This window comes from Microbulbifer sp. GL-2 (genome assembly GCF_007183175.1).
Lineage (GTDB): Bacteria > Pseudomonadota > Gammaproteobacteria > Pseudomonadales > Cellvibrionaceae > Microbulbifer.
In genome coordinates this window covers 3,312,671-3,370,341 of sequence record NZ_AP019807.1, presented here as the reverse complement: position 1 = coordinate 3,370,341, position 57,671 = coordinate 3,312,671, and the positions used below count along the sequence as shown (strand labels likewise).

Here is a 57,671-nt window from a genome sequence, read left to right as displayed (position 1 = left end):
ATTACTTCTTTCAATGAGTATGCGCAGCAGCTTTTTGGCTACTCTGAGGCTGAAATTATTGGCAGGCACCTGGTCGGCACCATAGTGCCCGCCAGTGAAACCAGTGGACGTGACTTGCGAAAACTGATTGACGACATCTGTGATCACCCACAGGAACACCGCTACAACATCAATGAAAATATTACCAAATCCGGCAAACGGGTTTGGATTGCCTGGACCAATAAGATCATGTCCGACGAGAGAGGCTGCCCCAACGGCATTCTCAGTATCGGCACAGACATCACCAAGCAGCGTCTTTTAGAGGAAGAGTTACGCCAGGCACAGAAAATGCAGGCGATTGGCGAGCTGGCCGGCGGCATCGCACATGATTTCAATAATATGATTCATGGGATTAGCGGCTACGCGGAAGTTATCCAGCAGATTTCGAAAGATCCCCGTATCAGTGAGTACACTAGTCATATCCTGACCACAGCCCGTCACGCAGCGGAGCTGACCAAGCAGCTACTCACTTTTGCACGCAAGGGTAACTACCAGCTAAAAGATTGCAATACCCATGAAATCACCCGCGATGTATGTGCCATGCTGGGCCGCACTATCGACCGGCGCATACGAATTGAACAACTACTCGAAGCCAACCGCCCCCATATAATCGGCGATCCAGCCCAATTAAAGAGCGCCCTTCTGAATATTGGTATTAATGCAAAAGATGCGATGCCCAATGGCGGCACCCTGCGCTTTACCAGCAGTAATATCACTTTCAATAAAGGTATGACTATTGCTGATTTTGAAGTTCAGCCCGGCCACTACCTACTGATCACTATTAGTGACAATGGTACCGGAATGCCTCCAGAAGTGCGGCGAAGAATCTTCGAGCCCTTCTTTACCACCAAAGAGAGTGGCCGAGGTGCCGGACTGGGTCTCGCCGCTGTGCATGGCACTATTCACCTGCACAAGGGCGCGATTCGGTGCCACAGTCAAGAGGGAGAAGGCAGTACTTTCAAACTCTACCTGCCAATTTCAAAAGCCAGGGAGGAGAAACCAGGTAAGCCTACAAGTGCATCTCCAGCACAGCGCAAGCTGAATATTATGGTAGTAGACGACGAAGCCATTGTTCGCAGCTATTCAAAAACTCTTTTTGAAATGAACGGCCATAAGGTTGTCACCTTCGCTACTGCGGAACAGGCTATTACCTACTACCGCCAGCACTGCGATCGTGTGGATCTGGTTATTCTCGATATGATTATGCCCGGTATGGATGGGCAGGAATTATTCGCTTTTCTGCGCCGCATTAACCCGGAAGTAAAGGCTTTACTATCTACAGGCTACAGTGTGGACAGCAAGGTTCAGGAGGTAATTGCAGAGGGGGTACTCGATTGTATCCAGAAACCATTTACTTACGAACGGCTCAGCAAAAAGATTGAGGAATTGATTGCCAGCGGCCAACTGATCAGCACAAAATAATTGAGGGAAGGCACTCACAATATAGATGTAGCCCACACCCCCGGTTGCTGTAGTTCAGAGAATAATATGTGGCAGATAGCGGCTCATATCCTGAGTTATCATATTCCCATCTTCTCGAATCGATATACCAGCAGCCATATCGTCCACTAGCCAACTGCCTATCAGCGTATAATTTTTCCCAAACTTTGGCAGTGGATAAACAGCTTGATATACAAAACCCTCTTCGCCGTATGGACCATCGGAAAGAGATTGCACATCACTTCCACGCACAATGGAAATATTGGCCCCTTCCCGTGAAAAAATTGGTTTCTTCACCAATTCTGAAAATTCAGTGGCCTTATGGAGTTCGTCCTCAAAAAAGGAGGGCAGTAAATTTGGGTGCCCCGGGAATAGCTTCCACAACATTGGCAGTAGTGCTTTATTGGATAGAATTGCTTTCCACGGCGGCTCTAGCCAGCGAACATTATTACTACCCAGCAGTGAGCCAAATTCTTCCCGGAACATAAACTCCCAGGGGTACAATTTGAACATCCAGGTAATTACCTGGTCCTGCATATCGGTAAACAAACTATCTGCATCACAACCGATATCTTCCATAAATACAAAATGGTTAGTGATACCGGCCTCACTGGCACAGTCCTGCAGGTACTGTACAGTGCCGCGATCCTCTTCGGTGTCCTTGCAACAGGCGAAATGCAGTTCTCGGCCCGGGGTGAGAAACTGTAAATCGCGAAAACGATTTACCAGTTTTTCCTGCAGGCTATTGAACTGGTCCGACTGCAAAGGCAGGGCCCGCCGATCCACGTTGTCCTGCAACCAAAGCCATTGCCAGAATCCAGTCTCGTACAAACTGGTGGGTGTATCAGCATTGTTTTCGTAGAGTTTTGCGGGCTCCTGCCCGCTATAGGCAAAATCAAGACGGGAGTAAAGGCTGGGGTCACCGTTTTTCCAGGAGTTGCGTACAAAATCCCAGTGTTGTTCGGGAATACAGAAGCGCTGCATCAGCACTTCATCCTCCAACACCTTCGCCACAACATCCAGGCACATCTGGTGGATTTCTTCAGTGGGCTCTTCAATATGTTTTTCTATCTGCTCAAGAGAGAACTGATAGTACGCACTTTCATCCCAGTAAGGCTCACCGTACATGGTATGAAAATGAAACCCAAATTCCTGTGCCCGCTCCTGCCAACGCGGGCGCTCTCCAATCGGCAACCTCAGCACTAATTCAACCTCCCCAGCCCCGGGAGCTACCACTGCTGGAGCGGCCACCGCCCCAACTGGACTTGGCAGAAGCCACAGCGCCAAAGCCTCCACGGGATACTGTCCGGGTTACTTTGGGCTTGGGGTCCATCGCACTCTTATCTACCGTATAAGACGATTTGCCATAGCGTCCGATAACTTTTCCATCTGCAGTCATCAGGCGATCGTAATAACGAGAACCGGAAGCGGAGTAACGGTAGACAGGGTTGTAATAACCGCTTGAGTAGTGCCGCCTGTCATTATCCAGTAATGATGCGACCATAAAGCCGGTCATCAGGGGCATCCAGAATCCACCACTGGTCTCCCGGCAGCTTCCGAACTCCGTCTCACACTGGGAAAGATTCGCATACTTGGGTCCAGTGCGCTCAGCTTCCTCCAGGGCGCGCTGGTATGCCGCTTCACACTGGGCTTGATCCAGCTGGGTGTTATCCATGCAGTCCTCAACAGAGGAAACTACTTTGATCTCTTCATCGGAAGAACAGCCAACAAGAGCAGCAGCTACACCAATTGCCAAAGGGCGCAGAACAAAACTTGCTCTCCGGCCCTTGCGCATCCGCGCAAGATTGATATTTTTTGTACGTTTCATCCTCACCCCCGCTCAGTAGCTCATACAGGCGGCATTGAGGACACCGACGGAAATAGTGGTGGCAGCCAACATAATTCCCGCACTCAGCTCCCCATCTTCAATACGCTCAACAATACGAGGCATAAAACCGAAGCGGATAATGGCAAATGCAATCAGCTGTGCAATCAACGCGACCCCGGCCCAGGTGGCAAAGTCAATAATAGAGACTGAATTGCTGGCAGCGCCACCGACAGCAATAGCAAAACCCAACACTGCGCCACCAAAACCGATAGCAGCAGCCGCGTTTTTGTCCTCGCGAATTAACTTCCACTCATCGTGGGGTGTCACCAGCGCGTAAAGAAATTTAAACGCAATTAAAAATACCAGTGACAGGCCAAAATAGGCCGCAAAATGCACGATACCAGTCAGTAAATCATAAGGCTGGTCCATTGATACTTCTCCTTATTATCCGTGAATAGTCAGCTGTGAAGGGGTCAGGGTAATGCCGGTACTGATTACCAAACTGCGGCTTAAATAGCCGGCATCCTCTTCTTTCTCTTCAGCAGAGAGAAAGAGAGATTCTGTTCGCTGATCGGACAGTTCACGCTCGAACAGCATTGTGAATTGATCTGTTAGCGAATATTCACCATCTTCATCATAAGTTTTTTCGGCCATATGCACCGGGTTGTGATAATCACCGGTGGAAGTCCATACCCTGCTGTAGGAGCGATCACTCAGCTGGTAATTTGCTGTGCCAATCTCCTTCTTCAGGAGGTTATCCCAAACCTGCTGGTTGGAGACATCCTGAGTATCGTAAAAGTGGAACAGCTTTACATCCACCACATGCTCATCACTCTGGCCACCTTCGGCTACAACCTGTAACCAGGCATCGTCATCGGTATAGAAGCGATACACCCAGGTACCGTCCAGCTCGACAACCCCAGCCGCCTTGATGATCTGTGTGGGGGAGCAGGACTCAATGGTGAGTTGATCCAGAATCAGGCGTATGGCCAGTGGATCCAGCTCAAAGCTGGCTCCCAGGCGTAAACCCATTATCTCCGGCGTTTTGATTGCCGGAGCTTCCTTTCCCTTCAATTTGTCGATCAGCTTGGTAAACATGTACCAGCACCTTCCCCTTCATCTATTTTTATATCGAAACAGCGCTTCTCATCCAATCGCTTGGCGGAGATGTAGTACAACATATCCCCATTGCCAACCCGATCTGTCAATGCGGGATTTACATCGATTTTAACGACATCTCTAGGGCGCACAGCGATCAATGTTGCCGACAGGTTCTGTTTGAAATGATCAAACAGGGCACCGAATGGAAGTGGCTCCTCTCCTCGGTACTCTACACTGTACTGCGTCATTCCATAAGTGCTATCCAGCAACTGGCGGTGCAAACGGGCGGAACCTGGATCCAGGGAAGACTTTGCTAACAGCTCCACTGCTACCGAAGGAATACATTCAATATTGGGGCAGTGTGCGCGTAGCAGCTCACCAACATTTTCATCCTGGAAATATGCAGTTTTATGACTGTTGGGACTGTGTTTGTCACAAAACAGAGCAGTAGTAAGCGTTACATCATCAAGGGGGTTATCGATAATAATTCGTGCGGCTTCCGCTAACCCGGTACGTTGCATACTTTCAATGTGAGAAAAAGATTCAACCCGTACAAAATCAATTTTACCTGGCATCGGGTTTTCAATATCAGCCTCTACACAGAGCACAACCTCTGAAGTGGTTCCATTGGTTTTGGAAAGCAAAAGCTCGATCAGGCGGAGGGTCCGTGTTCCATTCCAGCCGATAATGACCGTGTGATCCACATTGTTTGTCATACGCAAACCTCTCTTTCCTCTGTGCACAAACTCCGAAATTGCAAAACCCACCCGGGTAATCAGCATCGCAAACAGGCTTAGCCCAAAGGGGATCACCCAAGTCGCCACAACTACCTTTCCCGCAGGCGAAACCGGCGAGAAATCGCCATAGCCCACCGTCGATGCGGTTACAACCAACCAGTAGATAAAGTTTTCGGGAGCGATGATCTCGCTTTCTCCCGCAGCACTCAGCAGCAGATAGCTGCCTGCCACATAGCCAAGGATGGCAATGAGAATGGTCGTTTTGTCGGCCTTAACAAAAAGCGACGCCAGAAGGCGTCGCACTTTAAATAGCAGCACTGGATCAGGCCTTTTCGCGGCTCGCCAGCAATTGTGCCAGTTTATCACTACCGCTAACCTGGCCGCCCGGCTTGATACCTGCCGCCTTTAGTTTGGCCTCCAGGCTTGAGCCACTCTCTTCTGTGGCCAGCTCCTCTGCCGCTTCCAACTCGGCTGCGCGTTCCTGCTGCTTGCTCTTGATCCGATCAAGGCTGTCCAGGGCAGTCTTGATTTTGCTGTTAGCACCCATGTGACGGGAAGAGACAGCGACCTGTGCTTTCTGCACAGATTCAGTGGCCTTGATCTGGTCGATCTGCTGCTCCATACGACGCACGTTGGTCTTGGCCTTGGAGATATTCCCTTTTAGGGAACGCTCGGAATTGAGGAACCCCTCGAGCAGGCTCTGCTCAGTTTCCAGCTGAGATTCAAGCTCGGTAACACGCTCGGCACACTCCAGAGCAAGGCTATCATCGCCCTTCTCGCTGGCACTAATGGCGTGAGCGGTGTATGTCTCAATATCGGCCTGAAGAGACTCCACTTTGCTTTCCGCCAGCTTGCGCTTGGCCATAATTTTGGTCAAGTTTTCATCACAAGCTTTCAATTCAGTTTTTGCCTCGCGCAATTCCTGATCGAGAATGCGGATGGACTGACTGTCCGCAACCGCTTCAGTACCTTCATTTACAGCGCCTTTCAAGGCAGTCCAGATTCTTCTCAGGCTCATGCTACACCCTCCATTTCAAAATGATCCGCATACAAATCCAGGAAGTCACCAACATTGGAAAACAGGGTTTCAACTTCCTCAATTACTACTTCGTCCTTGCTGGACACCGACAACGCGCCGAAAGCAACATAGTAACTCTCACCACCGATATTTTTGATGGCTATCGCTGTCAGCGGAACCAACTGATGCGTCTGGAGAACCATCTCGTTCAGCGCAGCCACATCAGCCACTTGGCTCACTGGAAACAGGATGCTTTCAACAACAATCTGCTTTTCTCCGACGTAGACAAAGGCATCAACACCTTCATCGTTGGAAATACTGAGGCAATCACCCTCAGACTCCACTACCCACCCAGTATGGTTTTCCGCCAACTGGCGTAGGTTCTCATGATTCCAGGTCATCTCAACTCCCTCGCTGTGGAATATTGGTCACAAATATAGCATCAAAAAAACGGTGGTCAATGACTTATTACAAACTTATGTTGCAAATAATACACATAAGGATAATATTTACCACATTGGTGATATCACATGTAACGGAGTAGAGCCCATGGACCTCAAGCAAAGCCTCGGCAACCAGCAAGCACTGGCTCCATACAAGCAGGCCATTGCACGCTATGTGCGTGCCTCGATGGCGTTGAAGGGTATGCGCTATGGGGATCTGGCCCAGGCCCTGGCCGATAGGGGGATTTCAATGACCACGGAAAACCTGCGCAGCAAAGTAAGCAAATGCATGTTTTCGGCAGATCTGCTGGCGGCCATCATCGATGCTTTATCAGTTGAAGATAGCGCCATGCCTGAAATCCTCAAACAGGCAAGGGAATTGCAAGATCGAGGACTCTATACCGAGCAGGAGAAAAGCTAACACTTCCCCTTCTCGCATACCAGCACACTGGATCACATCGTTTTCGCTAGCCTGGAATCTGGGCCAAGTGGAGTGAGAGTGGAACTACCCAAGCCCGAGGAGTCACTTTTTGGTTTACAAGGATAGTGATTCTGCATTTATCAAAGGGGCTAATTACGGGCTCTATTTGAGGTGCTGCTTAATCGCTTTCTCTCATATAACCAGAACAGCATCAATAATGGTGAAGCTTATACACCGGCTCACCATTACCACACTTGCCGACAACCTCTGGTTCAGCCAGCTTTGCCCCAGCCGGAATTACTTTATTGGTGGGCCACCAAACAAAGCAGGCGTAGCGGAAGTTGACTGCCCAGTTACAGTAAAGCCTCCCCTTATCTTCCTCATAAAACCGTGCCTGGCAAAAACTTAAGGTTGGGCTCCGTACACCCTGCTGCTGATGAGCATCTGCAACAACAATATCTACAGCCACCACGCTGGATACACAGAGACAGGGAATCAACAACCACAATTTCATAGCCGCACTCATTGAGACTTAATACAGGGCCTCCTCAAAGCCTAGCAGTCCCGGCGTAACTTTCATTCCATCACTAGGTTAATCCCAAAAAATGATCCACAGACTGAGGATCCTCTGAATAATTTCGTAATATCAGGCGAGACTTGCAGGCCGCAACGCGCAGTATGGCTTGCAAAACTGGCCCAGCAGGGATTTTCAGAGGCATCATGAAATCATTCGGAGACTCCCTGACCTGCCTCTAACATTCCCCTCGAAGTATCCCGATAATACGTTCGATACAGTCCCCTTTATTCGCATCCCAGTTCAGGTAAGGCAACGGCAAAACCCGGATACCCGCCCGATGTAATATCTTGTAGATTTGAATGGTAAAGTGCCGCTGGTATTCACCCGGGTAACCAATAAGGTCCACTCCTAAAACCAGCCCCTCGTATTCACACACCACATCAACCCGCTGGCCTGCGATAGGAAAGTCGACCCAGTGCGTAATTCCAGCCTCCTCCATCGCCACACTAACCTCCCTGGCGAACTCACAGGAAAACTCCCCTTTCGACATTTTATTGTGACTAGCATGTGTAAAAGAAACGTATTGACGCAGTAAGTGGTCTGACGGAAGCAACCCGGGGTTAATGGAGAGTGCCACTAACTGCCTCTCCTTGGCCCGGGTGATTGCCACATTAAATACATCAGGCCGATTGAGATAAGTCGCGGCCCGCAAGGATTGGTCATCAATTGCCATTGAGAGGAGCATCACATCTCGCTCGTCCCCCTGGAAACCATAGGGTGTGGCAACTCGAACCGAAAAGTTAAGTAATTTCGTCGCGGGAAATGCTCTGGATATTTCTCTAGCCAGATAATCTACCTGTTCACGATAGGGGGACAAAATACCGATGGTTGGCTTTAACGGTGCATCGCTATATTGATCAAAGTGGCTGCGCAACTGAGATATGACCCAGTCTTTTTCCTCCCTGTTCCTGCCACTCTTTGCCCGTCGCCCTTCCAGCCGATGAAAAGTCAGGGCGAGCGCTTGGGTATTCCCCGGGCGCGCCTGCATAACCTTCAGCCTCCCGCTATAAAAGGCATGATTACTGAAGGCAATCAGCTCTGGCTGGCTCCGATAGTGTTCATCGAGCAGGGTCACAGTATCCTGGCTTACCAGCGAATCTGATACTAAGTCGAGCAGGGATTGGTCACGGTAATTGAAAGATACGGGCAATTCCTTGCACTGAACCACCTTCTCCCACAAGCATTGCTGCTGTTTTATTGGGAGAAAAGAGACATGCCTCAGCTGTTTACCATCGCCTACCACAACCGCACGCTTTGCCCTATAGAGTGCGGGCAGTGCGCTTGCGATATCACATTGAGTGGATTCATCAAAGATAACCAGGTCAAACATGCCACAACTCAGTGGCAGTATTTCATTGAGCTCATCCAAACTTGCAAGCCAGATAGGATAGGCTTGCAGAACCAGGTTCATATCTGTCTGAGCAAAACGTTCCGCTTGAGTTTTAGAAGTCCGCGCCCTCAGCGCCTGGTGAAAGCTGGCCAGACTGCCCCTTTCTTTTCTTAAAAGCAGGGCGAGTTTTTCCTGTCGGTAAGCGTTGATATAGCTGGCTGCCTGGCGTTCATACTGGTAGCGCAGCTGACCAATAACGTCCTGGAAACCCCACAACACTCCCATCCTCAGGCGCCGCCGGATAAAAGGCACACCCAAACGAGATAATCTGGCCCCCAAGCCTGCAGGCCCCCAAAACTGGGCCGTGCGAAGCGCTCGCGCAAAGCGCCGCTCAGCCCGATGTAGTAATTTCCGCGTGGTCTTTAAGTCGCGCCTTAAGTCAGCCGCACTCATCTTGGGAGGCTCGACCCCTTCCTTCAGTAAAGTATCCAGACGGGCCTTCAAACTGCGAACAAAACCCTGCTCCCCTGCATGTACATAGCCCTGGGTGAGCCCATATGTCTCACGCAACTTATTTCTCACTACATTGATGGCTTCAGGGGTCTTGGAAACCACCAGAACTGAGTCTCCATGCAAAATGTGGTCTATTGCCATTGCGGCAATGGTAAAGCTCTTACCTGTTCCCGGTGGTCCAGAAATAAGACTGAGCGGCGAGTGAGCAGCATTGTTCAAGGCCCGCTCCTGAGCTCCACTTAAGAGCCCAGGTAACATTTCAGGCTCGCTTGCACCTTCAATAAAATGCTCTGGCTTCCCACCAAGAACTGAATCCAAAGGCACATTGAGGTTTCGTATTTTTGTCAGTTGGCCAAGTTCATACAAGACTCCACGAGCCCCTCTGGGTCTGTCCGCCAGGATTACGGCAGCGGCACTGACCACAGTCAATTGAGGCGCTTCAGCTTTTTCCTTTACAAGTACCCCCGACTGAAGACTCGGCCAGCGGCCCAACTCCTCCAGGTCTTCCAGCAAACTGTACTCTTGTAACCAGCGAGCCATGTCTGCCACTTGAGAGGAGTCCAAAGGAAAATGGGGCAGCGGGAATATATCCGTTACTGAAGAGTCGATATCAGGCTTTAGAATCTGCCTGAGTAAAGGAAGATTAATACGAAGATCCGTATTATTTATCTCGGCAAAGTGGTCATCTTCGCGATAAATTCTGGCAGGTAGGTACAATAGCGGCGCACATAGATTGCGTCGGCTGGTCAGGCCAGCTTGGCCCGTGAGCTGGCCACAAATAAAAAAACAGGCATAAATGAGCCGCCGCTCTTTTCGGTAAGCATCCGCGAGCTCTGTCAATTTAGTTGCAGGAATATCCAACAGAGGAATTCTGGGTAGCTCACCGCTACTGAGAAAGTCTTGCTCATCGACAAACAGACGTCGATTGCCAGGCAACCGGGCAATATTGGCAAGCGACAAATCGTGGCTATCCGCCTGGTAGCAGCGCCGAAAGTACTCGATCAGTAATTGTTGCCGCCCCTGCATAACCGCCTGCTTTTGCCAGAATTTAGCAAAATGCTACCTTAAATTACTGGGCTGTGACAGGCGGCTAGTCGTTTATGACTTAGCTGTCACCCGCCAGCGCACTAAGATATCTGGACTCTGCCGCACTTAAGCGCAAATCATATTTCTCCACAATGGAAATAAATCGTTGAACATAGATTTTCCCGACCGGTGCATAGGGTGGCATCCACTCATCAGGCCCTTTATGTCCCTTACTCTGGTTGCGCCCATCGTCCACTAACCACAAATTTTCAATATCTTCTGCGAACTTTCTTTTCCGCTCACGGCTCCACCCAGCCCCACCGTGATCATGCGCCCATTTCAATGGCACTATGTGCTCTACATCAAGATCTGATGCTTTGTTGTAAAAATTGCCAGTGTAGGGGTCCAACCATAATCCCGTGTCCACCTTACAGCTATTGCTACGGGTAAAAGTGACCGGGGACAGGGAATACCGAATTAACAACTCATGGCGAGTATCCTGGCAATCACTATCAAAATCAGACCAACGGGGTAGCCATTCCGCGCGCTTATAAGGCGCGGCCATCGCAGTGATACTAAATAGAATAAAAAAGAAAACTATCAATTGTTTTGAAATTGATCGAACACTCATACAACTACTACCAATCAAATCCGGCTGCTAGCCTACTGCAAAACCGCACTCTTGGATATCGCCTGCGTCAAGTTTTAGCCCGTGAGATTCATGCAAAACTTGATTTTTTGAGCTGAGGCCAGAGGGAATTGACCAGCTCTTCGCTAAAAAATAACTAACCTCCTGTTTTTTGGTTAGTTATTTTAGAGTTATTGTCAATTCTGGTGTTCAACGAGCCTGATCAAGTTGCGCTCTGATTGGCTATTGACGCCTTCTCTCCATCTTTGAATTTCACTCCGCTGACGACCTTGGCGAGGTAGTTAAAGCCACGGAGTTTTCTCCATTCTCTTTCTGCGCATATTCCCAACTTGAACAACATATACAGTATACCTTCTCGCGATAAGCGGCCTTTGGAGCACTTCGTCCTATATCGTATCGTTCCGAACATCTACTCAATCGGGTTCGTTGTCCGGATGCTCTGCCAGTGCTTTGCCAGGAAGTCGTAGAAGTTCATCAGCTCTTCGTGGTTCTTTAACAGGCACTTGGCAACTTTCGGGTATTTGGCTCCATACGTCTTGATGAAGGTGCCAAATGATTTCTCCGTATTGGCCCTTGTCTCAGCCTGCCAGCTGTCGTGTAGGAATTACTCGACTTGGGCAGTTTGTTCAGTATATTGGCCGTCTTATGTACCTAGCATCGCTGTTGGCGTATCTTTGGAAGGGGCTCTTCCAGCCTTGGCACCATCGCCAATCGCCAATCGCCAATCGCCAGCTCTGGGGCGTTCATGCCGCGTCTTTCAGCTTTCCCAATACACCTTTCCAGCTAAGCGTTGATTCACATACTCCATCCTCAATGCCAGAAAGTGTTTTTCTCCACACTCATTCACACCAATGACAACCAGCGCACAGAGCTTGCTTTATTCCGAGCGCAAGCCGCTGTATATGCCGTCTACCCAGATATACACCCAGCGATATTTAACTAATTGTTTGCTTCGCCAAGCATCATATTCACTTTTCCCCTGTCCTTTCAGGCGAGCCACGGTGCTGACCGATAGGCCCTTCGCTTCCGGACCAACCAATATCGACAGGGCTTCCTCCATCTCACACGCTGAAACACCCTTCAGGTATAGCCACAGCAGAGCCTCCTCCAGCGAGCGGGCTTTGCGTACGTAAGGCGGCACCAAAGCAGAACGGAAGTTTACCGGCTCGCCGTCCTTACTTCGGACTTTCGGTACCTTGATCTTCACCGGGCTCGACCCCGGTCTGTATATCGTATTCCGGCAAGTAACCATTACGGACTACAGCCGCACAGCCGTCGTCCAGGCAGCGATCTTGAAAGTCATCCATGAAGGTCGACAGCTCTGCCCCTATGCAACAGCTCTTGTGCCCACCGGTGTAGCAGTTATGTCAGTGGGTCAGCATTCTTATCCATAGAGACGTACTCTTGGTTGGTTGACTGTTTGGCGACAACAAATCAACAGATGCGCTGCTTTTTTTCAAACCCTCAAACACCAGAATTGGTTATAACTCTTAACTTAGTAATATCATATGATGTAGCTTATGAATGCCCTCAATGCTCTATCATTTGGCCAAGTAATCCAAACCCGTGCCACATTTGCATATCATGATTCCTTCAATAAGGATATAGAAATTGATATATTAAAATAACGCTATGTACCGCCTCCTATCAATTCATATTCTAATTAATGTATATACATTTTCTTACATAATGATTAAGCCTCCTTGGTTTCAAGCAATAAACCAAATACCGGAAGATCGCTGTAAATAACCTCAACCAAGAATACAGGGTAATACCTGTAGGTATCTAAAATATCGCTTTCATCCAATATAAAAAAATCTGGCCGCAGCTTGAGAATTTACTACATTGTTGGGGGGCTCTAGCTGCGGCCAGAAACTATGCGTTATCTTTCTCTAAGTCCAAAATCAACGAAAGTTTAGTCCGGATATAAAGGAGATAACAAATTACGAAAAAATTTATTATTTAGATTTTTTACAAATTGCATCCCAAGTAGTCCAAAAAGTTGAATTAGCAGCTCCTGGAGTCGTCGTCTCGTTTGCTACTATACCCACCATGGATGCACAATTCCGATTACAACCAATAGTATTGGAAGAGCCGTTTGAGGGTGGTACGGGAATCTCAATCGGAGGGTTGGTTGAGTAGTTAATTTCGTAAACTGACACTTTAAATTCACCAGACAAGGGTGGATCAGCAGCTTGGACCCAAGCAGTCGGGTTATCACTTGTTATTTTCCCAGTCCAATCACCTTTCGAAAAAGTAACAGACCAACCTTTAACAACCTTATTTGTACTATTTTCAGGAGAAATATAAACCCAAAACTTTGCCCCGTCCCCCAAAGTAATTTGATCGGCAGCGTTAGGGGTACCTTTAACAAGCTTTCCTGAAGCCATACTCTATTCCTCTACAATGCGATGACAAATAATCATCACCAAAAGTACTGTTGATAAGGCAACAACAATGATGAATTAACAGAATATATGAAAAAACTGAAATTACCAGAAAAAGGAAACATAGATAAAATATCTGCTACCTGTGATCAAATCAGGCTCAAGATTTAGAGCGGACCATTTCAGCCATATAAAAGCATCACCAAAAAATGCAACAAACATAATAAAAATTTGCATATGCAAGAATAGATGATAAAAATTAATACAACACTGCCACAAGAAAGACACTACCATAATTACACCTGAACTTATTAAAAATAATATTCTTCAATGGAAGGGGAAGACGAACAATAGCCTGGACTCATGTGCGGATAATGCTAACCGTAAATTAACTGCCCCCCCAAATGAACTCCTTAATAGCACATCACCATCTCAAATATATTTTTATTCGTTTTGAGTTTATACAAATTGAATCTTGAATTATTTAATATTTAATCGGGCTTTCAGGATAAAAGTCCACCTTATTGCTCAGTATATCTATAACTAAAATCGCATTATGATTATGGCTTGTAGAATTAGAAAGATTTCTTGATAGACAAATTATTTAAGCTTCCCACATTTTTTGCCTGCCCCCTAACTACAACTTAAAATAACCATCAAGTCCCGGGTTTTTATAACTTTTCTTCACTATCTTTTATTAATTTAGTAAGCCACTTACCTTGACCAATCCTGACCGAACAATACTTTAGCTACCCGTGAGCTCCATTCTGACTGTAAAGCTATACTAAAAATTGCGCCCCCTAAAACCAAACCATGAACCTTAACACTACTCGAGTTATTTTTGCACACCATAAAATTGGATATACAATAGAAAAATAATCAAAAAAGTTGTTAATACAAATACAGCGAACTATTTTAGGGTAATCTACGCATTCAACAAAGACTCCAAAAGCTAACAGGTAACATTCAGAAAAAGTAATTGATCTCAAAAATTACCAACCTATTCCAGAGAATAATAAAACATAAGCTTGCCACCCACCCTTATAATAAGTAGGTTTTTATCTACATAGTGCTCACAGTTGTTCTCTATATATTTCTTTTGAACATGGACTATAATGTCATCATCGCCCCCAAATACATCAATAATTTTCATATCAGTCCATTGTGTACAATTCATATTGACCTTATCTTTCCCTGGATAAGTCTCAGGGCACCAAGTATCCTGAATATAGGTACTACAGCCCAATAATTCTGCAGTATGCCTACTTCTTATTAATGTCTCAGCATCAAGCGGATATGCACCTCCAATAACATAATCCTTACAGCAATCCACAAATAACTGCCCGCTACCACAAGGACAAAAATTTATTCCCATAATCATCTATCCTGCCAACTTTAATAAAGAGATTTAACTCTTGCCAAAGAGATACCCAAGAACCAAACTTATAATAGGTCCTGTCGTATGCCAAATATCCAAAGCATCAACGCCATGGATGTCAAAAATAGTTCCGTAAATGCTTACACCCAGCAAAAAAACAAGCACCATACCAGATATATTTGACGGAGCATGCAACTTATCTCCAAAAATAAACCCAAGAAGACCCGAATTTAACTTTATCTCCTCTCGCTCTAAACTTACAGAATCATTACTTTCTTTTCTGGGTGAATTCGCCATCAGAAATCACGCCTGACATTGAAGAATATATGAGACATATAAAATTAATCTAAATAATAAAATTCAATAAATTGTATTAGAGCCAGGATGCTTCATTCACCTTAAAAAAACAAAGCTTTTATCTTTTCAAATTGAAAATCTGCATAAAAATTAAGGCAGCCTTACATGTAGCACCTAGCTTCAAGTAATAAGTCAAAATAATATTTAGTCATAATAGGTAACCAGCCAAGCAAAACTACAACTATGCTACGGCATGCCTAGCGGCTAGTACTTAGCTAAATGACACCCTGATTACAAAGTAATAACACTATCATTATTTCTATCTGGCAACGTATTTCCTGTATTCGTGTCATAAGCTCCAGTATCTTCACCTGGGTTTCCGTGGGAAGCTATATTAAAAGTGTTTCCTGAAGAGTCTGTAACCTGTAAAACAAATACATATGCAGAGGCTGAAACAGCAACATTCGGATAGATCCCTGAAACCTCCATTGAAAGGTTTACATGACCCTCGACTTCTTGACTTGTCTGAATCTCCTTAAACATTGTGTTCAATTCCTCTTTATAAACACTAGCATTTGCACCAACTCCAAGCCATCCCCAAAATGCTGATACACCTGCAGAGATACTTTGTGTAGTCTTAATTTCTTGATAAGATCTGGATGTTTCCAAACTCATTATTTTAAAGCTAAAACTACCATCTAATTTAGCCCACGCTCCAGCGCCAGACACGGTAATACCAACACCTGACAGTGTACCTCTTTTCTGTGATATTTGGTAAGACTCAATATCTGCTTCGACCTGAGCCGGCGCCAATTGGATAACATTTTCAACTGAAGTCAAATAGAAGGAAGACATAATATAATTCCCTGCGAATTTATTTAAGGTAAAATAAAATACAATACAAAGTTAATTTGAACAAATAGAAAAACAAGCCCAGAAATAATATCGATATTTTATATCATTGAGATCTAGCAATTCCTGAGAATAATTCAGTTCTAGCTTTTGAGATTGGTCAACGCCTAGCTCAAAGAAAAATCTATACAATAGATGTATATAAAAAATCATTATGGAAATCAATAACAGTTAACAATTACATTAAATAACAAACATAGGCACAATCCGTGCAGATTATGAGCCCAACATATAATTCACCTTGTTAATCATGTAAAAATATTCCAAGAATCACATATAAGTCCATATAAGGGCACCTCTATTAATTACCTATTTTATAACCGCAAACATTGAGTCATGGGGGCTGCAGGACGAAAAATTTTAAGAAAAGGTAATTTTTAGAGATGCCCATAAAATTTATTAAAGAGCTTGGGTATAAAGGAGATGTAAAATAGCATCTCCTTTATAGTACTCAGAATCACCCACAGTCTGCGTAATTAAAGGCAATTGCACAACCTTTCGAAATTATAACTCCTAGCCCCACAATACAATAAAACTCAAAAGCAAGTGTCTCAATATTTCCTCCCACTGGTATTTTGTCATGCCACCAATACCACTCCGTCGGATTATTCTTATAGAAGGTAAGTCCACCTAACACTATTTCAGCAGCTTCAAAGACAGCGTCAGTAATATTCATATAAAGAGACTGCTGACAAAGAGACCTTAATGTGGGTTGATATTGTGAGGTACTCCCATACATCGTTGACGGATCACCATACATCGTTGACGGATCACCATACATCGTTGACGGATCACCACTTACTAGCTTGGATAGTTTTGGCATCATGATTAAGGAAACAGCATTATGAGTACCTTTTTTTAACTGATCATCGCCAATCATCGATAAAGAAAGGGGTATCTCGTTGAGAATTTTTTTCAAGTAACCAACATGTTTATTGGTTAGTTTTTGCAGTTTGCTACTACTTATTAAATTTTTATAAGTGGTATTCGAAAATAAATTTTCCAAGTTTCCAGAATGGTATTGCTCTCCCACCTCTTTAAGAAGACCCATCTTTTCCTTATTCGAAAGATCACCAACCGGAAATATATCACTGAAAAGCTCTTTGTCGCCTGATGCTGCTAAATCAGAAAATTCATTAATTAAATTGTTAAAACTACTAGATGCCAATAATTTCTCAGTAACATAATTGCTATCGTACATATTATTCACCTTAATTTTATTTAAGCCCGCCGAATGCTTCATATATGCATATTGATAGATCTAATCCATCCTGAGCAATACCAAATGCAAGATCTATTACAACTATAAATGTGCCTATTATCAGCTCTCGCTTGGCTTGAATCGACATCTCTCTACTTATGTCTGTTGCAGGAAGAAATTCATAGTATATTGTAAACAACTCAAACATTAGACCGAAAAATTTCTCATATGAACTGTCGTAATATTTCTGTTCACAAGAGGTTTTATCCACTCTGTTTTTCCCAAGCGTTGGAGAATAGTCACCAAAAGATGCCATACTGGTAGAAAGCCTATCTTGATAGCCAACTTTTTCTAACGCTTTTAAAATAGCATTTCTTTTTACCTCTGTTGGAGTTGTAAGGTAATCTTCAGGTAAACTTTGGCTAAATTTTCCTCTTTGTTGTTGAAGTCCTGTAACCAATTTTAATAATCTATTTATATTCAGTGGGCTTTCTTTGCCGCTAAAGCCTTCACCAAGAGGGTCACTGAGTACAGAAAGATCTCCACTAGAGATTCCAGAGCGTAAACTACTGACTCTCCGCCTACTACTCCTTAACTCGGAAATGGATGACTTATTCACATGAGGTTTCAAGTATTCTACAATTTCAACAATAAATTCCATTATTTCATCGATTGAGGATTGAAAAGCAGTGTGATGAAATAATGATTCAGCAAGTTTAGTTTCTAAATTTGACATCTTTTAGCCCTCACCGTTTGGGTTACTGTGCATCCAGCAACAATTGTTATAACCATGCATTAAACTACCGATACCAAAACCAAAACTTATGAGCGTCCAGGCACCGGCCATCACCAAAGGTGTCAACTCAGGGTTCGTAGTGCCATGTGTTTTGTAAGCTTCAAAAGCAATAAAGAAAAGTTCCAGTATAATGCTTAAGCATAGTTCTGCACATTCTGAATCAAATATCTCATTACAGATCTTATATTCACACCTCCAGGTTGCTTTTCCTACTTCATTTAAGAACTTTTGAAGATGTTCAGAGTTGCTTATTAACGATTTTATTGCTTGTCGAACTTCATCCTTTGACATACCCAAAGAACTAATCGGAAGGTAGTCTGATAAACCTTTTATATTTGGAAGTATTTTTGCGGATAACAGATTAACATTCTCAAAGCTAGGAAAACCAACTTTGGCTAGCTTCTCAAAATCAATCTCTCCGGTTTTAAGGAATTTATCATGTGCTGCAGCATACTCATCAGGTTGATCCCCAGAAAAATTACGCCAACTTTTATCATTTTCATTAAAAGCATGTGAAAGAACATCCTCTACGAGAATTTTAACTATCCCGTGAAAATGATCACTTTTTTTGAATAGCTTAGAAAGTTCTTCAATATTCATATTAGTCAATTCTCCAAAGAAATTTTCATAATCTTGTATCACAGAAAATAGATTTCATAATTTTTATAAAATCATGCTAAGTAACAATTTTAGTAATTATTGGGTTTTGAATGTTAAGAACAGCCGCATTTGTCCAGTCTTGACCTCTTGTAATTGGAGTATAGGACAAAGAGGTATCGGGTCCCTTTTCTGTTTGTGTAAAGGTTGAGATGGGATTTCCATAAAAAGGCTGTGGAGTAAACTTAGTTACTTTCCAGAAAGCTGGATACGTTTTAGCTTCAGAGGCATTAACAGAATCATATATATAGCCAAGGACGGTTAATCCTTGTTGTACACGCTCACCTGTTGAAGCATCATATGCCCATTCAATAGCGGCTAAATAGGGAATAACATTATTCACCTCTTTGTCTGTATTTAGTATGTAATATGCAGAATGTCCTTTAGGAGTTAGCGCTTTATCTCCTAGGGTATTCATGGTCATTGGGAAGGAATAGTAGTAATTTTTAGGGTCGTCGGTATTCCATTCATCACTTAATTCAACGTAGGGGACCTCGGATGTGTCGTCGTAATACCAAACAAGTGAGATAGTCACTCCTTTATTATCACTTGTATTCCCATACTCTTGATGATTAAAAGTGAGGTATCCCGTTGCAGAAGACATCATTCCATTAGAAATTAAGTCAACTTGCTCACTATTCCTCCCAAATGGTACAATATAGGGCTGATTCGGATTTGCCTTCTCCATATTTGCAAAATTCATAGTGAATCTCTTTCCTGGAGTCGCTGGATAATGGTCATCCGAAAATACATTCGTAAAATCTATCTCAATGTTTTCATTCCAATAATTTTCTGAACCGTCACCACCTACATAATTTAATACAATATCATTGGAATCTGATTGTGATGGATCATACTCCCAGGGTATACTCGGTAGATTCTGCTGATTACCATTTGTCCCGTTATTTTCAATATTACCGCCTGTACCACTTGTTATTACCTTCATCATCATATTCTTGGCACCACTAACATTGAGAGCAGAAGGTCCTCCACGTGTACTAAGCCACTGCGGTAATCCTATAGTTAGTGTCGTTGGGTTATCTGAAGATTTAGAGAATTCCTTTGTAATTGTACTGCCGAGCTTTGTTGGATTTACAGTAAGACTAATTGGTTGTCCTGTATCTGAAATCAGAAAACTCGTTGGCTCCACTGTGAGATTACTTTGTTCAAGTGCAGAGTCATTAACCCGCATTATTCCACCTGCATATGATCCCCCAGTGGGCCACAACCTAAAGAACTGAGTCCAATCCCATTTGGGGCCATAATCTTCAAGAAGTGATATCCAATGCCATATATTTGTACCAATCGGAAATGAAAGTCTTATGCCATTTATTATTTTTAATATAATGTTAACAAAAATATGATCTCCTACAGCATTACCTTTTTTAGACCTTTCAATTAAGTATTCCTTCTCATCATTCGGCAACTGAATCAATGTCCATCCCATTATTTCAAATCGAACATATACACCTCCCAGTCTGTAATACTGAAAATTTTTGCCGGTTGTTGGGCTAACGTAATTCGGTAAAGGCCATTTCAGAAAATATGCTTCAAATCCGTGAAAGTGATCTGTATTTACAGGCGTTGACCACCAAACCGAACATGAAAGAAAATCGAAGTCCCCCCCTAGTGCTGAGCTGCCTGGTTGGACATCCCAAGTTCTATTTTTTAGTGCATTCTCTTGTACAGCATTTGCATCTTGATGATACAATTCTGCACCTACATAATGATTTATCTTTCTTCCTGTCCATTTATCTACAAATGGAACATAGTATTGAGCATCGACACCTACCCCTATCCCTGCTATCCGATTATTAAGCTCGCTATTCCAACTATCTTCTATGCCTCTCATATCACCCATAATGTCACTTATGAGAAGTTGTATATTTTCTTGACTACCTACTCGTCCATCTGCATGCCACTTAAGAAATTGCTTGCGTAACGAAAATATATCGTCCTTTCTAGATCTATAGACATCTGCCATTCTTCGCATTGTAGATTGGATTACGCCTTCATTTAACGCTATAAACTCCTTAATTACTATTCTTGCTAAATCTTGATCCCTTTGAGACATGTCTACTTGTGGTTTATAATCTGTCTCAGGGTGATTATTCCTGATAGAATTTTTCAAGAACCGTATTTCGTCTTCATTCGGATCCGACCACCAACCTTTCTCGCCTGGGTCACTAAAATCCCTGGGGAAATCCTTATCAAGATCCATATCTGACCTCCAACTTAGTTAATAAAATGTACAAGTATCCAATCTCTAATTGTTAGTCAGGATTGAATCACAGAATAAATCTAGATTACTTAACTTTATTTCGTGTAATTATTTGTATAAATAAATTTATTTTTGTTTTCATTTGTAACAAAAAAATTTTACATTTAAAAAATGCAATAAGAATGGATAACAACGTTTATAAATTGATTTTGGCACCTACAATAAGACACTCATAATAATAGCTATACGTGACATGATTCCCTAATACAATCATCATAAGGAAGATGAGGTATTGTCAATTCTGTTGTTCAGCAAGCCTGATCTAGTTGCGCTCTGATTGGCTGTTGACGCCTTCTCTCCATCTTTGAATTTCACTCCGCTGACGACCTTGGCGAGGTAGTTAAAGCCACGGAGTTTTCTCCATTCTCTTTCTGCGCATATTCCCAACTTGAACAACATATACAGCATACCTTCTCGCGATAAGCGGCCTTTGGAGCACTTCGTCCTATGTCGTATCGTTCCGAACATCTACTCAATCGGGTTCGTTGTCCGGATGCTCTGCCAGTGCTTTGCCAGGAAGTCCTGGAAGTCCATCAGCTCTTCGTGGTTCTTTAACAGGCACTTGGCAACTTTCGGGTATTTGGCTCCATACGTCTTGATGAAGGTGTCAAATGATTTCTCCGTATTGGCACTTGTCTCAGCCTGCCAGCTGTCGTGTAGGAATTACTCGACTTGGGCAGTTTGTTCAGTATATTGGCCGTCTTATGTACCTAGCATCGCTGTTGGCGTATCTTTGGAAGGGGCTCTTCCAGCCTTGGCACCATCGCCAATCGCCAATCGCCAGCTCTGGGGCGTTCATGCCGCGTCTTTCAGCTTTCCCAATACACCTTTCCAGCTAAGCGTTGATTCACATACTCCATCCTCAATGCCAGAAAGTGTTTTTCTCCACACTCATTCACACCAATGACAACCAGCGCACAGAGCTTGCTTTATTCCGAGCGCAAGCCGCTGTATATGCCGTCTACCCAGATATACACCCAGCGATATTTATCTAATTGTTTGCTTCGCCAAGCATAATATTCACTTTTCCCCTGTCCTTTCATACGAGCCACGGTGCTGACCGATAGGCCCTTCGCTTCCGGACCAACCAATATCGACAGGGCTTCCTCCATCTCACACGCTGAAACACCCTTCAGGTATAGCCACAGCAGAGCCCCCTCCAGCGAGCGGGCTTTGCGTACGTAAGGCGGCACCAAAGCAGAACGGAAGTTTACCGGCTCGCCGTCCTTACTTCGGACTTTCGGTACCTTGATCTTCACCGGGCTCGACCCCGGTCTGTATATAGTATTCCGGCAAGTAACCATTACGGACTACAGCCGCACGGCCGTCGTCCAGGCAGCGATCTTGAAAGTCATCCATGAAGGTCGACAGCTCTGCCCCTATGTAACAGCTCTTGTGCCCACCGACGTAGCAGTTATGTCAGTGGGTCAGCATTCTTATCCATAGAGTCGTACTCTTGGTTGGTTGACTGTTTGGCGACAACAAATCAACCAGATGCGCTGCTTTTTTTTAAACCCTCAAACACCAGAATTGGTTATAAATCAGGAAAATATGTTAATTTGAATTTATTTTTAAAAATACAATAAGATTAAAATCATTTCTGACAACAAATTATGTTCTCTTTGAAATATGTGACCTTTGCCTCAAGATATTCATAAAATTATATTAAGTATATCTTTCGAAAAAGTTTTATTCATAGGCTTTCTATTGATTGCTAGGGCATTTATCTATATTTTATAAGTTGCATAATTTGCCCTATCGTAATCTATTTTTAATTATCTAGAGAAGTATTTTTATTAACGTTTTCAAATTAGGAGAAGTGTATTAAGTTATAAATCATATAAAGTTGGAGACTATTCTCTATTTTCACAAGCTTATATTTCCCAAAAAAACTCTAAGCTTTATATTGAAAGTGAAATATTAAAAGCGCTTAAAGTACTAACACATGCTTAAAAATCAACATATCACCTCGGGCAAAATGCCATTATCAAATATGCCTTTGACACTCAATAACATTGCAATTTTATCTAATGGTTACCGATAAATGTTATTTTCTTACAATGTTAAACTATGTTAGTTATAATTAATTTTTAAGGATAGATAAAAGTTCACCCTGCGTAGGTATTTTTGGTGTAATTTTCTCAGCGGCTGGTAGGCGGTCATAAGCGCTTTTAAGCTTTGTATCATAGTGGTTGGATGCATATGCGGGGCCATTATATCTACGTGCAAATTCTGCCCATGCAAGGTTTCTTAGATATACTTGCAGATGATCTGCAGCAATAAATCTAGCCATAGCATATAGCTGTGAACCCGTCGAATACATCATGGCATTTACAAAATCATTAACTGTGTCAAAACCACATATTTTATAGTTTAGCCCTAGTACTTGCCCAATTCCCCACGAACATGATGAAAGAGCAGCTGTCTCATTAATTTCTATAGCTTGCTCTAGATATATGTAACGCTGTTTTTGTGTTGTTGGGTAAGGTTTGGTACCCCATTTGGGGTAGGCCAAGCCTTCTCTAGATGCCCTTTGTCTTTCAGAAGGTACTGTTAACTCGCTATAAAAAATATGTGGTTCAAAAAGTATTATTGGGCGATTATCTGACCCAAATCCCTCCCCTATTGTCTCTACGATTATGATTGCATGTAGTGCAGCAATCTGACACCCAAGATACCCAGATATAATTTCAATATCGTTAGCCGTCAAAGGTAAAGCTTTCCCTGTAAAATCCATATAACCTCCAATCGTTTAGGCTTCTTATGAAATTAATTCTAGAATATCTTTTATTCATCCTTATACTTATGGATTTTCTTGCCAGACAAAATTGATTTATACACTATCGGACACCATCAACATATACCCCTTATTCCTTATAGTTTTTACACAAGTTGAGTTTATAGGGTTATCTCCAATTCTTGATCGAATTCTAGATATGCTAATATCTACTGATCTACTCACCCCAGTGTAATCTGTCCCTTTAATAATTTTATATATTTTTTCCCTGGACACAATCTGTCCAGGGTGTTTTGCCAGAACTAAAAATACATCATATTCAAATGATGAGAGCTGTATTTCATTTTTATTAATTAATATTTTTCTAGAGCTTTGATATACTTCCAGCCTGCCTATGTCTAATTTAACGCTGACTTTATCATTTTTTATCTTTCTTGCACTCTCATCTACCTGCTTCAAATGGGCAAAGATTTTAAGAATAAAAATTCTTGGGTCTATTTTTTCATCTATACAATCAACTATGCCCAGCTCATATGCAACTATTTGATATATTTCTTCAAAATGATTACCGATCACTAACACCGGCACCGAAAATGCGTCTCTTATTTTCCCAAAATTTTCGATAAGATTAGATAGTGTATCTTTAATTATCAATATAATATCAGGGCAAAAATTATGATTTTTTTTAAAAAAAGAATCTATATCACACTCCACCTTCAGGTTAAATTTGTTTGACAAAAGGGAATCCCCAAATGGATATTTTGAAAGTTTCACCGAACTAAAAATTAATACCTTTATTGCCTCGTCTTCACTACCCATCTAATCACCAGAATTTAATATTGATTATCTAATTAAGAATAATTTTTGCGGATTAACCAATCAATCATTTTTAATTTTTAGAAATTTAATCTTGGTTGACTCCATCATATCTATCAGAACTTTTACCAAAAGAAAAAACAAATGACTTGAGAAACCACCAAGCATTGCAGATGCAGGCCTTCCAGCTTCATGGAAGGTGTCGCTATCTATCGAAATAGCATGAACGAATAGAGTGCATGATAACAAACCAAAAACCATACCAAAGAGATATTTAATCCAATATGATGAAGCATATATTGGATCGAAAGTTCCCTTTTCAAGATGATAGCTGATAATTAATGCACAAGCTAAAGATGCGCCTAGGGATGCTGCAGACATTAAAAATATAAGTATTTTCAGTAAAGAAAATCCAGAAAGCTCCAGAAAAATATATTTTGCTCGTGTTTCCATATTTATTTCCGGGGAGACTCCAAACAATATAAAAGTCAGCAATGAAAATATTACTACCGTCAGCATATTTCTATATATACGCACACTACGAAACATATTGACTTTTTGTGGGTTTTTAGTTGTCTCCTTCATTAGGATTGCGGCTCTTGGTGTGCATGGCTTTATTGTTTGAACCAATAAACTATGAATTTCTACCAGTTTGGTGATGTATACAAAACCCACATTTTTACTTTTACCAGCGCTTTTTACCCTCTTGTGCTCAACTTCTATATTGATTAAATTTTCAAAGATAGCACTTGAAATATAATACCCTGAAGATAAGCTGAAATATAACATGGCATTACATTCATATAACAATTTGTTAAATGTATCCGGGTAAATGCTATCTATTTCATTGTCTTTTGTACCCACAACATACTCACATATTTACTGGCATTTCTATCCAGAGTACTCTCCAATATTTTTTATATTTATAATGACTTTGAAAGTTATATAGATTCCATGCGATTGAATAAATCATATTTTGACCCTGACAAATGATTAAGATCCATTTACCCTGCCACATTGAACAATATATTCTGATGGTGGCATTCCATACTGCTTTCTGAAGCTTCTACTGAAATGTGCAGAGCTTTTAAAACCCACTGTATGCGATATCCACGAAACATTCACGCCCCCCTTCTTAAACAAACAGGCTGCCTCCGTTATCCTCAACCAATAAATAAGAGACTGTGGGGAAATACCAATATGTTTTTTTATCTTTCTGAATAATTGAGATCTACTGCAAAATGCTAGCTTCGAAAGCTGATCTACAGAAAGATTTTGATCAGGCAAGTTTTCCATAATAGTCGAATAAATTCTTTCAAAAGAAGCATCTTTTATCCTAGCCTTTTCTATTCTGTCTAAAATGATTTTATTGTCTACATTCGTAGGTGATTCATTAACAAGCCACTCATATCTTTGCTGAGTAGCTCTTGACTCTAAATGAAGTTGGCTAAATGTATAATTACTGCCACCCGCCTCACCGCAGACAACTAGCTTGCTCAATAGAGGGCATAGTTTCTTTGCATTTATTATTATTTCGTTTATTTCAAGACAATCACAGCAAGCTTCCTGCGTGTAAATATTTTTATAAGCTTTTACTCGATTGAACAGCAAAGAGAGTGGAGACTCAGGGTCATTTAGCTCCTTTGCTATCTCATGAATATAAGAAGCTTGTACAGCTTCGATTTTACTCTCCGCATGAAAAGAGACAGCGTTATCTTGAAAATCACTCTCATTTTCTTTTAATTCTTTAGATCTCATAATTTTCCGCTTTTCTATCCATTTGGCAAACACAGCCACTTACACCATCTTGATCTACGTTCTGCTTTAAGGTTAGACATAAAGAGGGGATCTAGTTGACCACAAGTGGCTCTTAATTGTCTCCCTGTTTCGACTTTTTTGAATGCACTGTAATAAAACTATAACATGGAATGGATTTACTTCTAATTGCGGATTTATTGATATCGTTCACAGCTTTTACTTTCAGGAAGCAATAAAATCACATATCCTAGAGAGTTTTATTTTTAATTTAACTGCTAATAACCATAAGTAAGACTCACACCTAAAGCCGGATAAATTTTCGCGCACTCTCTAGCCAGCAGCCCTATTTCCTTAAGAAGCAACTCTTATCTATATAACCTTTAATGTAACCGGTTCCATACATTTATTAAAATTCGTACACACCTAACAATAAATTAGCAGCTTCGACTTTTGTTAGATTTACAAGCTCAACACTCTAAATTATATTTTTTTACACTAAATACAGGTGAGAATGTTTTCATATATATGCAACTTTACGTTAATCGTGCTCATCACTTGCTCTCAAGTTGCAATTTTATGAGGATACTAAAAATTTTAAGAGTTAATGCTTAAACTAAAACATCAACATTATGCCTGAATAGGTACACCCCCTTAACTTCCAAATCGAATGATGATGTCGAAGTTATTATGAAGCTATGCACTTTTTTGATTTTTTTCGCTACTAACTGTAAGTTGCACATCCAACCAATGTGAGCGATTCCATAAAACAATTTTACAAGAGTTCTACCAACTATCATTACGTCGCAAGATCTACGGGGCTGTAGAGGAGCTTCAAAAGGATCTAGTGGAGTGGCTCGTATATTACAATAATGATCGGACCCATCAGGGTAAGAAGTGTTGCAGCCGCACTCCAATGGCAACACTTTAAGATGCAAAAGGCACCATAACTCGTAAACTGAATTTGACCTGACAGAACACCTTCTGAAAAACCGGTGACTGTCAGATCAAGCCTGAACTACCACAGCATGTAACTTTATTGTCAATCTACACTTGTAAGATCACTTACTTTTGCTTTCAAGAACCTTCATCAAATATATCTGAGATTCGAGGGTAGGAATTAAAAAATCTGTTTTCCCTTTGTCTCGACACATCACGTCTGGAAATCGTTATTAACCCGGCGGACTAATAGTTCCTGAATGCCACACAATTAACTAGGTAGTATGTGGAGTAAGATACCATCCTACACCGAATAATAAGTCCGCCGGGTTAATAGTACCCATAAGCGTTTAGAGTTAAATGCGGTTCATGTGCGTGGGTTTATAGTAAGGATTAAGTAGTTTCATATCTTCTCCTAACGTAGCACGTTTTGTTTTACAAACAGGATTAGAAGATTGCGCTATTTTGGCACCAGAATATGAATTATAATATTTCGCATAATGGCTTCTATATATCGACGGACTATAGGCAGTGGATGTCCAAACTGAATCATTGTTAGGCTCAAAAATCACATTATCAATAAAGTTGTAACACAAATTTGAGCAATGGTCCAAATAGTAAAGGTCTGCATCATAGGTTCCGCCTCCACCATAATAAGATCTGATCGTACTGAATACACGCTGAACACCCCACTCAAGGGAAGAAGTTAGACCTTGTTTTGACAAATAGGAACCAGAAAAACATATGAATCCAACTCTTTTAATAGGAAACTCAGCAACAAGCCTGTTTATAAACCCAAATTCATTGCCACGAATATCTTCGTCGAGATGCGCCACTCCCACTTTTGAATTATCTCCTACAATCAAAATTCCAAGACAAGGGCCCATTCCGTTCGTGAAAATAGTTTGTATGCCCTCTGGCATATCCATAGGACTTATGACCCCGAATTCCGCCTGTGGAACAAAAACACCTTGCGAGCGGGGGATCTTTTTTTTATATTTCTTTAAAAGTGACATATCTCGGGTACGGCCGCCCAGCGACGATTCTTGCAATATTTTGACCATGTTTTCACTCTCTAATCATTGGTGTATAGTTTAAATTTTAAAAAAGTCTTCACGGTAACTCTAACTTTTTTGAGAAAGAGTGACCAGTCTCCTATGGGTAACAGCAAGCAGAGACACTTTCAGGCTTCCCATTGCCCACCTAGACTTGCGAGAAATTAAGCTCCTCCGTAGCCTATTCCCTGTATGTTCATAAGCCTCCCTCTCTAACATTTGGTAGATAAAAAAATAGTATTTCATTATTACACTTTCCCTATGCTATTAACTTCACAACTTCAATTTCGTGATTTTTCATTCTAGAATTATTTAGATCAAATGTATCAATCTATAGCCTATAACAGGCAAGATTCCATAAAGACCAAATCTTCGTATTCGGTTCGTCCTTCAAGCTGTAAGCGCGATGAACTCTCTCGTTCCGCTGATCCTGAAATGGGAATTTTGTAGTTGGGATGCCAGTAGAAGTGACTCATATACAGTCCCTGCCATTCGACACTTTATACATTTACCAGAATCTGTTTATTATTGTTGTTCTCATATATGAAAGGAACGTGCTCACTGGTGGTGTTAACAATCCAAACAACGGCGTCCTCTGAGCGGCTGTCCACGTCTTCCAAGCGGCCATCATTCCAAGAGTCACTATTGCCACTGTTACTCCCTTCACTGCTTGTTTCAATTTCCATTTCCGTTTCCCTTTCCGAGGAGGAGCTTCCAGCACCTCCACAGCTTTGCAATACACCAGTGAGTAATCCTAGGCTGAGGGCATAGAACAGCAGGCTAGTCTCTATCGCGATTCAAGGTTGCTTTGATTTTCATAATCCATCGAGTCATTCAAGGGCAAGTGCTTCGACACTATAGGAGAAAAATGGAAGAAATATGGACAGCCATGCTAATCGTATCAACCACCCGAATCACCGTGTCTTTGTTGTGCTTATCAAAAATCTCCAGCAGCCTAAAGTGCTTAAGTAGCACTTCATAACAGATGGGACTTTCCTCCATTGGTCGGCTCATCACCAGATAGTTAAACGTCACCTTAGAATGCCGGCTAGTTGGACCAACTTCTTCAGCGGCAGTGTATGCATACTGTAGTGGCCAACTGTGTCCGGACAGTAAGTTAAGTTTTTCTTCCGCTTTTGCGGGCGGTACTCCGTCATTGTGTTGGTGGGGACACTCCCAGTTGTAGTAAGTCATCAGGTAATGGCTGATGTCTCGGCCTGCTTCTGTGATAGAGGTGTAACCGAGAGAGGGTATTCACTCTCTTTTCGGACTCCGAATCAGTCTTTCCAATTGGTGCATTATCCCAGCAATTTCCACATCGACTCATGCTCTGGGGCATTCGGTAGCGCCACAACCCTTGGCAGAAATGATGACTGGTATACTGACTGCCTTGATCCGAGTGGAACATAACTCCATTGGGGTTTACTTGCTGCTCCCAAGCCATTTCCAGTGCTTTTATCGTTAGGGTAGCATCTGGTTTCCCTGAGAGGGCGCATCCAACGATACGGCGAGCGTGAAGTCTATAACGGTAGCCACATCGTATTTACAGGTCCATAAGGCCAGGAATTTGAGCCAACAACACCGGGCTATTGATCACCAGCTTTATGCCATTTGGGAGCTCCAATATACCCAGGCTTCCCCTAGTGGCCACAGGAGACTTGATATCCACGGGAACAAAGTCAGGGGTATCAGACACAGGCGTTTGTTCAGATAGTTTACGGTACCAGTAGCGGAACTGGCTGTAGTTTAGGTTGCGCTTACGAGTATAGGAGTGCTTGGATTGAGAGCTTTTATCGTAGGCCCTGACATGACTTTGCCATTGCTGCTGATTCATGGGGCTTCCCTCCGAAGTTGATGGAGGGGGCATCATGCCAGCCTGTCAAAGCAAGTTGAATAATGTGGTTCATGCACCGCTTACCAAACTCAACACTCTAAAATCATATGTTTTTACACTCAATACAGGTGAGAATGTCCTCATACATATGCAACTTTACGCTAATCGTGCTCATCACTTGCTCTCAAGTTGCAATTTCATGAGGACACTAAAAATTTTAAGAATTAATGCTTAAATTAAAACATCAGCATTACGTCTGAATAGGTACACCCCCTTAACTGCCAAATCGAATGATGATGTCGAGGTTCTTATGAAGTTATGCACTTTTTTGATTTTTTTTTCGCTACTCACTGTAAGTTGCACATCTAACCAATCAAGATTGGGATACATACATTCACACTTAAGGGAAATACATCTATACAAAATAGAACACTCAAAAGAGGTACAATTTTTGAAAGATATGATCATGCTAGAATGCTTGCATAAAGAAAAAGAAAAAAATTCAGCCAAATTATCTGCAGAGAAAATGTCTTTACTAGCTTTGGATGGTGTAGTTACACTTGAATTAGGTTCCGAAGGAAAAATCTTGTCTGGGGTATTACATAGTGCTAACAAACATTTCTATAAAAATAAATCTAGCTGTATAAATAAAGTATCTAAAGGCCATCACCTCCCTAGTTCAGGTGGTATCAAGTTCATAGATATTAGCTTTTGACAGTTTTTATAGAGTTATAACCAATTCTGATGTTTGAGGGTTTGAAAAAAAGCAGCGTATCTGGTTAATTTGTTGTCGCCAAACAGTCAACCAACCAAGAGTACGTCTCTATGGATAAGAATGCTGACCCACTGACATAACTGCTACGCCGGTGGGCACAAGAGCTGTTGCATAGGGGCAGAGCTGTCGACCTTCATAGAGGACTTACAAGATCGCTGCCTGGACGACGGCCGTGCGGCTGTAGTCCGTAATGGTTACTTGCCGGAACACGATATACAGACCGGGGTCGAGTCCGGTGAAGATCAAGGTACCGAAAGTCCGAAGTAAGGACGGCGAGCCGGTAAACTTCCATTCTGCTTTGGTGCCGCCTTACGTACGCAAAGCCCGCTCGCTGGAGGCGGCTCTGCCGTGGCTATACCTGAACGTGTGAGAGTGAGGAAGCACTGTCGATATTGGTCGGTCTGGAAGCGAAGGGCCTATCGACCAGCACCGTGGCTCGCCTGAAAGGACAGTGGAAAAGTGAATATGATGCTTGGCGAAGTAAACAATTAGATAAAGATCACTGGGTGTATATCTGGGTAGACGGCATATACAGCGGCTTGCGCTCGGAATAAAACAAGCTCTGCGCGCTGGTTGTCATTGGTGTGGATGAGTGTGGAGAAAAACACTTTCTGGCATTGAGGATGGAGTATGTGAATCAACGCTTAGCTGGAAAGGTGTATTGGAAAGCTGAAAGACACGGCATGAACGCCCCAGAGCTGGCGATTGGCGATGGTGCCAGGGCTGGAAGAGCCCCTTCCATAAACGCCCCAACAGCCAATCAGAGCGCAGCTTGATCAGGCTTATTGAACACCAGAATTGACAATAACTCTAAAATAACTAACCAAAAAAACAGGGGGTGCAAAAGAGCTTTCTCTTTTGCACCCCCTGTTTTTTCATTTCACCGGATAGCTTTTACCCGGCTTTCACTCCGTTAAGCAGACACGGGCTCCGCGCTGGGCTGCCGATCCAGTGTCTGTGCGGTACTCTCCCCGGTATCAGTCACCTCCGTAGGCTTCACTTTATGGAAAACTGCATAGAATACTGGCACCGCAATCAGTGTTAGCACTGTTGCGAAACCCAAACCACCCATAATTGTCACTGCCATATCGGCAAAAAATGCATCAAATAACAGTGGTGACATACCAAGAATGGTTGTTACTGCGGCAAGGAACACCGGACGCAAACGACTGACACTGGCTCGCTGAATTGCGGTTAGACGCGGCAGGCCGGCTTCGGTCTGCACCTCGATCTCATCCACCAACACCACTGCATTTTTAATCAACATTCCAGACAAGCTCAATACACCCAGCAGTGACATAAAGCCAAAGGGTAATCCTGTCAGCAGCAGACCGACCACCACACCCACCAGGGACATGGGGACCACCAACCAGATAATTAGCGGCTCGCGCACAGTGCCAAACAACAGGATAGAGACCAGGATCATGATCAGGAAGCCGAGGGGCAACCCTTTACCCAGGGACTTCTGCGCATCCGTAGAGCTTTCATATTCTCCACCGAACTCAATATGGTAACCCGGCGGCAGGGGCATATTTTCAATTCCCGCTCGAATACGGTTAAAGGCAGCCATAGCTGTGATCCCTTCAGGTGCCTCCGCACTGATAGTAATTGTCGGCACCCGATCCCGACGCTGGATCAACCCTTCTTCAGCGGTAGTCTCAAAATTCGAGACTAGCTGACCGGCCGGAATATACCCCTGCTCATTCGGGCTCCACACCAGACGATCCTGAAGAGACCCAACCTGGTTGCGGTCACCTTCCGGCATACGCGCAACAATCGGGATAATACGATCGCCACTTTCAAAATCCCCTACCCGGTATCCAGCAGTAGCGAACTGAATAGTGCGGCTGATATCCGTATTCGTCACCCCAGCCACACGAGCCCGCTCATTGTCGAGGTGAGCTCGAATAGTGGGTTCCCGGCCACGCCAGTTATGACGAATATCATCCAGGCCATTTTCCCGGAAAAGTTGCTCGGTACCTTCGGCGAGCGCACGCAGGTTATTGAAGTCGTGACCGGAAATACGCACCTCAACATCGGCACCACCGCCGGGTCCAAACACCAAGCGCTTGAAGGTAATGAGGGCTTCCGGCTGAGAACCACGTAACTCTGTTTTAGCCCGCTCTATCAGGCCTGAAATCTGTTCACGGTTTTCTGTGCGCACAATCAGCTGGCCATAAGCAGAATTTGGTGGCTCGGGGGCATAGGTCAACATAAAGCGATCTGCACCACTACCGGCAACCGCTGTAACTGACACCACTTCATCCTGTTCCAACAAAAAGTCCGTAGCTTTTTGCAGTGCATTCTCGGTGCGATTGATATCACTGCCTTGGGGCAGGAGGTAATTCACATAAAAGAGTGGAGCGTTAGAGTTGGGGAAGAAACCCTGTTTTACAAACCCAAAGCCGAAGTAACTGACCAGAGTCACCACCACCAGCAAGGTAATAGTACGCCCACGGCGATTCAGCGCACCGGACAAAACTCCGGAATACATACGATAGAAACGACCGCTGTAGGGATCATGATTTTCAGCATCCTTACCTGGCTTGAACAGGTGATAACCCAGATAAGGCGTAATGGTAATTGCCAGGATCCAGCTAAGCAGAAGGGAGATGCCAATTACAGCAAACAGAGAGAAGAGGAACTCACCGGTTGCGTCATCGGAAAGCCCAATACCGGAGAAGGCCATGATCCCGATAATAGTTGCGCCGAGAAGCGGCCAGAAAGTCTGCCTTACCACTCTGCGAGCAGCGTTTTGTGGAGCCTCTTTTTTCTGCACTCCCATTAGCATGCCTTCGGCCACAACAATAGCGTTATCCACCAGCATGCCCATGGCAATAATCAGGGCGCCCAGAGATATACGCTGCAGGTTCAGGCCGAACAAGTTCATGATCAGCACAGTTCCAAGTACAGTCAGCCCCAGCACTACACCTACAACCACGCCGGAGCGCCAGCCCATAAACACACAGAGTACCAGGGTAACGATTACTACCGAGCCAATCAGGTTGAAGAGGAAGCCGTTAACACTTTCCTCAACAACTTTATGCTGCTCATAAACCGGCTGGATTTCAACCCCGAGAGGCAGGCCCGTTTTAATCTCGTTGAGCTTGGCTTCCACTGCCATTCCCACATTAACAATATTGGTATTCTCAGCTCCAGCCACACCAATTAAAATAGCCTGTTTACCATTAAATCGCGCAATAAAGTTTGGATTTTCATCATAACCGAGGGATACATCAGCAATATCACGCACCGCCAGCATTGCAGTAGAACCCGGTACACCCACGAGGATATTCTGCACGGATTCCAGGTCGCTGGCTGGGTTGTCCACTACAATACGGGTTCGAAGATCCTGCCCCTCTATTTCACCAACGCGCTGGGTAGAGCTTTCCGTCTGCAGTACCTGGGCCAGATCATCAAGGGAGAAACCGAATTGTGCCAGGCGGGATTCAACAATATCCAGGTATGCCACTTCATCGATAACACCGGAGCGGGAGACCTTTGCCACACCCTCAACACCCAGTAATTCACGGCGAATTGCCTTGGTAATTTCACGCATTTCTGTCAGTGAAAAGCCATCACCCGTCACCGCATAGTAAATGCCATAAACTTCACCGAAGTCATCATTGACCACAGACTGCATGGCACCACTTGGCAGTTCACGCTGAGCATCGTTAACTTTACGGCGCAATTCATCCCAAACCTGGGCCAACTCCTCAGAGGCATACTGGTCTTTGATCTGTACACGAATTTCCGACATCCCTGGGCTGGAAGTCGAGGTCACCTTATCCAGCTGTCCCATTTGTTGAATAGCAACTTCCAGCTTCTCAGTCACCTCCTCCTCGACCCGCTGGGCACTGGCTCCCGGATAGAGGGTAAACACACGAGCCTCTTTAATAGTAAAGGCAGGGTCCTCCAGGCGGCCAATATCTGACAGTGCCCAGATTCCTCCTACCAAGCAAATCAGCATCAGTAACCAGCTGTACACCGGGCGCTGGATAAATACATCAGAAATTTTCACAATATTTTCCCACTCTTACCAAGGCCAGAGATCAAACGGAGTTTAACGCTGCGCATAGTTGCGTACTTTCGCACCGTCATACAGGTGCTGGCCTCCTGCGGCTACCAGCTTCATCACCGGTGTCAACCCGTCGGTGATTTGCACCGCTTTTCCATTCGTTATGCCGAGAACCACCTCGACCTTGGATACTGACTGATCCTCATTGATCTGCCATACATAGGGCTTACCCCCTGCACCAGTCTGCACAGCGGCCAGTGGAATCCAGAAATCACCAGTGGCCTCTTTCAGCTTTACGTTAACTCTCGCCGTCATTCCTGGAAGGATCTGCACATTTTCAGGGCGCGGCATTCCCAGCTCGACAACATAGGTCTGGGTAACACTATCGGCTTCGGCCTGGTGTTCTCGGTATTTAAGCGCAAAAGTTTTTCCTGGCAGGAATTCAAATTCAGCAGTAACTGAACTGATCTGGTTTTCATTTACCGTTGCCAGTAATTTCTCCGGCACAGAAATCTGGATACGCACTTCAGAAATATTCTGCAAACGTACAATGGCCTGACCGGGTTGCACATTGGTGTAGTTTTCTACCAGCTGGCGGGTTGCCAAAGCATCAAAGGGTACTCGCAACTGGGTGTAAGCAAGGTCCTGCTCGGCTTTTTCCAAAGTTACTTTTGCCAGGTCAAAGTTACTCTCTGTCTCATCCAGCTGCTGCTGGGAAATCACTTTAGAACCCGCCAGAGAACGCTGACGTTTTAGGGTTTTTTCCAGCAGGCCAACGTTTACCCGCGCCTCCTTTACCCTGCGTCGATAATCTCGATCATCCAGTTCCGCAATCAGGGTCCCCCTAGGGATAATTTCCCCTTCGCGGATATTCAACTTGTCTAATTTTCCTCCAACCTGAAAGGAAAGGTCCACACTCTGCACCGCCTTTACGCGACCTGCAAACTGGCGATCCGCGGCTTCAGCAACATTGGTCACAGTGGCCACCTTAACCGGCCATAGGTGCTCAACCTGCTGTTCATCCGCTTCAGAGCCGGAGCAACCCGCAAGAGCCGCCACTGAAGCCAACAGCAGGGCCAAGGAGAAACGAGAATTTACCGACAATTTCATATTCGTCATCCACAAAATTATTTAACTGAAGATCAGGTAATCAGGTGAGATCTGCTGAAAGCATCAACAATCTTTCACGCAAACGGGCGAGCAGCGGGTCTCCAGGCTCTATTACACCCAGCACGCGGCCAAGAAACATCCCTTGAGCCGCAAGAATCAGTAACTGCGCCAACTCAGGATCGGCATAGGTCTCGGAGATCTCACTGCGTAGTTCATCCTCTTTGACCTTGACAGGCTCAAGCAGGGCGGGGTCCTCGGCTACCGCAGCGATCAGTGAGCGCGGCAAGCCCTCATCATCTTCCATCAGCTCAAAAATGGAATTAAGACGTGATACCAATAAGTCATCGCCAGCCGCAGCGAAGGTTTCAGCATTGGCATCTTCCCTGGCTATCGCAGCTTCCAACATGGCCTTCAAAAGTGACTGCTTAGTACCGAAGTGGTGGATAAGCCCGCCCTTACTCAAACCGCATTGTGCTGCGACCGCATCCAGCGTTAGCTTGCGCGCACCTTTTTCCCTTACCACCTCTTCCGCTGCGCGGACTATGGCAGTCTTATCGACTCTCGACACATGACCTCCCAGGTATCACCAATCAAACCAACCGGCTGGTCGGTATCTTAACGCTAACCTGGAAAACGTCAAGCTATGCTACCCTCTGCCACCGTCAAGCAAGGTTAAAAAGTGTTTACAATGCCCATGATGACCATCTGGACATCCTCTGCGACACGGACTGGAGTAATATATGACGGATCAGCCCTGCCCCTGTGGCTCGGGAAGAACATTCAAAACCTGCTGTAACCTTTACCTGTCGGGCAAGGCCTACCCGAAAACGGCAGAATACTTAATGCGTAGTCGCTACAGTGCCTATGCGATGGGTAACTTGCCATACCTGCGCAAGACATGGCATCCAGAAACCTGTCCGGATCTTGATAAGGATGATCTGGAGACTCAGTGGACACGCCTTGAGGTTATAAAAAGCAAACCAGGGCTGAAAAAATCAGTGGTGGAATTTAAGGCATGGTATATGGAGAATGATCAGGAGCATGTGATACATGAAATATCCCTATTCAAACTCTATAAAAAACGTTGGGTTTACCTGGAACCTCTAGCCAACTGGCCCCAATCAGCATTGAACTGACGCTTAAATAGACAGAGAGAAGAGGTCTGGGAGAGCTCGGAAAATATCAGTAGAGGTCCAGGTATCACAGGAGCTATTCGGCTCCCGCACCTCCCTCAACATCTTTTGTTTACCTTTAAAACGAACGCCAGATTTAGCTTTTACATGGGCACCACCCTTTTTTAATAGAGGATTACGCACAACATAGTTGCGCGGCTTGTCACTTTTCTTAGAAGTAAATTTTTTCATAGCAATTGACCTTGCTGAAGCAACAAAAAAAGCCGAGGAAACTCGGCAGGTAAATAAGCTGGCAATTTAAACCCCACACTAACTGAGCCCTTAAGGCCGTTAATTCTCCCAGCACCCCACAGAACGACAGCCAGCCGGGGCTATCCTTTCATGCAAATCACTTGGCGCAGTGTATTTACCACATCAATCAGGTCCGACTGACTATCCATCACCTGATCAATACCTTTATAGGCCGCAGGTATCTCATCGATCATGCCTTTATCCTTTCTGCACTCTACACCGTGAGTGTGGACCTCAAGATCACTGCGGGTAAATCGCTGACGGGTCACTGAAGGACTCATTTTACGCTTCGCACCGTGTGCACATGAACAAAACGACGCGCCACCCCCCCTCGCACAATAATCGACTTCGCCCCCCATAGAGCCGGAAATTATTCCTATCTGATCCTTTCTGGCACTGATAGCACCCTTGCGGATAACATAAACATCCCGCTTATAATGCCGCTCTCACACCACGTAATTATGATGACAATTAATAGCCTCAGACATTAATGTAAATTTTGGCAAGTGAGCTTTAAAGCAATTCAGCACCAGCCTCATCCTTTTTTGCCGATTTAACCTGGAGCACTCCTGAGCCCAGTTTACCGCCTCAATATAATCATCAAAGTGAGGGTTCCCCCCAGAACAATAAGAGAGATCTTTATCCAGCATATTATGCATACGACCCGCCATATCCCTACGAGCCAGCTGGATAAAGTGCTGACCAATTGCATTGCCAATGGCTCGACTGCCAGAGTGCAGTATCACCCGAACCGCATTACTCTCATCCAGGAAAATTTCAATAGAATGATTACCCCCATCGAGGGTACCGACCTGGGTAACCCAGGTTTTCTGTGGCTGGCGCAATTTTTTCAAAAGCCCAGGGTATTTCTCAAACAACCTATCCACACCGGGAGCTAAAAGTTTGCAGGCAGATTCCCTGGCACTGATCATCTTATGACGACCCGGTCCAATGGGTACTTTCACCTCAATGGCCTCCCGCAATGCTTTTAGGTTGTCAGGTAACTGATGGGCATGTAATGAAGTTTGCACTGCATTCATCCCGCAGCCAATATCCACTCTCACAGCCGATGAAATTACGGCGCTCAGCGTCGAAATTACCGATCCAACTACCGCCCCATTGCCTAACTGTACATTCAGCATTGCCACCAAATGAGAATGTACAATCGGCAACTGAGCGATATTTTTAAGCTGCTGCAAAGCATCTGGTTCAACTTCATCAGCGTATATCTTTACCGGTACACTTCCTGATCTTGCACTTTTATGAAGCACAATTTTTACAGGCATAAAGAGTCCTTGGTTTAATCCAATAACTAATTAACAGCCTCTCAAAACCTCAAATGAAAAAGCCCCGGTGAATACCAGGGCTCTAAAGAATTCTGGCTTGAAAAGCTCAATCACTTTTCAAGCAAGCGCACATGAAAAGCGATCAAATAAACTGGTTGTTAATATCCACATTTTGCATTTCATGGCTCCTTCGTGGCTGCGATCCACGATCAAAAGATTAGACTCGATAAAATATTAAGTCCCAAATCACTTATCTAAGCGATCCTTGAAACTATATGCGCAGTTTATGCACTATTTGAGGCTTGTCAATACTAATTCAGTGAAATAAATAGGAAATATTTCTCTTTCGGGATCAGTAATAAGCCAGCTGCCCATTTTTTGAATGCAATACTTACCCTCCAACAATACAATGCCCTCCCTAGAAAGTGACGAATCTGAACACCGACGGATGAATAACGAACCGAAAATTATTTTTGAAGATGATCAGCTTCTGGCAGCCTACAAGCCAGAAGGCTGGCTGGTACATCGCTCAGAGATAGATCGCTATGAAAATCGAATCCTGCTGCAATACCTGAGAGACCTGTGTGGACAATATCTATACCCCGTGCACAGACTCGACAAGCCCACATCCGGAGTAATCATCTTTGGTAAGAGTGGCGAAATTGCCGCCCAATTGCAGCGGCAGCTGGAGAGCGATAATTCTGTCAAGAAATACCTCGCCGTCTGTCGTGGGCACTGTCTAGAACAGGGTTTTATCGATTATCCTCTACCTCCGGTCGCAGATTTCAAACACCAACGCAAACGGCCCAGAGCCGAACTGCCACGCCAGCCAGCAATCACTCTTTATCGCCGACTGGACACCATCGAGCTACCCTATGAAGTAGATAAATACCCCACAAGCCGTTACTCCCTGGTTGAAATTCAATTAAAAACAGGCCGCCGCCACCAGATCCGCAGACATTTCAAACATCTCCACCATCCACTTATCGGCTGCCCAAAATATGGCAAGTCTTCACATAATCGCTTTTTTGCCCAACAGTTTGGCATTGAAAGATTGCTATTACATGCGATTCAACTTGAAATTAATCACCCAATTATGGAGAAAAGACTAACAATAAACTCAACGCCCAAGGGGAATTTTTTAGAATTAATAGAAAAGCTAAAATGGGACGACCATTTCAGAAAAAGTGAAAGCAAGAGCTAGTTTTCAGTCTATAGCCAGGATTCCTAAAGATGAAAGCTTATTCTGCATAGACCGTACAGGGTATTATTTCTCTTCAGGCAATCAATCTGAATTATCCTGCCCAGCTTGCTCCTCAGCTCCTTTGGCACGCTTGCCGAAAAAACCTTTTCTCTCTTCCAGGGTTTCAGGCAACGGCCTTAAAAAATGTTTTAACTTATCCTTCTCCCACATTGCATCCTGATACCCAAGCTCTATCAACTCCTCAATATATGGTCTTTCAAAGAGCAGATAGCTAGCAGCGGAAACACCACCACCGGAACTGGTCGCACCGGTAGACCGGAATAACCAACGTAAAGCAGGGGGAAGAAATTGGAGTTTTTGCCCACCCAGGCGAGCGAGGCTTTGTGAGGGTTCGATCACTACAGATTCAACTGGGCGCAAAGGCGCCAAATCTGAATACTTTTCCTTCTCCACAGAGTCCAACAAGTTGTTGACTCTGTCCATATGTTCCAAATCCCCTTCGAGACTGTCAATAAAAGCCGCATTGAACCATTGAGCGGCAATCTGGGCCATTGAGGGGGAATGCATTTGCCTGTCAGTGCGCCGGCTCCCCCAATGCACAGGGGAGCGGTTATCTGATACACCGACAATAAACACTCGCTTGGCACCGAGGTGTAGCGCCGGGCTAATCGGTGCCATCTGGCGTATGGCACCGTCACAAAAATAGCTATCTTCTATTTTTACGGCAGGGAAGATAGCCGGGATAGCTGCCGACGCCAGTAGGTGGTCTACGGTCAATTCAGTGGGCACACCAAACCGCCTGAAGCGCTGCCAACTATCCACGCCTTCGGCAGCCTGAAAAAAGCTGACTGATTCACCCTCACTAAAAGAGAGCGCATTAATACAGGTGGCATGTAAATGACCGGCATCAATATTCTTTTGAATATTCTCAAATTCAATAACTTCATTCAGCAATTTACGCAGTGGTGTGTTATCGAGCAATGCCAGGGGTTTTTGCCGCCCCACCCCTTGGTTAAGTAACGAGCGACTGATCGAGAATAAATTCCCTATAAGGCTGCGCCAACTGGTGCGATACACCCGCTCTACACTGAGGTTCATCCAGACAGAGCACATACTGTCAATGGCCTCTTTAAAGGTACCGGGATGGGAGGCCAGCATCATTGCATTCATCGCACCCGCAGACGTTCCACAGATAATTTTAAAAGGGCGAGGGTTATCGTCTGGAACCACCTCAGCCAGGGCTTTCAACACACCCGCCTGATATGCCGCACGGGCACCGCCGCCGGAGAGAACCAGCGCACTATTTTCCCCGGGCAATGAAGACTCGCTGTTACCTTTAGACAATGTGCTCTTCCAACAAAAACATACCGCAAATAGCAGTAGCCACTACAAAGACTATTGCAACAAAAGCAGACAAACAAATGTTATTGCTTATATACAATCCGAAAATCAGTCAGCTAAAAAGATAAAAATATATATTTATTATTTCAATAAGTTTAGCCATCTATAAAGACATATTCACGACATAGCGACCAATACCATGTCCGCGGTGAAGGCGGGCAAGAAACTCGGGGGTCTGCTCCAAAGAAATATCTTCAGCGATCATGCTGAGTTTGTCGCCGATATACCACTCATTTGAAAGCTGACGCCAGACTGCAATTTTTTTCCCAATTGGCAACTCAACGCTATCGACTCCCAATAGGCTTATGCCGCGCAATATAAAAGGAAATACATTGGCATGAAATTGTGCCCCAGCGGCCATTCCGCAGGCCGCAACACCGCCACCATAGGCGAGCGATTTGATCACATTAAAAAGCGTTTCACCACCGACAGTATCAACTGCCCAGGCCCAAAGGGGTTTTGCCATGGCTTTACTGGCAAATGGAGCAAGAGTATCTCTATCGAGGACTTTCCAGGCCCCCAATTCAGTCAGAAAATCAGCGGCTTCCAACTTGCCGGTCACCGCCGCGACGCGAAAGCCCAGTTTGGCTAAAAGCGCCACAGCAATTGAACCAACTCCGCCTGTAGCACCGGTTACTAATACTTCACCATCTTCAGGAACCGCACCGGATTCAAGGAGCTTCTCGATACATAGCGCCGCAGTGAGACCCGCCGTTCCCAGGGCCATTGACTCCCTCGCAGTCAATCCCTGTGGGAGTGGCAATGCCCACCCTGGAGGAATAGCGACCATTTCCGCCAATCCTCCAGGAGCATTCATGCCCAAATCATAGCCAGTGACCAATAGTTCGGTACCCGCTTTAAAAGTTCCGCTGCGGTCCTCAAGCACTTTGCCTACCGCATCAATTCCGGGTGTATGAGGATACACCCTGGTAATGCTGCGATTACCAAAAGCAGACATTGCATCTTTGAAATTCAGTGAAGAGTGGGAAACTGAGAGCAGCAGAGGGTTGTCCGGCAGGTCAGTAACCTGCCGTTTTACTAATAACTGATCGAATTTACCCGGGGCAACTTCTTCCACCCGAATAGCCCGGAAACTTTCATCCTTGAAATTGTTCATTTGAAAATTTCCTATCTCCAGGCGTTTCCGGTTCAGCCAAAATCACCAAACTATTGTGCGTGATGTCGCCACGCAGCCAGTTTTGAAAATAAACGTGTCATCGCAGACTCTACTCCCGCCTCGGCAGCCAGACCCATTTTTTTGGCAATATTTTTCTTTTCCTTGTACTCCACCTGGTAAAGGTCAGCACTTTCCGCCCAGTGGGTCAGGTATTCATCAGAGGTCTTAAGTTCATCAACAAGCCCCAGTGACAGAGCTTTCTGGCCAAACCAGACCTCTCCTGTCGCCACCTTGGCAATATCCAGACCGGGGCGGTATTCACCGACGAAGTGTTGGAAAAGCACATGTATCTCTTCCAAATCACTCTGGAACTTCTCACGCCCCTCTGCGGTATTTTCCCCGAACATGGTTACCGTGCGCTTGTACTCTCCGGCCGTAAACAGCTCATAGTCGACATCGTGGCGCTTGAGCAGGCGGTTGAAATTGGGTAATTGTGCAAGCACACCGATTGAACCCAACATCGCAAAGGGCGCGGCGAGTATCCGATCGGCCACACACGCCATCATGTAGCCACCACTGGCCGCCACTTTATCTACCGCGATGGTAAGCTGTATACCTGCACTGCGCACACGTGCCAATTGGCTGGCCGCGAGACCATAGTTGGCCACCATGCCACCAGGGCTCTCAAGACAGAGCAGTACCTCATCACCAGCTTTAGCAACCTGTAAAATAGCCGTAATCTCTTCTCGCAAGTGAGAGAGGGCACTGGCTTTAATGTCACCATTAAAATGCATCACAAAAATACGCTTGCGCTCACCAGAGTGCTTTACAGGGTTTTTATCTGCACTTTCTTCTGCCTGGGGCTCTGCATCACCTGCAGCTGCCTTTTGGCCATCTGAATCTTTTACAGCTTTCTGTTTTGCCTCAGCCTTATGCTTTTTCACTAAGGCCTTTTCTTCCGCTTTTTTATCCTTGGCAATTTTTTTCCTAAGCTGGGCGAATTCATGTTTCTCCATTACCGCTTCCAGCAAAGTATCCTTAAACTGCTCATAGCGGTCATTCAAACGCGTTACACTGATATGCCCTTGCACACGCTCTTTCAACTGTTCACGATTGGCAAAAATAAAGCCTATCAGGACCATCAGGGCCACAATTACAGTTACAATTTTCGCCAGGAACAGGCCGTATTCAATTAAAAATTCCACTTACACTCCAAATTGCTACCTGCAATTTTAAAAATATTTATTAGCTTATTTCCAACCATCCAATGCGGAGGTCGCCTGCTGGTTCAATGGTCTCGCCAACAACCCGCTGTGACTGATACGCACATCGTACACAGCTCCATCCTCCATTGGCAAAAACGTTGCACTGCCATAAACAGCGTCGACAAAAGGCAGGTTTTTATCCAGACCTCGCACAAATCGCCAAATATCCACTCCATAGTTAGTAGCGTCAATCTGGTGAACAGAACGCTCCCTGACCCGCTCATCCTGCAGGGTGAGGTAGCGTCCACTGAGCCGGTCTAACCGGTATGCCGGTTGGACGCCCCAGCGCGCCAAGTACCCTTGCCATTTCAACAGCCGGGCATCGAGCTGCCACTGGTCACCACGCAGTTCAAATTTCTGGGAAATACCATCGGCATCGGAGAATTTAACTTCAAACTGCTGCTCAGCTATTTTTTGAAAAGAGACGATGCCAACACTGTGCTCCTCAGCCAAATTGCGGTAGCTAAATACATCGGCCGCCACCAGAACTATCCATAAGGCCAAACCGAAAAAGATCAAGCCCAGCGAACCGCGTAGGAACCCCATTAGCCAACTTCCACCCAGCAATACCCGAGCGCCCCAGAAAACCAGCAATAACGCCATTATGGCGATCAGAAAGGTAATTGCGATATACATTATTTTTTCATCTCCATACTTCGCACCCGGACCACGAAAAAAAACTTATGGCCACACCCCAGTCGCTACTTGCTCAGAAAACGTGTAGATCAACTGTCCAGATAGGGTTTGCACTGGAGGAATTTCCGGTAACGAACGATAGTGAAACCACTTTGCTTCCTCAATTTCATTGGGATCGGGACACAGCTCACCACCCTGCCATTCAGCCAGGTATCCCAACATCAGCTGGCCGGGGAATGGCCAGGGCTGGCTGCCAATATATTGCATCCTGCCCACTTCCAGTCCAACTTCCTCGCGAACTTCGCGCTTGAGCGCCAACTCGGCACTCTCGCCCGGCTCAATAAATCCCGCCAGCGCGGTGTAAGTTATATTCCTGCGGTTGGCGTGGCGAGCGAGGAGGCATTCCTCCCCTCGGGTTACAAGCATAATTACGCAGGGAGAGATTCGCGGGTAAACTGTCAATTGGCAATTCGAGCAGCTTCTGGCACGGTCAATAGAGTGGTAATGCGTAGCCGTACCACAACGGCCACAGAAACGGTGGTCACGATCCCAGTATGCTACTTGCAGCGCCCGACCAGCAAGAGCGAACAGGTGCTCCTCTGTAGAAGTCAGTAAACTACGCAGGTTGCGCCAATCATGTCCACGGACATCCAATTGACGGGACAACACGCGAACACCACAGCTACGCCCACCCAACTCTCCAAGGTAGTGACTGGAAACCACAGCCTCAGCCAGTAGCAGATCCACCTCGTGAATAAACTGATCTCCACTGCAGAGTACTAACCCCTCCGCCACAATAATTTGTTGGGAAAATTCGGGGGCCGCCCATACATTTGCAGCGGGCTCAAAGCGATCTACCAAAAGAACCTCCTTTCAGCCTAAGCCGTTTCAACGGGGTAGCCAAGTGCGGCCAAACTCTCCACAGCAAGGTTCAGGGACTGCACATCCGCCTGGCGATGCAGTTTTACCTCTCCGAGGTAATACTCAAGACTGATAATGGCATCAGCAAAGATATCCAGTGACTGCTCGACATCGGGAGCTGCATCGTGACGATCAACCACTGTTTCAACAAAGTTGAGCAACCCCTCAACTACCGAAGCTGCACGTCGCAGGTTCAGTACGATCAATCCTCCACGCACAGAGTTGAGGGTAGTGGAGACATTCCGGATGTGGCCGTGGTCAAAACCTGAATCGGCGTAAGCGGCAAGGGCCCGTTTAATCAGCGCCAGGCCTGCTTCCGCCTCCTTGAGTACCGCAACTTCAGCTTCGGCCAGTTGGCTGTGCTCAAAGGCGATATCTGCATGACCATATTCATCGAGATCAATCGTCGTACTCTGCTTTAATGCACGCACAGTGCTGTCAACCATCAGCACCTGGCCGGTAAGCTTCTGTAGTGCTGAATCGGCAACAGAGCCACCGGCGCCCGCCGCACTCTGATACTCAGCCACAGCATTGCGAAGGCTCTCGCCCACGCGTTTGAAGTTCAACATTTGCAAAGTACCGGCAACCCGTCCCAGGGCGCTGGCCAGGCCATCATTATCATCAACATCGGAAATACCGATCAGCTCGATATCATCCAACATCCTCCGCACACCGGTTAACTCCTCATCCAGTGCACTGGCAACAGCGGAAATAGCAGTAGCACCGGGACCGCCAAGGCTCGCCCGCTCCCGCTCCAGTTCCTCTTCGGTATATTCGAGGGACTCCGCTGAAAAGACATCGAGGAGTTTGGTTCCGGCTTCAGCGGGCCCAGAGAGGGCGAGCCAATAAATACACTCTTTTAACAGAATTGGGGGTGCAGGCTGATCCAGGGCTGTATCACATTCTTTTTGCAGGGCGCGCAACCAGCGGTCGAACATGCTAAACACCATGACCCGGGAGCGACTGATACGCATCTCACACGCGGCCATACCAGTTAGGGCTGCACCAGCCACGACCCATAAGCGTCCGTTCGGGCGCCCCGAAGTGATACTGGCAATTCGCTCCAAGGCTCGAGCCATCATGGTAAAAGCCGGGCCCCGGGGTTTACCACGCAATAACGCCAATAGGCCAACTTGGTACATATGACGGAATCTGCGGACAAAGCTGCGCAGGTCCTCTGACATTACTGCCGATGCCCCCATGCCGGGAATCGAAGCATCCAGGTTACAGCGAAAGAAGTGGCTTTCGGGCACCGGTGGCTGAGAGCGAGCGGCTCTGAGGTTGTTGATAAAAGGGATGAGTAGCTCTGGTCTGGCTATTGCCCGACTCTGCACAAAATCGAGATAACGGCCCAGCACATAAAAGCCGGTACCCAGGGCCTCCAATAGTTCCTCTGTGGCCTGCTGACGCCCTTCCAGCACTTCGGTTAAAGCTGTAATTTTTTCCTGGGCAAGCAGTTCACCAGCATGAAGCTGCACCATTTGCAGAACGCCGCTAACTTGCCTGAGAGCAGCCAAGCATTGCTCCAGCGACTGCTTCTGGGTGGTATCTGCTGTAAATTTGTCCAAGTGAGAGGTAGCACTATCTATTGCTACTACCAGCTCATCCTTGACCACATTGACAGAAGTGATGTTGATCTTGCGCAATTCACTCTTTGCCTGCACCGCTGCACTCTTCCTGTAACCGAACAAAAAACAACCAAAGCAATAAGCTCTGGTTAGGTAAAGGGCAATTTATACCAATAGAGGAAAGAGTCCACCTTTCCGCAAATAAATTCCACCGAATATTCGACAAATCCCGCTCTACTCCCGCTGAACCCCTAAATTACTTGAATTTTCCAGAAAACCCAGTAGCGTTTGCTACTTTCAAGTGTACCGGTGTGCACTTTTTTTGCGCTTGCGCACAAAAAACAATCAACCCTAAGGGCTGAACGCAAAGGAAGGAAAGAACGCGGCTGGGGCTCCCCCGATAATGCCGTACAGGGCAGGGAAAACCCGACACTCCAATTTGACCCGAATACTGGGTTAACCAGGGAAGTAAATGATGAACACTTACAACAATGCACTTACGGCTTCGGGTAGCGGTTTTGGCCGGGCTTTTGCCGATAATTTTCTCGGCGAGGCCCCAGACTGGTACAAGCTGACAATAGCTGCCTTTCTTCTTTTAAATCCACTAATACTTTACGTTAGTGGACCGTTTATAACCGGCTGGGTACTCATTGGAGAATTCATTTTCACCCTGGCAATGGCACTGAAGTGCTACCCGCTTCAGCCGGGAGGACTACTCGCGATCGAAGCAGTACTGATGGGAATGACCAGCACTGATGCTGTCTATCATGAAGTAGTCGAAAATATTGAAGTTATCCTGCTGCTGATGTTTATGGTAGCCGGGATCTATTTTATGAAGAGCCTGCTGCTCTTTGTATTTACCAAGATCCTGATTAACGTGAATTCAAAAAGCATGCTGTCACTGCTTTTTTGTGCAGTCGCTGCCGTGCTCTCGGCATTCCTTGATGCACTAACAGTAACCGCCGTTTTGATTGCGGTTGCAGTGGGTTTTTACTCGGTCTATCACCGGGTTGCCTCCCAACAGCCTCATCACCACCATGATCACGACCACTCCAATGATGAACATGTGGTGGAATATCACCGTGAGGACCTCGATCAGTTCCGCGCTTATCTTCGCAGCCTGATTATGCACGGGGCCGTGGGAACGGCTCTGGGGGGCGTATGCACACTGGTTGGTGAACCTCAAAACCTGTTGATTGCCGAGAAAGCTGGCTGGGAGTTTCTTCAATTTTTCCTGCAAATGGCTCCTGTCACCATCCCCACTCTGTTTGCAGGGCTTATTACCTGCGTAATCCTGGAGAAAACCAAAATTTTGGGTTACGGAGCCCAGCTGCCTCACGCAGTGCGTGAAGTGCTGTTAAATTACTCCAGAGAAGAAGAGAAAAAGCGCACCTCTGCACAGGTAGCAGAGCTCTGGGTGCAGGGTATCGTTGCCCTTTTACTCGTATTCGCCCTGGCCTTCCATGTAGCCGAGGTCGGCATTATTGGCCTGATGATCATTGTGCTCCTGACCTCCTTTAACGGTATTGTTCAGGAAGCTCGCATTGGCCATGCCTTTGAAGAGGCCCTGCCTTTCACCGCCCTGCTGGTAGTATTTTTTGCCATTGTCGCGGTAATTCACCAACAGCACCTTTTTGAGCCTGTAACCCACTTTGTACTATCACAAAAACTGGAGCACCAGCCTGGGTTACTGTTTCTGGCCAATGGTATTCTGTCCATGATCAGTGACAATGTGTTCGTGGCTACTGTGTATATCAACGAGGTAAAAGCTGCACTGACTGCTGGCGATATTACCCGGGAGCACTTTGATAAGCTGGCGATAGCGATTAATACAGGTACCAATCTGCCGAGTGTCGCCACTCCCAATGGCCAAGCAGCCTTCTTGTTTCTGTTGACGTCTGCGCTGGCTCCGCTGATTCGCTTATCCTACGGGCGCATGGTGGTGATGGCTATTCCATACACCATCGTACTCAGTATTGTTGCTTTGATTTGTGTCGTCTACGCGATATAAGATAACTGGAAGGGGCTTGTAGGGTAGGCTCCCACTGTAAGGGCCCGCAAAGAGTGACCTAAAAGCTGATCAACACCTAAGAAAAAAGCCGGCATTGCCGGCTTTTTTCTTACCAAAAATGCTTCCCTGAGGATTTTTCCAGCAGGGCCAGCATGGATTGGTGGGCCTCCAGTTCCTTAGTATCTGCCTGGACGACTAGCAGGGGCTCACGACCTGCAGGGAGCCTGCGAATGGCTGTCGAGGCCGCTTCACTCTGCCCCGTCTCCCCTTCCTCCTGATTTTGCGTATCCCCACCCTGTGCCAGCACCAGATCAGTCTGACCGCCGGTCATCATCAAATAGACGTCGGCGAGAATCTCCGCATCCAGTAGTGCACCATGCAAGTCGCGCTGGGAATTATCGACAAAATAGCGCTTGCACAGAGCATCCAGGTTATTTTTCTGGCCTGGATGTTTTTCACGGGCCAAAGCCAGGGTATCCAGTACCGTGCAATGAGCAGCCACGTTTTTCCAGCGCGGATTACCCAGCAGTTTCAGCTCAGAATTGATGAAGCCGACATCGAAGGGGGCATTGTGGATAACCAGCTCGGCCCCTTCGCAGAAATCCATAAACTCATCAGCAACCCGTGCAAAGACCGGCTTGTCGGTGAGGAATTCGTTAGTGATGCCATGAACTTCGATAGCACCATCATCTACCTGCCGTTGCGGGTTGATATATTGGTGGTAATGGCGCCCGGTAAGCTTACGATTAACCAGTTCCACACAGCCAATTTCGATAATCCGGTGGCCACTCTTCGGATCAAGGCCAGTTGTTTCCGTATCGAGGACGACTTGACGCATTCTCTACACTCCCTCAGGACTCCAGCTCATCTATACCGCGATTGGCTAACTGGTCCGCTCGCTCATTACCCGGGTGGCCGGCATGCCCCTTAACCCAATGCCACTCTACTTGGTGCCGGGCAACGCTCTCATCCAGCAGGCGCCAAAGATCAGCATTCTTAACCGGCTTCTTACTGGCAGTCTTCCAGCCGTTTTTCTTCCAGTTGTTAATCCAACCGGTAATACCCTGACGCAAGTATTGGGAATCGGTGTGTAGATCAACCTGGCATGGCTGTTTCAATGCCTCCAGGGCCTGAATCGCTGCCATCAGCTCCATCCGGTTATTAGTGGTGTGAGACTCGCCACCACACAATTCTTTCTCCAGGTCACCAAAGACCAGAAGAGCCCCCCAGCCGCCGGGGCCTGGGTTGCCACGGCAGGCACCATCGGTATAGATAGTTATTTGTTTCAAAATCAACGCCAAAAAATTAGGGAAGTAACCGATTCACGAAAAGAAAGTTGAAGATCAGTGTTTCTGATACTTGTTCCGCGCCGCAACCCGGGGACTCGTGGGTGTGGCCACCAAGGCGGGTTTTCGTTCAGTGCGCCAGTTAATTTTTATGGTGCGCACACGCGCCACCTCTTTGCGCGCGACTATGATGTAAAAGCCCCCCAAGGCAAGCGCCAGCGGGAGCCCAGATGCTCCATCCACGCGGTTTTAGCGAGTAGCTCGCGCTGCTGCAGGGGCAACCGAAAGAACCCGCGGTGAACCCGGTCCGCCTGTAAATCCAGTAGGTTCATCCAATCGGCAACCCGAGCCGCGCGCATTTGGTTGCCCCTCTGGTAGGCACCGCGGGAGAACAGTAACCTCGACAAACCAAGAAGGGAAAAAGGGTTAAAGCCCATTAGTAACATATGACCCCCGGGTATCAGCACCCGAGCGGCCTCCCGCAAGACCTGGTGTGGATGTGCAGAAAAGTCCAGCAAGTGATGCAGCAGAACAACATCAATAGATTCAGACGGAAGAGGCAAGTTCTCCAGTTCCACCTGTGCCGCCCCTTTCTGCTCTGGGCAAGTAGCAAGACGAAAGCGATGATTGATACGACTGGAGGCAGCAAAATCTACAGCGTCTGTAACCCCTGCCTGCAGTAGGTGATAGCCAAAAAAGCCATCCACCAATGGCTGGGTAAGCGCCAACTGCTGGGACAGGATTTCCTGTCCCAAACTACTGGAAAACCAGTGAGATAGCGCCGGACAGGCCTTTGCCAGTGACGGCGGATCCGAGTCACTCCGTGACTTGAACTTATCAGTCATTCAATCTCCCATTGGAAACCAGCAAAACCAGCGCTTAAAGCCACCCAGTGTGGGTTTTGACTGCAAAACCCCTGATCTTAACAAGATAAGGTGGCGTTATTTGCCATGTGCTAAATCGGGCCAACCGAAAGCGCTTTCAGCACACTACCACTCTGGTTACATGGTATCGTTTCCAGCCCCAGATGGCAGGCAGGATTAACATGCTTTCAATAACACCTATCCCCGCACTCAATGATAACTATATCTGGCACCTTACAAATGGTGATGAGCACTGGATTGTCGATCCAGGGGAAGCTGCTCCTGTAGTCCAGGCGCTCCAGGGAGCCTCACTGGATGGCATCTTGATCACCCACCACCATTTTGACCACACTGGCGGCATAGCAGAGTTACATAAGCGCTACCAATGCCCGGTTTTTGGGCCCAACTCAGTCAGAGAGGTAACAAATACCATCGGTGAGGGGGACAGCATTCAGGTTCTCGGAACCCCCATAAGGGTCTGGAGCATTCCCGGGCACACCCTGGATCATCTTGCACTAATCCTCAGTGAGCAAGAGACCGATGGTAATACGCAAATCCATCTCTTCTGCGGCGACACCCTATTTGCCGCTGGCTGTGGGCGCTTATTTGAGGGCAGCCCCGAACAGATGTTCCATTCTCTGCAACGGCTCAGCGCCTTACCTCCCACAACGAGGGTTTACTGTGCCCATGAATACACAGTTGGCAACCTCAACTTTGCCAGAACTATTGAGCCGGACAACTCTGCAATAACTCAGAGACTGCAGGATTGCCAAGCGCTCAGGGCTGCCGGTAAGCCGACACTGCCATCTGATATCGCCGAAGAGCAGGCGACCAATCCCTTCCTGCGCTGCCATATTACCGAGGTTATGCAGAGTGGTGCGCGACACTTGGGTCGTGAAAACCCCAAAGGCCTGAACGAAGTTGAAGTATTTTCAAGCCTTCGCGACCTGAAAGACCACTTCTGACAAAGTGACCTCGGCTAGAATCCTGTAACAATCAACGGTAAAAGAGCTGTCTATATTTTATACGGTTACGTTGACCGAAACTATTCCAGCTATTTAGAATCCTATGGCTAGGATCTAATACTCAGTGTCAGCATAAAATAAGCGCCAAAGCGCGACCTGAGTCGGGAATTAAAAGAAATACTCGCGGATACCAATCATGGTTCATAAGAATTTTGCCGTGGCGCTTTTAGCTGCCACGGTTGGGGCTTGCTCTCAATTGCCGAATAAAGGCACTACGCCCGAGAGCGAAACTACCCAAGCAAAAGAAACCACAACTGCGAGTAGCGTTGCTGCCTCTACTCCCAAACCAAAAGAGGAAACCCTTCCTCCAACAGATATCTGGGAGCGCCTGCGTCGCGGTTTTCGCCTAAACCACCACGTCGATAATGCGAAAGTCCAGGACTACATTGCCTATTTTTCACGCAATGAAGGCTATATGGCACGCGTAAGCGAGCGCTCGCGTCGCTATATATTCCATGTAGTCGAGGAGTTGGAACAAGCAAACTTACCTCTCGAACTCGCTCTACTGCCAATCGTTGAGAGCGCGTACGACCCCTTTGCCTATTCCCATGCGCGAGCTTCCGGCATGTGGCAATTTATCCCCTCTACCGGCCGCTCATTCGGCTTGCAACAAAACTGGTGGTATGACGGTCGCCGTGACGTGCATGAATCGACTCAGGCAGCAGTTAAATACTTCAAATACCTGACAGAGCGTTTTGACGGTGACTGGGAGCTGGCCTTGGCCGCCTACAATGCCGGTGAAGGCACCGTGCGCAGAGCTGTGGAGCGCAACCGCCGCAAGGGCCTGGGTACCAGCTTCTGGGAGCTAAAACTGCCGAGAGAAACCAAACGGTATCTACCGCAACTACTCGCATTGGCGGAAGTTGTTTCACGCCCCGACTTTTATAAAGTGCCACTGCACAATGTCGCCAACGAACCTTACTACGCCCTCGTCAATGTCGGCAGCCAAATTGATATGGCACAGGCCGCGGAGCTGGCCGAGATTGAAATCGATGAGCTCTACCTACTCAACCCGGGTTATAACCGCTGGGCCACTGACCCCAACGGCAGTCACCAGTTACTGATTCCTATCGGAAACCAAGAGGTATTCCAAGCCGCACTCGAGAAACTACCCGAAGACCAGCGGGTAACTTGGCAACGATATACCATCAGCCGCGGGGATACCCTCTCAACTATCGCGCGACGCTATCAGACGACAGTCAACGCTATCCGCGAAGCCAATAAGCTTCGCAATAATAATATTCGTGCCGGTAAGACCCTGCTGATTCCAAGCTCCTCCGGCCCCGCCGGACAGTATGCCTACGCATTGGATCAGCGCGTCAAGGGAGGTCAACCTTCCGGGCGGGGACAGAAAACCAGCTACACGGTGAAGCCTGGAGACAGCCTCTGGGCCATCGCTCGTAAAATGAAGGTGAGTGTTAAGCAACTGGCCAGCTGGAATAGCATGGCTCCCGGTGACACCCTGCGTCCTGGTCGTACACTGGTCGCTTTTGCCGGAAGTAACCCTGGTGGTGATAGCCGCACCACACGCAAGGTGTCTTACAAGGTCAGAAGTGGCGACTCCCTGTACCGAATTGCAAATAAGTTCAGTATTGAAATTGATGATATCTTACGCTGGAACAAAATCACAAAAGCGAAGTACTTACAGCCCGGCCAGCGCCTGACATTATTTGTCGATAGCGCAGGTAACAGTTAGTACATCACTTTTGGCTCAATAAAAAACCCGGCAGTTGCCGGGTTTTTTATTGTACTACTGGCCTGAGTTATTCACTCTGTGGGGTCAGTTCAACTTGAGCCTGATCGGACAGGAAGCGCTGAATAGCAGCCAGCTCGGCACCTCCATTTACAGAGGCCAGCTGCTGCATTAACGCTTGGCGCTGCTCTTTACTCTGCTGTGACAGGTTGCCCTCTCGTACATCGCGTAAAGCCAGAACAACCTGGTCGCCATTACTGGTGGCAAACACCGACAACTCCCCTGAACCCGCAGCAGGCACTGGCAGCGTGAAAGCCTTGTTGTTAATTTCTCCACGCTCACCAAAACCGCCACGGCGAGTCTTCTCACTGGTTTCCAGGGTTAACCCCTGTTCTTCTGCAAGCTTGGCGAAATCTTCTCCTGCAGCTAATTTTCCTTTCAGGGCTTCGGCCTGTTTGGCTAGCTGCTCACTGGCTTTATCGCGTTTCAGTTGCTCAACAATCTGCTCACGAACTTCCGCCAGCGGATAAGTGCCAGCCTCTTTCGATTCAGTGACACGCAAAACCACAGAGTGTTCGTTAGTGAGATTGAGCACATCCGAGGTATTACCATCTTCCTTCACTTCGGCAGAGAAGGCTGATTCAACTACCTGGCTATTAGCCAAGACACCGGCGCCACTGCTTCGGGAGAAAAGACCACTGGTTTTGAGTGGTACACCGAGTTCCTCTGCCGGGCCGGCGAGATTGTCGGCATTGTAGGCTAAATCCGCAAGGCGGCTCAGGGCATCAACAAATTCGCTCTCAGCAGCTGCCGCGCGCAACTGCCCTTCAATTGCTCCCTTGCGCTCTTCAAAAGTCGGCGGCTCACTTTGCTCCACTTCCAGTAGCTTGATAAAGTGAGTACCGCTATCGGTAGTCACAGGTGTGGACACCTGACCAACCTCTAAGGATGCCAAGGCCTCTTCAAACGCCTGCGGAAACACATCTCCGGTAGTAAATCCAAGATCACCACCCTCTTCCCGGGAACCGACATCTTCCGAATAAGTCTTGGCTAATTCGGCAAAGTCTTCACCCGCATTGAGCTTGGACTGAATCTCTTCGATCTTCGTTTGATCTGCATCTTCCAGCAGGATATGAGCTGCACGGCGGCGCAGGTCGGAGCCAAAGCTCTTTACTTCCTGGTTGTACTGGGAGCGCACATCCTCCTCAGAAATATCGATGTTGGCAGCAAACACCTCAGGAGTCAGCTCGATATACTCAACGGCCACCTGCTCGGGGCGCTGGTATTTTCCCTGATTCTCCTGATAAAACTGTTCAACTTCCGCATCACCGACTTCAGTTGAGGCAAGCAGTTCCTGTACCGGCATCACCACATAGTTGAAGTCGCGCTCCTCCATTGAAGCGGCGACAACCTGCTCAGCATCCGCCCTGGTGGTGAAAGCACTTTCGGTAACACTGTCCGCGTATTGCTGCAGGGCCAGGTCACTTTCAATGATTTGGGGGAAGTTGGCAGTGCTGTAGCCCATACGACGCAGGGCATCGCGATACAGCTGAGCGTCGAATGTACCATTCACCTGGAAGGCTGGAATATCGGTAATTGCCTTATTGACCGCCGCGGTGCTCATGACCATTCCACTCTCTTGAGCAGCCTGGCGCATCACCGAGCTGGAAATCAGCTGGCGCAACACGGGTTCACGCAATTGCTCATCACTGATCAGGTCAGCAGGGACATTTTCCCCATACTGACTCATGATCATGCTGCGGCGATTTTGGATCGCTCGCTGTAAATCCAGGTTGGTGATCTTTTCACCATTGACCTCGGCAACCGCATCGGCGGCACCACCACTGGCCCCGGAGAAAAAATCGATTCCCCCAATGACCATAATGAACCCAAAGAAAGCTGCGACAATAATCGCTGCCGTCCCTTTCAGGTTATCGCGCATGGACTGAAGCATGCTCAGCTCCGAATTTGACTCTAATTATTTTCTGTTACCAGATACAAAAAAGGCGCATCCAAACTGACACGCCTCCTTATAGCTTCGAATCTTTTACAAGGTCTCGAAGTTCACCGAAAAACTTAATTTACGGCGTCTTTCAGGGCTTTACCGGCCTTGAAGTTAGGAATTTTTGCCGCGGCGATTTCAATGGGGTCGCCAGTGCGAGGGTTGCGGCCTGTGCGGGCTGCGCGCTCTTTCACTGCAAAAGTACCAAAACCTACCAAGGCAACCTGATCGCCTTTTTTAAGCGCATCAGTAATGCTATCAACCATTGCGTCCAAAGCACGGCCAGCTGCTGCTTTCGGAATATCTGCAGATGCGGCAATTGCTTCAATCAATTCGGACTTATTCACGCTTAATCCCTCTGTTCTTTTTAAATATGTTCAGGACGCCCTCAGGCTAGGCATCCATAGTTGTAACTTTTTAACCACCGGCAATTTAGGCGCCGGGCAATAAGCCCCGTTTTATACCAACTGCCCGGTAGCGGGTCAAGGAACCATGCGGGTTTCCGGCTAGTTGGACAAAACTCAAGCAGCAAAAATCAACAGAGTGGTTATGTTTTGGTCTTGCAAATTGTTACGGGGTGACAAAAGCCACCCCACAACAGGTTAATGGGTCTGGATAGATCTTTGTGAGCGCTCTTCCGCCTGTTTTTGCAGGGCGGAATATTCCTCATCCGATAGGGATTCAGGCTTGTGCTCAAGCGCCAACTCCAGCACCTGATCGATCCATTTGACCGGTTTCACCACCAGATCCTGAAGAATATTATCAGGGATATCTTTCAGGTCCCTCTCGTTATCCGCAGGAATCAGTACAGTTTTGATACCGCCGCGATGCGCCGCCAATAACTTTTCCTTAAGACCACCAATTCGCAGAACTTCTCCACGCAGGGTAATTTCACCGGTCATCGCCACATCCGAGCGCACCGGGATATTGGTCAGCACGGAAACCAGAGCGGTGCACATGGCAATACCAGCGGAGGGACCATCCTTCGGGGTCGCGCCTTCAGGCACGTGAATATGAATATCCCGCGTCTCGTGAAAGTCAGGGCCTATCCCCAGAGCTTGAGAGCGTGAGCGCACCACGGTCAAGGCGGCCTGGATTGACTCCTGCATCACATCACCGAGAGAACCGGTCTTAATCATGCGACCTTTGCCGGGTACAGCGGAGGCTTCAATATTGAGCAATTCACCGCCAACCTCAGTCCAGGCAAGCCCGGTAACAATCCCGATTTTGTCCTCTTCCTCGGCTCGACCAAAGTCGAACTTGCGTACACCCAGCAGCTCTTCGAGCTGATCGGGCTTGACCACTGCCTTTTCATCTGACGGGTTGCGCACATGCTCAGTTACGATTTTGCGGCAAATCTTGGCAATCTCGCGATCCAATCCACGCACACCGGCTTCACGGGTGTAGTAGCGTACTATGTCGCGTATCGCATCATCGGACAGGTCCAGCTCATTATCTTTCATACCATTGGCCTTACGCTGCTTGGGTACTAGGTAGCGCTGGGCAATATTGAGCTTTTCGTCCTCGGTGTAACCGGGAATACGGATTACTTCCATACGATCCAATAATGGGCCGGGAATATTCATCGAGTTGGAAGTGCATACGAACATCACATCTGAAAGGTCGTAATCCACTTCTAGATAGTGATCGTTGAATGTCTTGTTCTGTTCCGGGTCCAGCACCTCAAGCAGGGCAGAAGCAGGATCCCCGCGTTGATCCATCCCCATTTTGTCGACCTCGTCGAGCAGGAACAGCGGATTTTTAACACCGACTTTAGAAATTTTCTGGATCAGTTTGCCCGGCAAGGAGCCAATATAAGTTCGACGGTGGCCGCGAATTTCCGCTTCATCGCGCACCCCACCGAGGGCCATGCGCACGTACTGGCGATTTGTGGCGCGC

The 57,671-nt window shown here is 46.3% G+C and carries 52 protein-coding genes and 5 pseudogenes (2 of these 57 running past the window's edge); 10 read left to right on the top strand and 47 right to left on the bottom strand.

Annotation, left to right across the window (positions count from 1 at the left end; genetic code table 11):
- Positions 1 to 1,461: the 3' portion of a PAS domain-containing sensor histidine kinase gene (locus GL2_RS14800; protein WP_143731372.1), read on the top strand. The gene continues 171 nt to the left of window position 1, outside the view; only the last 1,461 of its 1,632 coding nucleotides appear in the window; its start codon lies off the left edge, out of view; it ends in the stop codon at positions 1,459 to 1,461.
- Positions 1,462 to 1,515: 54 nt separating this feature from the next.
- On the opposite strand, the gene GL2_RS14795 is transcribed toward GL2_RS14800, so the two are convergent.
- From GL2_RS14795 to GL2_RS14765, 7 genes are read right to left on the bottom strand one after another with little or no spacing between them, the layout of a single operon-like run.
- The gene (locus GL2_RS14795) at positions 1,516 to 2,682 is read right to left on the bottom strand and encodes a glutathionylspermidine synthase family protein (RefSeq protein ID WP_143731371.1); all 1,167 of its coding nucleotides are present in this window, start codon (positions 2,680 to 2,682) and stop codon (positions 1,516 to 1,518) included.
- A gap of 4 nt (positions 2,683 to 2,686) precedes the next feature.
- Positions 2,687 to 3,307, bottom strand: a complete 621-nt coding sequence (locus tag GL2_RS14790; RefSeq protein WP_143731370.1) for a DUF1190 domain-containing protein — start codon at positions 3,305 to 3,307, stop codon at positions 2,687 to 2,689.
- 12 nt (positions 3,308 to 3,319) lie between these two features.
- Positions 3,320 to 3,736, bottom strand: a complete 417-nt coding sequence (locus tag GL2_RS14785) for a DUF350 domain-containing protein (RefSeq protein WP_143731369.1) — start codon at positions 3,734 to 3,736, stop codon at positions 3,320 to 3,322.
- A gap of 15 nt (positions 3,737 to 3,751) precedes the next feature.
- The gene (locus tag GL2_RS14780) at positions 3,752 to 4,405 is read right to left on the bottom strand and encodes a YjfK family protein (protein ID WP_143731368.1); all 654 of its coding nucleotides are present in this window, start codon (positions 4,403 to 4,405) and stop codon (positions 3,752 to 3,754) included.
- Positions 4,390 to 5,463 (bottom strand): potassium channel family protein, encoded by a 1,074-nt coding sequence (locus tag GL2_RS14775; protein ID WP_143731367.1) that lies wholly within the window; start codon positions 5,461 to 5,463, stop codon positions 4,390 to 4,392. The genes GL2_RS14780 and GL2_RS14775 overlap by 16 nt, the downstream gene beginning before the upstream one ends.
- Positions 5,464 to 5,467: 4 nt before the next feature.
- Positions 5,468 to 6,163, bottom strand: a complete 696-nt coding sequence (locus GL2_RS14770) for a PspA/IM30 family protein (protein WP_143731366.1) — start codon at positions 6,161 to 6,163, stop codon at positions 5,468 to 5,470.
- On the bottom strand, positions 6,160 to 6,564 hold the full coding sequence (locus tag GL2_RS14765) for a DUF2170 family protein (RefSeq protein WP_143731365.1): 405 nt from the start codon (positions 6,562 to 6,564) through the stop codon (positions 6,160 to 6,162). The genes GL2_RS14770 and GL2_RS14765 overlap by 4 nt, the downstream gene beginning before the upstream one ends.
- A 148-nt stretch (positions 6,565 to 6,712) precedes the next feature.
- Here GL2_RS14765 and GL2_RS14760 point away from each other — a divergent pair, with 148 nt between their 5' ends.
- On the top strand, positions 6,713 to 7,027 hold the full coding sequence (locus GL2_RS14760) for a DUF6471 domain-containing protein (RefSeq protein WP_143731364.1): 315 nt from the start codon (positions 6,713 to 6,715) through the stop codon (positions 7,025 to 7,027).
- Positions 7,028 to 7,238: 211 nt separating this feature from the next.
- On the opposite strand, the gene GL2_RS14755 is transcribed toward GL2_RS14760, so the two are convergent.
- The 19 genes and pseudogenes from GL2_RS14755 to GL2_RS14675 all read right to left on the bottom strand — a co-directional run bounded on the left by GL2_RS14755 (position 7,239) and on the right by GL2_RS14675 (position 26,381).
- A complete protein-coding gene (locus tag GL2_RS14755) occupies positions 7,239 to 7,541 on the bottom strand; it encodes a hypothetical protein (RefSeq protein WP_143731363.1) in 303 nt (100 codons plus the stop codon).
- 238 nt (positions 7,542 to 7,779) lie between these two features.
- On the bottom strand, positions 7,780 to 10,473 hold the full coding sequence (locus tag GL2_RS14750) for a DEAD/DEAH box helicase (RefSeq protein WP_143731362.1): 2,694 nt from the start codon (positions 10,471 to 10,473) through the stop codon (positions 7,780 to 7,782).
- A gap of 79 nt (positions 10,474 to 10,552) precedes the next feature.
- A complete protein-coding gene (locus tag GL2_RS14745) occupies positions 10,553 to 11,104 on the bottom strand; it encodes an HNH endonuclease family protein (RefSeq protein ID WP_143731361.1) in 552 nt (183 codons plus the stop codon).
- A 427-nt stretch (positions 11,105 to 11,531) separates the two neighbouring features.
- A complete protein-coding gene (locus GL2_RS22400; protein ID WP_370452155.1) occupies positions 11,532 to 11,663 on the bottom strand; it encodes a transposase in 132 nt (43 codons plus the stop codon).
- 336 nt (positions 11,664 to 11,999) lie between these two features.
- Entirely contained in the window at positions 12,000 to 12,329 is a 330-nt protein-coding gene (locus GL2_RS22395) for a transposase (protein ID WP_197736463.1), read from the bottom strand.
- Complete coding sequence (locus GL2_RS22390) at positions 12,298 to 12,429, bottom strand: hypothetical protein (protein ID WP_370452059.1); 132 nt, start codon at positions 12,427 to 12,429, stop codon at positions 12,298 to 12,300. The genes GL2_RS22395 and GL2_RS22390 overlap by 32 nt, the downstream gene beginning before the upstream one ends.
- Positions 12,430 to 13,080: 651 nt before the next feature.
- Complete coding sequence (locus tag GL2_RS14735; protein ID WP_143731360.1) at positions 13,081 to 13,512, bottom strand: hypothetical protein; 432 nt, start codon at positions 13,510 to 13,512, stop codon at positions 13,081 to 13,083.
- 997 nt (positions 13,513 to 14,509) lie between these two features.
- Positions 14,510 to 14,884 carry a YchJ family metal-binding protein gene (locus GL2_RS14730; protein ID WP_143731359.1) on the bottom strand — a complete coding sequence of 125 codons (375 nt, stop codon included), beginning with the start codon at positions 14,882 to 14,884 and terminating at the stop codon, positions 14,510 to 14,512.
- Between the two features lie 33 nt (positions 14,885 to 14,917).
- A complete protein-coding gene (locus tag GL2_RS14725) occupies positions 14,918 to 15,184 on the bottom strand; it encodes a hypothetical protein (RefSeq protein WP_143731358.1) in 267 nt (88 codons plus the stop codon).
- A gap of 291 nt (positions 15,185 to 15,475) precedes the next feature.
- The gene (locus GL2_RS14720; protein WP_143731357.1) at positions 15,476 to 16,039 is read right to left on the bottom strand and encodes a hypothetical protein; all 564 of its coding nucleotides are present in this window, start codon (positions 16,037 to 16,039) and stop codon (positions 15,476 to 15,478) included.
- 514 nt (positions 16,040 to 16,553) lie between these two features.
- Positions 16,554 to 17,297: a hypothetical protein gene (locus tag GL2_RS14715; RefSeq protein ID WP_143731356.1), complete on the bottom strand. Its 744-nt coding sequence runs from the start codon at positions 17,295 to 17,297 to the stop codon at positions 16,554 to 16,556.
- 16 nt (positions 17,298 to 17,313) lie between these two features.
- The gene (locus GL2_RS14710) at positions 17,314 to 18,033 is read right to left on the bottom strand and encodes a hypothetical protein (protein WP_143731355.1); all 720 of its coding nucleotides are present in this window, start codon (positions 18,031 to 18,033) and stop codon (positions 17,314 to 17,316) included.
- 3 nt (positions 18,034 to 18,036) lie between these two features.
- On the bottom strand, positions 18,037 to 18,693 hold the full coding sequence (locus GL2_RS14705) for a hypothetical protein (protein WP_143731354.1): 657 nt from the start codon (positions 18,691 to 18,693) through the stop codon (positions 18,037 to 18,039).
- Between the two features lie 76 nt (positions 18,694 to 18,769).
- Entirely contained in the window at positions 18,770 to 20,971 is a 2,202-nt protein-coding gene (locus tag GL2_RS14700; RefSeq protein ID WP_143731353.1) for a hypothetical protein, read from the bottom strand.
- A gap of 273 nt (positions 20,972 to 21,244) precedes the next feature.
- Positions 21,245 to 22,414, bottom strand: a pseudogene (locus GL2_RS21960) (IS256 family transposase); the annotation flags it as partial.
- A 700-nt stretch (positions 22,415 to 23,114) separates the two neighbouring features.
- Positions 23,115 to 23,768 carry an N-acetylmuramidase family protein gene (locus GL2_RS14690; RefSeq protein WP_143731352.1) on the bottom strand — a complete coding sequence of 218 codons (654 nt, stop codon included), beginning with the start codon at positions 23,766 to 23,768 and terminating at the stop codon, positions 23,115 to 23,117.
- 96 nt (positions 23,769 to 23,864) lie between these two features.
- Entirely contained in the window at positions 23,865 to 24,587 is a 723-nt protein-coding gene (locus GL2_RS14685; protein WP_143731351.1) for a winged helix-turn-helix domain-containing protein, read from the bottom strand.
- Positions 24,588 to 24,647: 60 nt separating this feature from the next.
- Entirely contained in the window at positions 24,648 to 25,448 is an 801-nt protein-coding gene (locus GL2_RS14680) for a hypothetical protein (protein ID WP_143731350.1), read from the bottom strand.
- A gap of 129 nt (positions 25,449 to 25,577) precedes the next feature.
- Positions 25,578 to 26,381 (bottom strand): helix-turn-helix transcriptional regulator, encoded by an 804-nt coding sequence (locus GL2_RS14675; protein ID WP_143731349.1) that lies wholly within the window; start codon positions 26,379 to 26,381, stop codon positions 25,578 to 25,580.
- A 697-nt stretch (positions 26,382 to 27,078) separates the two neighbouring features.
- Here GL2_RS14675 and GL2_RS14670 point away from each other — a divergent pair.
- A pseudogene (locus GL2_RS14670) lies at positions 27,079 to 27,270 on the top strand (integrase core domain-containing protein); the annotation flags it as partial.
- A gap of 364 nt (positions 27,271 to 27,634) precedes the next feature.
- On the opposite strand, the gene GL2_RS14665 reads toward GL2_RS14670, so the two are convergent.
- The 4 genes and pseudogenes from GL2_RS14665 to GL2_RS14650 all read right to left on the bottom strand — a co-directional run bounded on the left by GL2_RS14665 (position 27,635) and on the right by GL2_RS14650 (position 30,167).
- Positions 27,635 to 28,342 (bottom strand): hypothetical protein, encoded by a 708-nt coding sequence (locus GL2_RS14665; RefSeq protein WP_143731348.1) that lies wholly within the window; start codon positions 28,340 to 28,342, stop codon positions 27,635 to 27,637.
- Between the two features lie 491 nt (positions 28,343 to 28,833).
- A complete protein-coding gene (locus GL2_RS14660) occupies positions 28,834 to 29,019 on the bottom strand; it encodes a hypothetical protein (protein WP_143731347.1) in 186 nt (61 codons plus the stop codon).
- A 412-nt stretch (positions 29,020 to 29,431) separates the two neighbouring features.
- A pseudogene (locus GL2_RS14655) lies at positions 29,432 to 29,852 on the bottom strand (DDE-type integrase/transposase/recombinase); the annotation flags it as partial.
- 24 nt (positions 29,853 to 29,876) lie between these two features.
- Positions 29,877 to 30,167, bottom strand: a complete 291-nt coding sequence (locus GL2_RS14650) for a hypothetical protein (protein WP_143731346.1) — start codon at positions 30,165 to 30,167, stop codon at positions 29,877 to 29,879.
- 451 nt (positions 30,168 to 30,618) lie between these two features.
- On the opposite strand from GL2_RS14650, the gene GL2_RS14645 reads away from it, so the two are divergent.
- Together GL2_RS14645 and GL2_RS21540 are read left to right on the top strand one after the other, a co-directional pair.
- Complete coding sequence (locus GL2_RS14645) at positions 30,619 to 30,882, top strand: hypothetical protein (RefSeq protein ID WP_143731345.1); 264 nt, start codon at positions 30,619 to 30,621, stop codon at positions 30,880 to 30,882.
- A 692-nt stretch (positions 30,883 to 31,574) separates the two neighbouring features.
- Positions 31,575 to 31,718, top strand: coding sequence for a hypothetical protein (locus GL2_RS21540; protein WP_172621164.1), 144 nt, complete (start codon positions 31,575 to 31,577; stop codon positions 31,716 to 31,718).
- Between the two features lie 137 nt (positions 31,719 to 31,855).
- Here GL2_RS21540 and GL2_RS14635 read toward each other — a convergent pair whose 3' ends face one another.
- From GL2_RS14635 to GL2_RS14625, 3 genes are read right to left on the bottom strand one after another with little or no spacing between them, the layout of a single operon-like run.
- A complete protein-coding gene (locus tag GL2_RS14635) occupies positions 31,856 to 34,963 on the bottom strand; it encodes an efflux RND transporter permease subunit (RefSeq protein WP_143731344.1) in 3,108 nt (1,035 codons plus the stop codon).
- Positions 34,964 to 35,005: 42 nt separating this feature from the next.
- Complete coding sequence (locus tag GL2_RS14630; protein WP_172621163.1) at positions 35,006 to 36,070, bottom strand: efflux RND transporter periplasmic adaptor subunit; 1,065 nt, start codon at positions 36,068 to 36,070, stop codon at positions 35,006 to 35,008.
- 40 nt (positions 36,071 to 36,110) lie between these two features.
- Complete coding sequence (locus GL2_RS14625) at positions 36,111 to 36,638, bottom strand: TetR/AcrR family transcriptional regulator (protein WP_172621162.1); 528 nt, start codon at positions 36,636 to 36,638, stop codon at positions 36,111 to 36,113.
- Positions 36,639 to 36,810: 172 nt separating this feature from the next.
- Here GL2_RS14625 and GL2_RS14620 point away from each other — a divergent pair, with 172 nt between their 5' ends.
- On the top strand, positions 36,811 to 37,206 hold the full coding sequence (locus tag GL2_RS14620; RefSeq protein WP_143731341.1) for a YchJ family protein: 396 nt from the start codon (positions 36,811 to 36,813) through the stop codon (positions 37,204 to 37,206).
- A 3-nt stretch (positions 37,207 to 37,209) separates the two neighbouring features.
- On the opposite strand, the gene GL2_RS14615 is transcribed toward GL2_RS14620, so the two are convergent.
- Together GL2_RS14615 and GL2_RS14610 are read right to left on the bottom strand one after the other, a co-directional pair.
- A complete protein-coding gene (locus tag GL2_RS14615) occupies positions 37,210 to 37,434 on the bottom strand; it encodes a hypothetical protein (RefSeq protein WP_143731340.1) in 225 nt (74 codons plus the stop codon).
- A 140-nt stretch (positions 37,435 to 37,574) separates the two neighbouring features.
- Positions 37,575 to 38,636 (bottom strand): annotated as a pseudogene (locus GL2_RS14610) (RtcB family protein).
- A gap of 592 nt (positions 38,637 to 39,228) precedes the next feature.
- On the opposite strand from GL2_RS14610, the gene GL2_RS14605 reads away from it, so the two are divergent.
- Positions 39,229 to 39,984, top strand: coding sequence for a pseudouridine synthase (locus tag GL2_RS14605; RefSeq protein WP_143731339.1), 756 nt, complete (start codon positions 39,229 to 39,231; stop codon positions 39,982 to 39,984).
- 81 nt (positions 39,985 to 40,065) lie between these two features.
- On the opposite strand, the gene GL2_RS14600 is transcribed toward GL2_RS14605, so the two are convergent.
- The 6 genes from GL2_RS14600 to GL2_RS14575 form a co-directional block, all read right to left on the bottom strand.
- Positions 40,066 to 41,328, bottom strand: coding sequence for a patatin-like phospholipase family protein (locus GL2_RS14600; protein ID WP_143731338.1), 1,263 nt, complete (start codon positions 41,326 to 41,328; stop codon positions 40,066 to 40,068).
- A 160-nt stretch (positions 41,329 to 41,488) separates the two neighbouring features.
- Positions 41,489 to 42,502 (bottom strand): YhdH/YhfP family quinone oxidoreductase, encoded by a 1,014-nt coding sequence (locus tag GL2_RS14595; protein ID WP_143731337.1) that lies wholly within the window; start codon positions 42,500 to 42,502, stop codon positions 41,489 to 41,491.
- 50 nt (positions 42,503 to 42,552) lie between these two features.
- Complete coding sequence (sohB, locus tag GL2_RS14590) at positions 42,553 to 43,707, bottom strand: protease SohB (protein WP_143731336.1); 1,155 nt, start codon at positions 43,705 to 43,707, stop codon at positions 42,553 to 42,555.
- Between the two features lie 45 nt (positions 43,708 to 43,752).
- Positions 43,753 to 44,403, bottom strand: a complete 651-nt coding sequence (locus GL2_RS14585) for a cation/multidrug efflux pump (RefSeq protein ID WP_143731335.1) — start codon at positions 44,401 to 44,403, stop codon at positions 43,753 to 43,755.
- A gap of 45 nt (positions 44,404 to 44,448) precedes the next feature.
- Positions 44,449 to 45,264, bottom strand: coding sequence for an NAD(+) diphosphatase (nudC, locus tag GL2_RS14580; RefSeq protein WP_143731334.1), 816 nt, complete (start codon positions 45,262 to 45,264; stop codon positions 44,449 to 44,451).
- Positions 45,265 to 45,281: 17 nt separating this feature from the next.
- Positions 45,282 to 46,988, bottom strand: coding sequence for a hypothetical protein (locus tag GL2_RS14575; protein ID WP_143731333.1), 1,707 nt, complete (start codon positions 46,986 to 46,988; stop codon positions 45,282 to 45,284).
- 379 nt (positions 46,989 to 47,367) lie between these two features.
- On the opposite strand from GL2_RS14575, the gene nhaB reads away from it, so the two are divergent.
- Positions 47,368 to 48,903 (top strand): sodium/proton antiporter NhaB, encoded by a 1,536-nt coding sequence (nhaB, locus tag GL2_RS14570; RefSeq protein ID WP_143732910.1) that lies wholly within the window; start codon positions 47,368 to 47,370, stop codon positions 48,901 to 48,903.
- A gap of 109 nt (positions 48,904 to 49,012) precedes the next feature.
- Here nhaB and dnaQ read toward each other — a convergent pair whose 3' ends face one another.
- The 3 genes from dnaQ to GL2_RS14555 all read right to left on the bottom strand — a co-directional run bounded on the left by dnaQ (position 49,013) and on the right by GL2_RS14555 (position 51,034).
- On the bottom strand, positions 49,013 to 49,741 hold the full coding sequence (gene dnaQ / locus GL2_RS14565; protein WP_143731332.1) for a DNA polymerase III subunit epsilon: 729 nt from the start codon (positions 49,739 to 49,741) through the stop codon (positions 49,013 to 49,015).
- 13 nt (positions 49,742 to 49,754) lie between these two features.
- The gene (rnhA, locus tag GL2_RS14560) at positions 49,755 to 50,192 is read right to left on the bottom strand and encodes a ribonuclease HI (RefSeq protein ID WP_172621161.1); all 438 of its coding nucleotides are present in this window, start codon (positions 50,190 to 50,192) and stop codon (positions 49,755 to 49,757) included.
- A 182-nt stretch (positions 50,193 to 50,374) separates the two neighbouring features.
- The gene (locus GL2_RS14555) at positions 50,375 to 51,034 is read right to left on the bottom strand and encodes a class I SAM-dependent methyltransferase (protein WP_232053631.1); all 660 of its coding nucleotides are present in this window, start codon (positions 51,032 to 51,034) and stop codon (positions 50,375 to 50,377) included.
- A 200-nt stretch (positions 51,035 to 51,234) separates the two neighbouring features.
- On the opposite strand from GL2_RS14555, the gene gloB reads away from it, so the two are divergent.
- A complete protein-coding gene (gloB, locus tag GL2_RS14550) occupies positions 51,235 to 52,017 on the top strand; it encodes a hydroxyacylglutathione hydrolase (protein WP_143731331.1) in 783 nt (260 codons plus the stop codon).
- 196 nt (positions 52,018 to 52,213) lie between these two features.
- On the top strand, positions 52,214 to 53,773 hold the full coding sequence (locus tag GL2_RS14545) for a LysM peptidoglycan-binding domain-containing protein (RefSeq protein ID WP_143731330.1): 1,560 nt from the start codon (positions 52,214 to 52,216) through the stop codon (positions 53,771 to 53,773).
- A 67-nt stretch (positions 53,774 to 53,840) separates the two neighbouring features.
- Here the strand turns inward: GL2_RS14545 and GL2_RS14540 are convergent, their stop codons facing one another.
- The 3 genes and pseudogenes from GL2_RS14540 to lon form a co-directional block, all read right to left on the bottom strand.
- Positions 53,841 to 55,724: a SurA N-terminal domain-containing protein gene (locus GL2_RS14540; protein WP_143731329.1), complete on the bottom strand. Its 1,884-nt coding sequence runs from the start codon at positions 55,722 to 55,724 to the stop codon at positions 53,841 to 53,843.
- 122 nt (positions 55,725 to 55,846) lie between these two features.
- On the bottom strand, positions 55,847 to 56,119 hold the full coding sequence (locus tag GL2_RS14535; RefSeq protein WP_010132873.1) for an HU family DNA-binding protein: 273 nt from the start codon (positions 56,117 to 56,119) through the stop codon (positions 55,847 to 55,849).
- Positions 56,120 to 56,374: 255 nt separating this feature from the next.
- Positions 56,375 to 57,671: pseudogene (gene lon, locus GL2_RS14530) on the bottom strand (endopeptidase La); it runs 1,108 nt beyond the window's last position.

Excerpts from the sequence above, each read along its gene's own strand:
- GL2_RS14770 (WP_143731366.1), bottom strand. The coding sequence starts at position 6,163 with ATGAGCCTGAGAAGAATCTGGACTGCCTTGAAAGGCGCTGTAAATGAA.
- nhaB (WP_143732910.1), top strand. The coding sequence starts at position 47,368 with ATGAACACTTACAACAATGCACTTACGGCTTCGGGTAGCGGTTTTGGC.
- GL2_RS14765 (WP_143731365.1), bottom strand. The coding sequence starts at position 6,564 with ATGACCTGGAATCATGAGAACCTACGCCAGTTGGCGGAAAACCATACT.
- GL2_RS14745 (WP_143731361.1), bottom strand. The coding sequence starts at position 11,104 with ATGAGTGTTCGATCAATTTCAAAACAATTGATAGTTTTCTTTTTTATT.
- dnaQ (WP_143731332.1), bottom strand. The coding sequence starts at position 49,741 with ATGCGTCAAGTCGTCCTCGATACGGAAACAACTGGCCTTGATCCGAAG.
- GL2_RS14685 (WP_143731351.1), bottom strand. The coding sequence starts at position 24,587 with ATGGGTAGTGAAGACGAGGCAATAAAGGTATTAATTTTTAGTTCGGTG.
- GL2_RS14595 (WP_143731337.1), bottom strand. The coding sequence starts at position 42,502 with ATGAACAATTTCAAGGATGAAAGTTTCCGGGCTATTCGGGTGGAAGAA.
- GL2_RS14790 (WP_143731370.1), bottom strand. The coding sequence starts at position 3,307 with ATGAAACGTACAAAAAATATCAATCTTGCGCGGATGCGCAAGGGCCGG.
- GL2_RS14690 (WP_143731352.1), bottom strand. The coding sequence starts at position 23,768 with ATGGATTTTACAGGGAAAGCTTTACCTTTGACGGCTAACGATATTGAA.
- GL2_RS14650 (WP_143731346.1), bottom strand. The coding sequence starts at position 30,167 with ATGAATCAGCAGCAATGGCAAAGTCATGTCAGGGCCTACGATAAAAGC.
- GL2_RS14720 (WP_143731357.1), bottom strand. The coding sequence starts at position 16,039 with ATGTCTTCCTTCTATTTGACTTCAGTTGAAAATGTTATCCAATTGGCG.
- GL2_RS14730 (WP_143731359.1), bottom strand. The coding sequence starts at position 14,884 with ATGGGAATAAATTTTTGTCCTTGTGGTAGCGGGCAGTTATTTGTGGAT.
- GL2_RS14555 (WP_232053631.1), bottom strand. The coding sequence starts at position 51,034 with ATGACTGATAAGTTCAAGTCACGGAGTGACTCGGATCCGCCGTCACTG.
- GL2_RS14735 (WP_143731360.1), bottom strand. The coding sequence starts at position 13,512 with ATGGCTTCAGGAAAGCTTGTTAAAGGTACCCCTAACGCTGCCGATCAA.
- GL2_RS14615 (WP_143731340.1), bottom strand. The coding sequence starts at position 37,434 with ATGAAAAAATTTACTTCTAAGAAAAGTGACAAGCCGCGCAACTATGTT.
- GL2_RS14540 (WP_143731329.1), bottom strand. The coding sequence starts at position 55,724 with ATGCTTCAGTCCATGCGCGATAACCTGAAAGGGACGGCAGCGATTATT.
- GL2_RS14665 (WP_143731348.1), bottom strand. The coding sequence starts at position 28,342 with ATGGTCAAAATATTGCAAGAATCGTCGCTGGGCGGCCGTACCCGAGAT.
- GL2_RS14605 (WP_143731339.1), top strand. The coding sequence starts at position 39,229 with ATGAATAACGAACCGAAAATTATTTTTGAAGATGATCAGCTTCTGGCA.
- GL2_RS14700 (WP_143731353.1), bottom strand. The coding sequence starts at position 20,971 with ATGGATCTTGATAAGGATTTCCCCAGGGATTTTAGTGACCCAGGCGAG.
- GL2_RS14705 (WP_143731354.1), bottom strand. The coding sequence starts at position 18,693 with ATGAATATTGAAGAACTTTCTAAGCTATTCAAAAAAAGTGATCATTTT.
- GL2_RS14660 (WP_143731347.1), bottom strand. The coding sequence starts at position 29,019 with ATGGAAATTGAAACAAGCAGTGAAGGGAGTAACAGTGGCAATAGTGAC.
- GL2_RS14620 (WP_143731341.1), top strand. The coding sequence starts at position 36,811 with ATGACGGATCAGCCCTGCCCCTGTGGCTCGGGAAGAACATTCAAAACC.
- GL2_RS14780 (WP_143731368.1), bottom strand. The coding sequence starts at position 4,405 with ATGTTTACCAAGCTGATCGACAAATTGAAGGGAAAGGAAGCTCCGGCA.
- GL2_RS14755 (WP_143731363.1), bottom strand. The coding sequence starts at position 7,541 with ATGAAATTGTGGTTGTTGATTCCCTGTCTCTGTGTATCCAGCGTGGTG.
- GL2_RS14710 (WP_143731355.1), bottom strand. The coding sequence starts at position 18,033 with ATGTCAAATTTAGAAACTAAACTTGCTGAATCATTATTTCATCACACT.
- GL2_RS14715 (WP_143731356.1), bottom strand. The coding sequence starts at position 17,297 with ATGTACGATAGCAATTATGTTACTGAGAAATTATTGGCATCTAGTAGT.
- GL2_RS14545 (WP_143731330.1), top strand. The coding sequence starts at position 52,214 with ATGGTTCATAAGAATTTTGCCGTGGCGCTTTTAGCTGCCACGGTTGGG.
- GL2_RS14725 (WP_143731358.1), bottom strand. The coding sequence starts at position 15,184 with ATGGCGAATTCACCCAGAAAAGAAAGTAATGATTCTGTAAGTTTAGAG.
- GL2_RS22390 (WP_370452059.1), bottom strand. The coding sequence starts at position 12,429 with ATGGATGACTTTCAAGATCGCTGCCTGGACGACGGCTGTGCGGCTGTA.
- GL2_RS14750 (WP_143731362.1), bottom strand. The coding sequence starts at position 10,473 with ATGCAGGGGCGGCAACAATTACTGATCGAGTACTTTCGGCGCTGCTAC.
- GL2_RS14585 (WP_143731335.1), bottom strand. The coding sequence starts at position 44,403 with ATGTATATCGCAATTACCTTTCTGATCGCCATAATGGCGTTATTGCTG.
- GL2_RS14760 (WP_143731364.1), top strand. The coding sequence starts at position 6,713 with ATGGACCTCAAGCAAAGCCTCGGCAACCAGCAAGCACTGGCTCCATAC.
- GL2_RS14785 (WP_143731369.1), bottom strand. The coding sequence starts at position 3,736 with ATGGACCAGCCTTATGATTTACTGACTGGTATCGTGCATTTTGCGGCC.
- GL2_RS14630 (WP_172621163.1), bottom strand. The coding sequence starts at position 36,070 with ATGAAATTGTCGGTAAATTCTCGTTTCTCCTTGGCCCTGCTGTTGGCT.
- gloB (WP_143731331.1), top strand. The coding sequence starts at position 51,235 with ATGCTTTCAATAACACCTATCCCCGCACTCAATGATAACTATATCTGG.